Annotated in this window: 43 protein-coding genes (1 of these 43 cut by a window edge); 14 read left to right on the top strand and 29 right to left on the bottom strand. The window is 67.8% G+C overall.

What is annotated here, in order from left to right; translation table 11 throughout:
* The 3 genes from KIS93_RS41995 to KIS93_RS41985 form a co-directional block, all read right to left on the bottom strand.
* The coding region (locus KIS93_RS41995) for a hypothetical protein (protein WP_186404737.1) at window positions 1–496 on the bottom strand (496 nt) is incomplete at its 3' end.
* Window positions 493–1,065: a hypothetical protein gene (locus KIS93_RS41990; protein WP_186404736.1), complete on the bottom strand. Its 573-nt coding sequence runs from the start codon at window positions 1,063–1,065 to the stop codon at window positions 493–495. The genes KIS93_RS41995 and KIS93_RS41990, both read right to left, overlap by 4 nt.
* Entirely contained in the window at window positions 1,062–1,397 is a 336-nt protein-coding gene (locus KIS93_RS41985; RefSeq protein WP_186404735.1) for a hypothetical protein, read from the bottom strand. Before KIS93_RS41985 ends, KIS93_RS41990 begins: the two co-directional genes overlap by 4 nt.
* Window positions 1,398–1,831: 434 nt before the next feature.
* Between KIS93_RS41985 and KIS93_RS41980 the strand changes: the two genes are divergently transcribed.
* Window positions 1,832–2,839, top strand: a complete 1,008-nt coding sequence (locus KIS93_RS41980; protein ID WP_222107833.1) for a hypothetical protein — start codon at window positions 1,832–1,834, stop codon at window positions 2,837–2,839.
* Between the two features lie 27 nt (window positions 2,840–2,866).
* Here KIS93_RS41980 and KIS93_RS41975 read toward each other — a convergent pair whose 3' ends face one another.
* The gene (locus KIS93_RS41975; RefSeq protein ID WP_080039136.1) at window positions 2,867–3,292 is read right to left on the bottom strand and encodes a hypothetical protein; all 426 of its coding nucleotides are present in this window, start codon (window positions 3,290–3,292) and stop codon (window positions 2,867–2,869) included.
* 354 nt (window positions 3,293–3,646) lie between these two features.
* Here KIS93_RS41975 and KIS93_RS41970 point away from each other — a divergent pair, with 354 nt between their 5' ends.
* Window positions 3,647–4,954, top strand: coding sequence for an AlbA family DNA-binding domain-containing protein (locus tag KIS93_RS41970; RefSeq protein ID WP_080039135.1), 1,308 nt, complete (start codon window positions 3,647–3,649; stop codon window positions 4,952–4,954).
* Here the strand turns inward: KIS93_RS41970 and KIS93_RS41965 are convergent.
* From KIS93_RS41965 to KIS93_RS41945, 5 genes are all read right to left on the bottom strand, one after another.
* Window positions 4,951–5,199, bottom strand: coding sequence for a hypothetical protein (locus tag KIS93_RS41965; protein ID WP_155127435.1), 249 nt, complete (start codon window positions 5,197–5,199; stop codon window positions 4,951–4,953). The genes KIS93_RS41970 and KIS93_RS41965 overlap by 4 nt on opposite strands.
* A 284-nt stretch (window positions 5,200–5,483) precedes the next feature.
* Window positions 5,484–5,918 (bottom strand): hypothetical protein, encoded by a 435-nt coding sequence (locus KIS93_RS41960; RefSeq protein ID WP_080039134.1) that lies wholly within the window; start codon window positions 5,916–5,918, stop codon window positions 5,484–5,486.
* A 1,588-nt stretch (window positions 5,919–7,506) separates the two neighbouring features.
* Window positions 7,507–7,668, bottom strand: a complete 162-nt coding sequence (locus KIS93_RS41955; protein ID WP_222107832.1) for a hypothetical protein — start codon at window positions 7,666–7,668, stop codon at window positions 7,507–7,509.
* Between the two features lie 48 nt (window positions 7,669–7,716).
* Window positions 7,717–9,924 (bottom strand): WD40 repeat domain-containing protein, encoded by a 2,208-nt coding sequence (locus tag KIS93_RS41950; RefSeq protein WP_080039133.1) that lies wholly within the window; start codon window positions 9,922–9,924, stop codon window positions 7,717–7,719.
* A 286-nt stretch (window positions 9,925–10,210) separates the two neighbouring features.
* Entirely contained in the window at window positions 10,211–13,576 is a 3,366-nt protein-coding gene (locus tag KIS93_RS41945) for an RHS repeat domain-containing protein (protein ID WP_080039132.1), read from the bottom strand.
* 306 nt (window positions 13,577–13,882) lie between these two features.
* On the opposite strand from KIS93_RS41945, the gene KIS93_RS41940 reads away from it, so the two are divergent.
* On the top strand, window positions 13,883–14,665 hold the full coding sequence (locus KIS93_RS41940; protein ID WP_080039131.1) for a transposase family protein: 783 nt from the start codon (window positions 13,883–13,885) through the stop codon (window positions 14,663–14,665).
* Here KIS93_RS41940 and KIS93_RS41935 read toward each other — a convergent pair.
* Entirely contained in the window at window positions 14,657–17,398 is a 2,742-nt protein-coding gene (locus tag KIS93_RS41935) for an FG-GAP-like repeat-containing protein (protein WP_186404734.1), read from the bottom strand. The genes KIS93_RS41940 and KIS93_RS41935 overlap by 9 nt on opposite strands.
* A gap of 618 nt (window positions 17,399–18,016) precedes the next feature.
* On the opposite strand from KIS93_RS41935, the gene KIS93_RS41930 reads away from it, so the two are divergent.
* From KIS93_RS41930 to KIS93_RS41920, 3 genes are all read left to right on the top strand, one after another.
* Complete coding sequence (locus KIS93_RS41930; protein WP_080039129.1) at window positions 18,017–19,879, top strand: PD40 domain-containing protein; 1,863 nt, start codon at window positions 18,017–18,019, stop codon at window positions 19,877–19,879.
* A 156-nt stretch (window positions 19,880–20,035) separates the two neighbouring features.
* The gene (locus tag KIS93_RS41925; protein WP_080039128.1) at window positions 20,036–20,944 is read left to right on the top strand and encodes a hypothetical protein; all 909 of its coding nucleotides are present in this window, start codon (window positions 20,036–20,038) and stop codon (window positions 20,942–20,944) included.
* A 58-nt stretch (window positions 20,945–21,002) separates the two neighbouring features.
* Complete coding sequence (locus KIS93_RS41920; RefSeq protein ID WP_155127429.1) at window positions 21,003–24,401, top strand: hypothetical protein; 3,399 nt, start codon at window positions 21,003–21,005, stop codon at window positions 24,399–24,401.
* 3 nt (window positions 24,402–24,404) lie between these two features.
* On the opposite strand, the gene KIS93_RS41915 is transcribed toward KIS93_RS41920, so the two are convergent.
* The 7 genes from KIS93_RS41915 to KIS93_RS41885 all read right to left on the bottom strand — a co-directional run bounded on the left by KIS93_RS41915 (window position 24,405) and on the right by KIS93_RS41885 (window position 30,698).
* The gene (locus KIS93_RS41915; protein ID WP_155127426.1) at window positions 24,405–25,634 is read right to left on the bottom strand and encodes a site-specific integrase; all 1,230 of its coding nucleotides are present in this window, start codon (window positions 25,632–25,634) and stop codon (window positions 24,405–24,407) included.
* Window positions 25,635–26,518: 884 nt separating this feature from the next.
* Entirely contained in the window at window positions 26,519–26,872 is a 354-nt protein-coding gene (locus KIS93_RS41910) for a helix-turn-helix domain-containing protein (protein ID WP_080039122.1), read from the bottom strand.
* Complete coding sequence (locus KIS93_RS41905; RefSeq protein WP_230466202.1) at window positions 26,869–27,927, bottom strand: tyrosine-type recombinase/integrase; 1,059 nt, start codon at window positions 27,925–27,927, stop codon at window positions 26,869–26,871. The genes KIS93_RS41910 and KIS93_RS41905 overlap by 4 nt, the downstream gene beginning before the upstream one ends.
* Window positions 27,928–28,114: 187 nt before the next feature.
* Window positions 28,115–28,381, bottom strand: a complete 267-nt coding sequence (locus KIS93_RS67810; protein WP_186404733.1) for a site-specific integrase — start codon at window positions 28,379–28,381, stop codon at window positions 28,115–28,117.
* A gap of 289 nt (window positions 28,382–28,670) precedes the next feature.
* Window positions 28,671–29,051 (bottom strand): site-specific integrase, encoded by a 381-nt coding sequence (locus KIS93_RS66155; protein ID WP_155127423.1) that lies wholly within the window; start codon window positions 29,049–29,051, stop codon window positions 28,671–28,673.
* The gene (locus KIS93_RS41890; RefSeq protein WP_155127420.1) at window positions 29,048–29,203 is read right to left on the bottom strand and encodes a hypothetical protein; all 156 of its coding nucleotides are present in this window, start codon (window positions 29,201–29,203) and stop codon (window positions 29,048–29,050) included. The genes KIS93_RS66155 and KIS93_RS41890 overlap by 4 nt, the downstream gene beginning before the upstream one ends.
* A 121-nt stretch (window positions 29,204–29,324) precedes the next feature.
* The gene (locus KIS93_RS41885) at window positions 29,325–30,698 is read right to left on the bottom strand and encodes a DUF6042 family protein (protein WP_155127417.1); all 1,374 of its coding nucleotides are present in this window, start codon (window positions 30,696–30,698) and stop codon (window positions 29,325–29,327) included.
* A gap of 43 nt (window positions 30,699–30,741) precedes the next feature.
* Here KIS93_RS41885 and KIS93_RS41880 point away from each other — a divergent pair, with 43 nt between their 5' ends.
* Together KIS93_RS41880 and KIS93_RS41875 are read left to right on the top strand one after the other, a co-directional pair.
* Complete coding sequence (locus tag KIS93_RS41880; RefSeq protein WP_230466201.1) at window positions 30,742–30,996, top strand: helix-turn-helix domain-containing protein; 255 nt, start codon at window positions 30,742–30,744, stop codon at window positions 30,994–30,996.
* A 228-nt stretch (window positions 30,997–31,224) separates the two neighbouring features.
* Window positions 31,225–32,553, top strand: coding sequence for an IS256 family transposase (locus KIS93_RS41875; protein ID WP_418115087.1), 1,329 nt, complete (start codon window positions 31,225–31,227; stop codon window positions 32,551–32,553).
* Window positions 32,554–32,632: 79 nt separating this feature from the next.
* Here KIS93_RS41875 and fxsT read toward each other — a convergent pair whose 3' ends face one another.
* The 3 genes from fxsT to KIS93_RS41860 form a co-directional block, all read right to left on the bottom strand.
* Window positions 32,633–34,930 (bottom strand): FxSxx-COOH system tetratricopeptide repeat protein, encoded by a 2,298-nt coding sequence (gene fxsT / locus KIS93_RS41870; protein ID WP_080039118.1) that lies wholly within the window; start codon window positions 34,928–34,930, stop codon window positions 32,633–32,635.
* Window positions 34,927–35,403, bottom strand: coding sequence for a hypothetical protein (locus tag KIS93_RS41865; protein WP_080039117.1), 477 nt, complete (start codon window positions 35,401–35,403; stop codon window positions 34,927–34,929). The genes fxsT and KIS93_RS41865 overlap by 4 nt, the downstream gene beginning before the upstream one ends.
* 300 nt (window positions 35,404–35,703) lie before the next feature.
* Entirely contained in the window at window positions 35,704–37,971 is a 2,268-nt protein-coding gene (locus KIS93_RS41860) for a WD40 repeat domain-containing protein (RefSeq protein WP_080039116.1), read from the bottom strand.
* Between the two features lie 300 nt (window positions 37,972–38,271).
* Between KIS93_RS41860 and KIS93_RS41855 the strand changes: the two genes are divergently transcribed.
* On the top strand, window positions 38,272–38,421 hold the full coding sequence (locus KIS93_RS41855) for a hypothetical protein (protein ID WP_155127411.1): 150 nt from the start codon (window positions 38,272–38,274) through the stop codon (window positions 38,419–38,421).
* A gap of 202 nt (window positions 38,422–38,623) precedes the next feature.
* The gene (locus KIS93_RS41850) at window positions 38,624–39,097 is read left to right on the top strand and encodes a lamin tail domain-containing protein (protein ID WP_080039115.1); all 474 of its coding nucleotides are present in this window, start codon (window positions 38,624–38,626) and stop codon (window positions 39,095–39,097) included.
* Between the two features lie 216 nt (window positions 39,098–39,313).
* On the opposite strand, the gene KIS93_RS41845 is transcribed toward KIS93_RS41850, so the two are convergent.
* Window positions 39,314–39,778, bottom strand: coding sequence for an STAS domain-containing protein (locus tag KIS93_RS41845; RefSeq protein ID WP_281261995.1), 465 nt, complete (start codon window positions 39,776–39,778; stop codon window positions 39,314–39,316).
* A gap of 12 nt (window positions 39,779–39,790) precedes the next feature.
* A complete protein-coding gene (locus KIS93_RS41840) occupies window positions 39,791–40,351 on the bottom strand; it encodes a hypothetical protein (protein WP_186404732.1) in 561 nt (186 codons plus the stop codon).
* Between the two features lie 595 nt (window positions 40,352–40,946).
* On the opposite strand from KIS93_RS41840, the gene KIS93_RS41835 reads away from it, so the two are divergent.
* The 3 genes from KIS93_RS41835 to KIS93_RS41825 all read left to right on the top strand — a co-directional run bounded on the left by KIS93_RS41835 (window position 40,947) and on the right by KIS93_RS41825 (window position 42,083).
* Window positions 40,947–41,138 (top strand): hypothetical protein, encoded by a 192-nt coding sequence (locus KIS93_RS41835; protein ID WP_080039112.1) that lies wholly within the window; start codon window positions 40,947–40,949, stop codon window positions 41,136–41,138.
* A gap of 91 nt (window positions 41,139–41,229) precedes the next feature.
* A complete protein-coding gene (locus tag KIS93_RS41830; protein WP_080039111.1) occupies window positions 41,230–41,715 on the top strand; it encodes a single-stranded DNA-binding protein in 486 nt (161 codons plus the stop codon).
* A gap of 77 nt (window positions 41,716–41,792) precedes the next feature.
* On the top strand, window positions 41,793–42,083 hold the full coding sequence (locus tag KIS93_RS41825; protein WP_080039110.1) for a hypothetical protein: 291 nt from the start codon (window positions 41,793–41,795) through the stop codon (window positions 42,081–42,083).
* Window positions 42,084–42,404: 321 nt separating this feature from the next.
* Here KIS93_RS41825 and KIS93_RS41820 read toward each other — a convergent pair whose 3' ends face one another.
* A complete protein-coding gene (locus tag KIS93_RS41820; RefSeq protein WP_080039109.1) occupies window positions 42,405–42,950 on the bottom strand; it encodes a GrpB family protein in 546 nt (181 codons plus the stop codon).
* A gap of 179 nt (window positions 42,951–43,129) precedes the next feature.
* Complete coding sequence (locus KIS93_RS41815) at window positions 43,130–43,975, bottom strand: hypothetical protein (RefSeq protein ID WP_186404731.1); 846 nt, start codon at window positions 43,973–43,975, stop codon at window positions 43,130–43,132.
* 640 nt (window positions 43,976–44,615) lie between these two features.
* On the opposite strand from KIS93_RS41815, the gene mobF reads away from it, so the two are divergent.
* Window positions 44,616–49,823: a MobF family relaxase gene (mobF, locus tag KIS93_RS67805; RefSeq protein WP_080039108.1), complete on the top strand. Its 5,208-nt coding sequence runs from the start codon at window positions 44,616–44,618 to the stop codon at window positions 49,821–49,823.
* A 162-nt stretch (window positions 49,824–49,985) separates the two neighbouring features.
* Here the strand turns inward: mobF and KIS93_RS41805 are convergent, their stop codons facing one another.
* The 5 genes from KIS93_RS41805 to KIS93_RS41785 form a co-directional block, all read right to left on the bottom strand.
* Window positions 49,986–50,141: a hypothetical protein gene (locus KIS93_RS41805; RefSeq protein ID WP_155127408.1), complete on the bottom strand. Its 156-nt coding sequence runs from the start codon at window positions 50,139–50,141 to the stop codon at window positions 49,986–49,988.
* Window positions 50,142–50,820: 679 nt separating this feature from the next.
* Window positions 50,821–51,006, bottom strand: a complete 186-nt coding sequence (locus tag KIS93_RS41800; protein WP_155127405.1) for a hypothetical protein — start codon at window positions 51,004–51,006, stop codon at window positions 50,821–50,823.
* A gap of 17 nt (window positions 51,007–51,023) precedes the next feature.
* A complete protein-coding gene (locus KIS93_RS41795; RefSeq protein ID WP_080039107.1) occupies window positions 51,024–51,833 on the bottom strand; it encodes a hypothetical protein in 810 nt (269 codons plus the stop codon).
* Between the two features lie 163 nt (window positions 51,834–51,996).
* Window positions 51,997–52,209: a tyrosine-type recombinase/integrase gene (locus tag KIS93_RS41790; protein ID WP_222107830.1), complete on the bottom strand. Its 213-nt coding sequence runs from the start codon at window positions 52,207–52,209 to the stop codon at window positions 51,997–51,999.
* Window positions 52,210–52,450: 241 nt separating this feature from the next.
* Window positions 52,451–52,617: the 3' portion of a hypothetical protein gene (locus KIS93_RS41785; RefSeq protein WP_155127402.1), read on the bottom strand. Its footprint extends 286 nt past the window's final position; only the last 167 of its 453 coding nucleotides appear in the window; its start codon lies beyond the right edge, outside the window; its stop codon occupies window positions 52,451–52,453.

The raw sequence follows: 52,617 nt of genomic DNA, 5'->3' as shown, positions 1-52,617 counted from the left end.
CCGGGTGGAACTGCTGGTCAGCGTCGTGCGCGTGGTGCCCGGTTTCGGCCTCCAGGCGCTGCAGCGCGTCCAGCAGCTCCATCAGATAGCGCGTCAGGTCCTGATCGCTGCGGCCGTGGTAGGCCTCGTCCCGGCGGATCTCAGGGTCGGCCGGGTGCGCGACGGGCCCGACGACGCTGGGGGTGGCCAGGCGCCGCTCGCTCAGCGCCAGCGCCGGCGTGGTGAGCAGATGGTGCCGGCCCTGCTCGTCCGGCGCGCTGACCTGATCGCCCGGCCCGGCCATCTGGCCGGTCTGGTTGGCGAGGATGAGCTGGCGCTGGGCGACGATGGCCCAGGCGGTGTGGTCGGCCGGGTTGGAGCCGGGCTCGATCTGCGCATCGTCGATGATCACCGGGGTGTCGGGGTCGACGGCGGCAGCCGCGGCGGCCAGCTCGGCAGCGGTGGCGATGATGCGTGGCCGGCCGGCCGGATGGTCGGCGGCGTGGTCATCGGTCATGAGCGGCTCGTTTCGGTTCCGATCCACACGTTGCAGTGGGCGCACCAGTCGCGAGCGGTGGCCAGGTCGGGGAAGACCCGGTACGGCCCCCAGATCTCCTTCGGCCAGCGCCGCTCGTGCTCGATGGCGTGCTGGTCCGGGGTCTGGGTCTCGGCAATCGACTTGGTGTGGGCGTCCTGGGCGCGATGGGTGGCGGCACGCTCGCGAGCCTCAGCCGCGCGCTTCTTAGCGTCGCGGGCCGACCGGCCGCTGCCGCCGGCGGCGACTCGGTCCAGCAGCACAGCCTCGCGCTCGTAGATCTCGGCAAGCAGGTGCGGCGGCGGCGCGGCGAACTCGTCCAGCACGGCGGCGGTGCGGTTGTGCAGGGTCAGCAGCTCGGTCAGCGCGTCCATCCGGACCAGGCCGCCGGACACGGGCCGCTCCTCGATGTCACGGCCGTCCGCCTGGGCGTGCGCGATGGCCCACTTGTCCAGGTAGGCGGCCGTCTCGTCCGGCGTCGCGGTGCCCGCCGGCATCCGGTTGTAGGTGCGCGTCTGCAAGCCGCCGATCCCGTAGATCTCATCGGTCACGATCGGGCGCTTGACCGCCGCCTCCCACTCCTCGGCGACCTGGCGGAACTTGGCGTGGCGGACTGCCGGGTGATCTCCAGGGTGTCCCCAATGTCCTCCCACGAGGCGCCGCTCACCTTCTCCACGATCACCGCCCGGTCCAGGAACTCCTGGGCCCGCCGGACAAACCGGGCCGCGTCCTCGACAGGACGCCTGTGCCAGCCCCGCCAGACCACCACGAACTCCATCAGGAAATCGGCCAGCTCTTGTGCGGTGGCAGCCAGGGCCAACTGGGCGAGCGCTAGTTCGGTGTACGGGGCGTCCTCGTACGTCGGCTCGGTCTTGTCCTCCATGGACACCTCCCTTCTCGTTTGTCAGCGTACGACTGACAAACGAGAATGTCAGGAAAAGGCTGACAGCAAGTAGGACCGCCATTGACGGCCTTCCTGTCAATCGATGCCCTCCTCTTGTTTCACAGCACGTCGTCTCGATGCCGTGGAGAAGGCTCTTCCGAGAAGGCCAGCGCACTTGCGATGCGACCCCTGGCTCCACGGGTGCTTGCAGACACAGCTGATCACTTTCAGTTGAATTTTTGTCACTCTCGGCGTCTACTCTCCGCAGTATGAGCCTGACGCGAGGATTGGCTTCCCCCCGGACACCGCTACGCCGGTTCCTGGATCGAGAGTTGTCGGCGGGCGTTCGCCGGCTTCGTGCGAGTTATCTGGCGCAGCTGCCGACTACGCCTTTGATCTGGCCCGGGCCCGGCGTCGGTTATGAGGCAGGCACCGTGGGGACCGCGATCGACCAGCGTCTGCGCTTCGCGTTCACTCAAGTCGCGGGCGTCGATGCCGCCACCGTCATGGGTGTGGACCATCTACGTGCCACCGCACTGGCCCTCGGCGAGCATGCGGCATGGGAGGTGATGGAGACCGTTGGCCGTCAACTGCTGGAGCGGTTGCGTGCGACGATCTCCGAGCTGCAGCTCGACGACCGCGGGCGTCCGCTGGCGCGGACGGAAGAGGAAGAAGAACACCTGGCTCGTCTGCTGCTCGGCGCTGCCTGGTACGCCCTCAACTTCCGTAACCCCGTGGCCTTTCCGCTGACCCCCTTGTGCAAGGCGGCCTTCGCCGACACCGGCGCCTTCACCTTGACCACGCTTCTGGCTCTCCCTCACCACGACCTCGTGCGCGACACCGTCGCGCAGGTCCGGACCGCCGGCAGCGGGCCGCTGGGCCAGCTTCGCCGCGCGACCGTACCGGAGATGTGCCTGCCCGGGCCCACCTTCGACGGCAGCGCCTACGTCGCCGCCGACGCCGACCTCATCGTGGATGGCCTACTGATCGACTTCAAGAGCACCCGTCGCACCGAGCGCTTCCCCCTCCCGATGATCCTGCAGCTCCTCGGCTACACCTTGATGGACTTCGCCGACCGGTATTGCATTGACCGGGTCGGTGTATGCCTGACGCGGGCGGGAGCCCTCATCACCTGGCCAATCGAGGACTACCTCGCCCTGCTCGGCGCCCGCCGGCGTAACCTCACCGAGCTGCGGGCCGCTTTTCAACAGCTGCTGGCCTACACCGGTTGCCGGGCCGATGACGATCCGCTGCCTGAGGAGCTGCCCGGCGTTGAGCAGTTGCTGGCCGATCTCGCTCCCCTCATCGGCCTTGGGTGTTGCCGGGTGTGTGCCCAGCCGATGGCCCAGCCCATGCTCGGGCCGGGTCGAGCCCGCCTGTACTGCTCGTCCTTCTGCCGGGGACGTGCCCCCAGCTTGCGTTACCGCGGCTGGCTCCCGTGACCAGAACCATGTGAAATTGGCGCCCCGTCACGTGCCGAGCGGCTCGGGGCCATCGTCGGCCCAGTGGAAGTCAGCGAGAGGCCAGCCCTTGATCTCGAAAGACGACCAGTCGGGCAGGCTGCCGTGCAGGAGCGCAAGTTCGTGCAGGTAACTGTGGGCGATGTTGATCTCGGTTTCCCACAGCACCCGCACTTCTGTGCCGTCGGCGTAGGCAAGCGTGACGCAGACGTGCGCGCCAGGGTCGCGGGTGGGTAGTCCGAACGTGGCCGTGACGAACGGCGTGTCGTGTCCGGCCAGGGCTCCCCAGTCGGCAGGGCGGCCAAAGCGCGCCTGCAGGTGGTCGATGTAGCGCCGGGCCTGCTCCAGCTCGATGTCCCAACCCGTGTTGGTGCCGGTCGTATCCCCAGCAAAGATCTTGACGCTGATGCCGCCGCCGGTTCCGAAGTCTTCCATGAGGCATCTCCTTCGTTCTTCGGGTGAGGCGGACAGGTAGCACAGACCACCGTTAAGGTCTCTTCGCCCTGGTCAGCGCCACACTGTCCTACCTGCGGCGGACGATGACAGATCGGCTCAACTAGCGTCTGCCTCCGTTTCCCCGTGATCGCTTGCCGCGCCTTGCCACGGCGTCGGCTGGAGCTCCTCGGAACATTTGAGGCCGGTCAGTCCGACGGTCACAGTGATGACGGCAGAGGCGGGACGATGGCGTGGTGATTCCGGTGGAATGACGACTGGGCCTCGGCACGTCAGGGCAGGGCTCGCCCGATCTTCGGCGGAGCTGCGCCCGACACGGGGTTAGGGTCAGCGCTTATGACAGTGAGCAGCCGAGCCGCCGTAATCGAGGCATTAGCATCCGGTCGACCAGAGGAACTGCTCGGCACGGCCGAGAACGTGTGGCTGGACTTCAAAAGCGCCCCGTATGCCCTCCAGATCGACAAGGCCAAGTTTGAGCTCTGCAAGGACGTGGCTGCCTTCGCCAACGCCCAAGGCGGACTGCTGGTGCTGGGAGTGGCGGCAGCCAAACGCAGCGACAAGGCGATGGAGGTCGCCACCGACCTGCAGCCCTTTCCCCAGGACCGAGCCGACGTCGACCGGTACATCGACACGCTGAACGACTACCTGCGACCCCGCGTTGCGATCAATCATCGCTGGTACGAAGATCGCGGCCGAAGCACCGGACAGGCCGGGAGCTACTACCTGGTGATCGAGGTCGAGCCGGTGCCAGAACCGGACCGCTATGTCATCGTCCGGCGAACGCTCAACGACAAGGGCATGTTCGCTGACGGGCTCGCCGTCCCGGTACGACACGGGGACCGGACCGTCTACTTACCGTCGGAGGATGTCTACCGGCTCATCAACGAAGGCCTGCGTAGCCGTGACGCCCTGAGCACGGTATCGGCCTCACCAGTGCAAGAGCTGCAAGGAGCAGCCGATCTCAGTCTCGATACCCTGCAACGCCTTCAAGATTGGGATGACGAGCCGGTGCTGATGTGGCAGAGCATCCCGCCCCATCCGGTCCAGATACTGCCGGGGCTGCACAGCGACAACGGAGTTCGAGGGGCGTTGCGCAACCAGGATGTGCTCCGCCCTGTGGGCTTCAACTTCTTCGACAACACCAACCGGCTGCGCACCTATGAAGGGGGCGTCGTCGTCGGCCAGGACCACCGATGGGCTGTGTGGGTCCGCCCGGACGGTCTGATGACGGCGGCCGCGATCGCCACCCCAGCCATGCTGTGCTGGGCCATGGAGGCACGCCAACGTCCACAGCGGCTCAACAGCCTGGTCTTGGCGGAGATGACGCTCGAGTATTTCCGTCTCGCCGATGCGGCAGTACTGCCGCTCATACCCGGAACGTGGCGGCACCGCATCGTCGCTCGACGGTTCGTCGGAGAGCATCCGCGGGTCCTTGGACCAGGAGGGAGCGGGGAGTCGATCTTCCTCAGTGATGGATCAGCCGCCAGCATGGACACCTGGGATCGTACGTGGCCTGCGATTGGCGATCCGGAGCGAGATGCGTACGAGGCGCTGCAGCGGATCTACGCTCTGTTCGGCGTTGACGTCGACAGCAATCCCGACGTCGAAGGCAACCGGGTGCCGGTCCACCGTTTCCGCAGCTAGAACTCGATGATGTCGACCGCCTGGCTGAGCAGGGCGTCGGCTTCCTCCAGCAGGTGACGGATGTCAGCGGCTTCGGGCTTCTTGGCCGCCTCACGCAGGAGATCGGATGCGTCGAAGATCTGATGCATCAGTGTCCAGCGGTCGCTGCCGAGGCCGACAGCCTTGGACGTGCGAATTGCTGCTTCGCACTGATCCAGTTCGGCACGCTCAGCCGGGCTGAGAGGAACGTGATCGTGAGCGTTCATGTGCGGCATCGTAGGCGGTCGGCCGGAGGCGGACGGGGAGGCGGCGGGCGTGCTTGGTGGCGCGTCGCAGCCCTCCTCCGGCCGCGGCGGCCGGGCGTTGGTCAGTAGTCGAGGGCGCGATCGACCAACGCGGCGACTTCCTCGTCCGAGGCCAGGAAGTACTCCGGGTGGTCTCCGGGAGTCGTTGACAGTCTTGGGCCGAGACTGTGGAGGCTAGGTCTTGATCTGGGGGTTGCCTGCGGGGGGAGGAAACGGCGCCAAGCGCTGTCGACGTCACCTGGCCGTCAAGGGCCTGGGCGAAGCAGGTTGGGGTTGTCCCGCCCTCCGGGGACGCGCACGATGATGACGCGGCAGGGAGTGGTCTCACCGGGACGTTGGACGGTTTCGATCCAGATGCTGTCGAAGAGGTTGATGGCGCCTTCGGCGGCGACGGTCTTGTCCAGGGCGAGGAGGATGGCGAACGCGGCGCTGGTGTTCTGGTATTCGGCTGCTTGCGCCACGTAGGTGCGAAGCCCGGGTTCGCTCGCGTCGTCTTCCTCGATCTTGCATTCGACGTTGAACTGCGCGGTGTTGAAGGTGAACAAGATGTCTGCGCGGCCACCGCCTTTGTCGATGACTTCGGAGTGCACCTGCCTGAACAGCGCGGAGAAGGTGAGTACCTCCCGGTAGTGCTGGTGGAAGAGCGCTTCGTCGACCTTCTGCTTCTTGCCAGGGGGCAACCAAGACGATCTCGGCCTGGGACCCCGATGGGACCCTGACTGCTTGCTGACCTTGCCAACAGGTGCAGGCAAGACGGGCCTATTCGGTCTTGGCTTGAAGATCGTGCTCGCAGCTCAACGGGAAGCCGATCGTATCCGCCACTCGGCACGTACGAAGGCGTTGGCAGAGGCCGCCTGCATTAAGGCCACGGCCGAACGACGGGCTGCAGAACGTATGGACGTCGCGCTCACGCAGGCTGCCCACATCGTCGCAGAGAAGCGTCGCGCCGCAGAGACTCAGGCCGCTCACATCCGAGCACAAGCCGAACACGACGCCAACATGCGTATCAAGGCTGCGCGCACACAGGCCGCTGAGATCGTGGAGGAGGCTCGGCGCACGAAGTCTGAGGCGCTGACAGACGCTGCTCGCCTCCGGACCCAGGCTGCGTGGGAAGCGCAGTGCGAGTATGTCCCATTCCGAGCCACCAACTGCATCGATGATGCGGTCGCCCCCCTGGCCAGCATGAATCTCCGGGACCTTTGGGATGCGGCCAAGCACAACTGGGCAGGCGGCGCCCTCGTATGCCTAGACGACCTACCAGGCGCGGCCCTGGGCCAGACCAAAAACGACATCACACTCCGGCCGGCCAATCCTTCTTCAACGGTCATGGCTCCCAGCTTGGAACTCCACGATGGTTCCCATCGATTCGGCGTTGCACTCCGGCTGTTCAGGCTATGCAGGCGTGAAACGAGGGATTCGAGCTCTTGCTCGCTTCCTCTCACGATGGAACTCCTCAACGTCATCTGGTCGGAGTGCGGGGAGTCATCAGTGCGAGTCACCGATGGACGCCAACCGACGGGCGGGAATCGGACGGTCCACTGCTCTGTGCCTGGCACATTGGGCTCCTTGAAGAGGGCCGTGTCGGTCCGCACCCACACCACTGATGTCGATCTGATCCCAGCCGTTGCATGTCTTACTGCAGGACTCGATGCCCCGAAGCACGGATCAGAGGACACCACACCCACCGAGGCTGCTTACCTCTTCGTTGTGGCGAACCTGCTTCACCATGCCGCTGATCTTTCCAGCCCCATTCCGAGGGCCATTCGCTCCTCCGCCCGCCGTGTGACCGACTTCGCTAAGCGAAAGTCCCCCGAGTCGCCCTCAGCGAACCAAGCGAAGACGTTCCGGTATCTGTTCGGTCCTCGACACGAATCAGAAGTGGATCGACGCCCCGACACAGGTCAACGCCCCTGCCTGCACGGTCAGTAGTCGAGGGCACGATCGACCATCGCTGCGATCTCCTCCTGGGAGGCCATTACTGGTAACCCCGGGTAATGGAAGTTGCGCAATGGTTGGATCTGCGTCCGTGGTCCATTCGAGCCTCGAGATCCTGAAGGTACGGCGAGGAGTGAAGGTGAGGACGGTCTCACATCACGGTGAAGACGGCTCGAGGCGCTCGATCAATGGGTGTGGTCGGCACGGCGCCACCACGCGGCTGTGGCCCCCAGGTCGGCGGCAGGAGAAGAAATGGCCCTGGCGCGTTTATCGCAGTGAGCACACCGGAGACGCGGCGGTCGATCGAAAGTCCCGAATGTCTTCAGCAGCGGCTCAGCCGTCGACGACGATGCCAATCTGGAGCTTGCTTCGCGCGTCGCCGACCACACCGAAGACGGACTGGCCGTTGATCAGTTTCTGGAAGGTGGTCACGAGGATCGCCTGGCCGCTGTGGAAGGCCAGGTCATCGACCTGGTCGATGACCGCCAGTCCCATCTTGTCGGCTTCGCCGCGTGCTTGGGCGGCGCGATGGCGCGGGCGTCGTCAGGGGTGGCAGGCTTCCTGCACCGATGTCTCGCCCAGGTGTTGTTTCCATTCCGGCGTTCGGCGCATGCGTTCCGCGAGCGTGACGCAGGCTGGCATGCTGTGCCGGGTCGCCATCTGCCACAGGTGGAGGTTACCGTCGCTGTCGGTCGCCAGGAGCGTACTTGCGTTGTCGTCCAGGGCGATGCCCTGTTCCGATGTCAGGTATCCCGACAGCACGGGGCCGATCTGGCCTTGGGCGGCAACCGTCCACATTCGTATGTGTCCATCCGAGTCGGCGCTGACGATCGTCGTCTCGTCCGTGCTGACTGTCACATTGGCGATTGCACTTCGATGGCCTGCCAGGAGGTGGCCGAGCTGCTGGTCGGAGCCTTGGATGTCCCACGTCCACACCTCTCCGCCGGAGCCGCCACCCGCCAGCAGTTCGCCGTTGGCGCTCAAGGCCACCTGGTCGATCTCGCCCTTGAGGCCGGTGAAGGATCTAGCCGTTTCGCCGTCGAGCGGATCCCACACCAGCACGCCGGCCGAGTATGTGGCGGCCGCGAGCACTCTGCCGTTCGCGCCGAGGGTCACGTCCTTGATCTTCTCGTGCAGGCGGTGGAGGATTCTGGCAGCTTGATCGGGCCTGGAGGTGTCCCAGGCCCAGATGGTGCCCTGACCGTCGAAACCGACCAGCGTGCGCCCGTTGGCGCTCACCGCCAGCCCGATGATCTGTGCGTGGGTGCCGCGCAGGGCGCGGCCCGGGAACAGGGGTGAGGCGGCGTCCCAGATCCAGACGGTTCCCCGGGCGTCGGTGCCGGCGAGCAGGTGACCGTTCGCGCTCAAGGCGATCTCGGTGATGGCCAGTCGCTGGCCGATGAAGGGGCGGCTGGGCTCGGCAGGTCGTGTGAGGTCCCACCGCCACACCGTCCCGTCCTTGCCTCGGCCTGCTGCGATGCGCCCGTCCGAGGTCAGTGCCACTCCGTGGACGGGGCCGTGGTAGCCGTCGAGCAATCTGGCGCGCTCGTCCGTGGAGGTGCGCCATAGCCAGGTGGCGTAGTCGCCGCTGCCGACGACGACGGTCGCGTTGGCGCTCACCTCGATGCGCGAGAGCCTGCCCTGGTGGCCGGTCAGTTCCCGTGGCCTGTCCGGTGCTGCGGTGTCCCAGTGCCATAGCTGCTGGTCATACTTCGTCTGGCCGGACTCCTCGGCTGCGGTTAGCACGTCGATGCCGCGGCCTGCGCCGCTCAGCAAGATCTGCTCGATAGTGCCGCCCACGTAGCCGCTCAGGCGCTGCGGTCGGCTGGGAGCGGCGGTGTCCCACAGCCAGACTTGGGAACCGGATCCGCGGTCGTTGGTCGTTGCGGCCGCGGTGCTGCCGTCGTCGCTGAGGGCGATCTGATCGATGATGCCCTGCTGCCCGGTCAGCCTCAGAGGGGTATCCGCCTTTGTGATGCCCTGCAGCAAGAGGCCGGTGCCGTCAGGTGTCCTGGTGAGGATCTTGCTGTCCGTGCTTATCGAGATCGCCGATCGCAAGTCCACATCACCGGCCATGCGCCGAGGTTTGCCGGGCTCGTCGACGGTCCAAACGACGACCGCATCGCCGCGGCTGCCAGGTTGGTTATCGGCTCGTACGGCCACGGTAGCGCCGTTGGCGCTGATGAACAGGTCGTCACGGAGGCTGGAGATGCGGTGACCTCCGGAGAGCCGCAACTTCGTGCCAGGATCGCCGGTCCGCCATACCCATACCTCGTTGTTCTTTGAAGAATGCCGGATGATTCCGGTCACGGCCTTTCCATCGGCGCTCACCTTGATCTGATCAACGGTACCTGGTTGCTCGGTCAGCCGACGTGGGACCGCCGGAGCCGTGGCCGTCCAGGCCCAGAGGCTGAAGCGGTCCCGGTCCTCGCCCGGAGCCGGCCCCGGGATCTGGATGTTCACGGCCGCGATGACAGTTGTCCCATCGGCGCTCATGGCCACCTCCGATATTCCACCTTCATGGCCGGTCAGTGCCCGGGGTCGGCCAGATGCCGCGGTGGGCCACAACCATCCGACGCCGCCGCCGGAGGTGGCCAAGATGGTGCCGTCGCCGCTCAGAGCCAGCGAGTACACAGGATACTGAGCGGACAGTGAACGCCCGGTGCGGTCGGGGTCGGCCGTGTTCCACAGGGCGATGCGCCCGTCGTCCAGGGCCCCTGCCAGGGTTCTGCCGTCGGCGGCCATCGCCATCGTCCCCGCCTTATCCTGCCCGTCGGGCAGGCGGAAGGGGAGCAGGTCGAGTCTTGTGACATCCCATATCCACGCCTCGCCGAACGTGGTGAAGGCGAGGGTCTTGCCGTCGACGCTCAGGCCCAGCCTCTCGCTCCCAATCGGGGTGTAACTGGGGATGTCGCTCAGCAGCGGGCACCGACCAACACGGTGTGCCGGTAGCGGGCTGGCGGTCGGGCCGCGCTGGCGTCCCGGTGACCGGGCGGGTCACGATGTCGGCTCGACTCAGCCCGCGATTCAGCTGTCTTCAGCGCGGGACGATTACCGTACCTATCTTGGGGATGCCGTCACCCACCCAGCCTCGGATGATTATGTTCACCTCGTTGACGACTCTTGGTACTTCGAACTTTCCGGCAGCAGGAAGGCCGGAACCGTCGGCGAGACTGAATACAATATTGCGTATCGCTGCGGACTCTCCCCCAGCTCTCTTGACGAGATCGTCCAGCCCGCGACCTGCCTTGTCTAAGATGTGGATCATCTTCGCCTCTTTATTGGCGTACGCGAGGGCTTGCTCCATCTCAGCCTTACCGAAACCGGCTCCCGCCGACCTGCCCGCGATGGTCATTGCGGCGCCATCGATAGCTCTTCCCGGGTTGAACAACTTCCCCTTCGCCCAGGCAAATGTCTTTCCCGCGATCTTTATGCCGGCCTCTGCAATAACGACGTTTATTGCATGCTCGAAGAGCGTTTGGCGAGAGTACGTCCGATCACCAGGTTTGGGAGTGTTCGCGGTGCTTCCGCCCAAAGCTATCTCCACGCCACCCACGATGATGGGTTGGACGAAGTTATCAAGAAGCCATCTTCCGGCCCGCTCCCACAATGCCTTAGAATCATTTGATTCCATGGACGTGCTTCCCCGGAATACCGCTGCTTGCTCGACTATCGTGACCTGCGAGTTGTCGTCGTCGCCGCCGGGCGTTGCCGCGACGGCGATCTTTGTCGGGGTCCTGCTGAAGTACGCCGGCCCGCCGGCATCGTCGATGGCGTTCAGGAGAGCTGTACAATCCTGGAAGGGCGACGGGTTGAGTGCACAGCCAACTATCTCGAATCGTTCTCTTTGCTGTGTAAGAGAGTTGCCCAAGCCGTGAGGTTGAGGCAGATATCCTGTTGGGTCGGTGCGGGTGACTGGATTGTTTTCGACGTAGCTGTAGCGGTTGCGGCTTTGGCTGGACACTGATTCCTGGATGGGGTCGGGGGTGAGGAAGCGCCGGGCTGCGGGGTCGTAGATGCGGCCCTTCATGTCGATCAGGCCGTATTCGTCGTCGTGTTCGTGGCCGGTGTAACCCTGTCGCGGTCCGTCACGTCTGCCGTTGTCTAGTGGCTTGCCAGTCTGGTCGGTGCGCTGCCCGAAGGGGTCGTAGTACTGCGCCGTAGGCTGGTTGTTGCCCTGGGTGGTCAGGGTGGTGGAGCCCTGCTGGTCGGCGTGTAGGTACCACGTCCAGGTGTTCGTGACCGGTCCGCCGGAGGCCGCCTGGACGCGGTTGACCTGCGCGACGACGCGCCCGTCGGCGACGATGTTGTGCAGGTTGTGGATCTCGATGCCACTGGTGTCGGCTGGGGTGCGGCGTTCGAAGAGCCCCGCCACGGTGATGGTTGTTTGATCGGCGTCGCGTTTGAGTGCGCGCGCGCCGCTCGGATCGTAGGCGAATGCGGTCTGCCGGGGCTGGCCTTGGCGAATGCGCCAATCGATTACCGTGGGCAGTCCGGCGGTGTTGTACTGCACGGTACGGTGCGGGCCGCTGGTCTGCTGCCCGGCCCGGTTGTAGCCGTATTCGTCGTTGTCGCGTGAGGTCAGTGCGTGTGGGGGTGCGCCGTCCTCCGCGTAGCGGTAGGCCGTGTTCTCCTCGGGCTGGTTCGGCCGCTGGACGGTCTCGGTCTTGAGGTTGCCGACCGAGTCATAGGCGTAGGTGGCGTTCAGCACGGGTTGCCCGACGCCGGTGTGCTGGATGGACCAGCCGTCGAGCCGGTTGAGCGTGTCATGGTGATAGCTCTCGTCCCGCTGGTGAACCAGGTCGTTTCGCTGCCTCACGTTGCGGTTGTCGTCGTAGTCGTAGGCGATTTCACCGACCTTGCCCACCGTTCCAGGGCCGGTGGTCACGATGCGGTCGAGCAGTCCGGTGATGGGCCGGTAGGCGCGAGTGCTGACCGCGCCGTTGCCAAGGCGCTCACGTTCGAGCTGGCCGGTGCCGTTCCTGGCCTCGGCCGCCCAGTACACCGCGCCGCCCGCCTCGCAGCCGTCCTTCACCTGGGTGAGATAGCCGTGCGAGTTGTAGATGTGCCCAACGGTGAGCCGGCCGGATGCGCCGGGGATCGCCGGGTAGGTGATGCAGTTGTTCCGGCCGATATTGTCGTATCCGTATCTGAACTCGTAGGGGGTTCCCTCGATCGTCCAGGTCGTGGTCTCAGCCTGGCTCAGCTCGTTATAGGTGTGGCGGGTCGTGACGCCAGTGGCGCTGCGCGCCTGGGCCAGCTTGCCGCGTCCGTGGTCGGCCGTGTCCCAAATGTTGGTCGCCACCCCGTCGGGAGAGGTCACCGTTTCCACCCGGCCCAGCGAGTCGTAGGTGAAGGTGGTGGTGCGGTTCTCCGCATCGGTGGCGCTGGCCACCGCGCCGAAGGCGTTGTATGTGGTGATGGTGGTGCCGCTGCTGGGGTCGTCGAGGCGAGTCTGCCGGCCGCGCGGGTCGTGGTGCATGGTCTGCGCGGTCTTGTCCGGGGCGGTTATCTTGGTGGTTTCGCCGAACGGGCCATACTCGAACTGGGTCTGCAGCCAGGTGGCGGAGTTCGGGTCGTCCTCGTAGCGGGAGTCCGCCTGCCCGTCCACGGTGTCGATGGTGTAGCTGTGCACGCCCTTGGCGTCGTAGGTGTGGGTCTCCAGGTTGACGTACTCGTGCCGCACCTTCGCCCCGTCCGGCGCGGTGACGGATGTGACGCGGCCGCGATTGTCGTACAGCGTCACGGTGTACTGCGGCGTTTCGCCAGGCAACGCCGGACGGGACGTGCGCCAGATTCCTCGGCCGAGGGGATCGTGGTCGGTGTAGGTGGTGGCGGTGCGCCCGTCGAACGCCGTAACCCGCAGTTCCCGGGTTCGGCCGAGCTGGTCGACCAGTTCGGTGGTCTGCCCGCCGCCGGCGACCGTGGTGGTGGTGCGTTGTCGGGTGCCGAGGTTGGTGTGGGTGATCCGCTCGAAGCTGCCGTCGGAGCGGTTAGTTTCTCGTAACCGGCCGAACCGGTCGTAGCGGAATGTGGTCTCGAACCGGTTCGGGTCCGTGGTGCTGATGGGCACGCCAAGCCCGGAGTGCGTAACGATCACGGTGCGGTGATTGGCCGCGTTGACCGTGGTGGTCGGGTACAGCTGGTCGGCGTTGTACTCGCGGCTGTCTGTACGACTGCGTCCGGCGTTGTCGGTTTTGGTGATCGAGGTGATGACGCCGAATGGTCCGTACGCTGTGGTGGTGGTCAGCTTCAGCGCCGGGTGGTTCGGCTCCACCACCGTGACCGTCGGGTTCCCCTTGCCGTCGTAGTCGAATGTTGATTCCCGTGTCGTGCATTCGCCGGCGCTGGTGCAGCCGGTGCTGAGCGTGCGGGTGGGCAGCCCGATCAGCCAGGCGGTCATGTCGTTGCGGTAGTCGAGGTCCTGGGTGAGCGTGCGGCCGCCCGTGGTGGCCGACTTGACTACATCGGGGTTACCGAAATCGTCGTAGCTGGTCTCGGTGGTGGTGTGGCGCAGCGACTGCCATTCGCCGGCGCTAGCCGGACGTTCTTCCTCAGTCGCCGTGCTGGTGCGCTGTTCGACGGTGAGGCTTTTCCAACCTGGTCGCGCTGGTCAGCAGGGGGCAGCGGCGGGACCGGTTGGCATGAGAAGAGGCTCCCGGTAAGACAGCAGTCGACCAAGATCCGATGCCTCTACCGGAGAGCCTCGTTGCTGTCTTACCCTGCCGCGATTCCGCTGTCCAATCACACCCTGATCCGCCTGGCCGAGCTGATCCGCGCCCGGCGTGCCGAGCGGCGCTGCCGCTGGCGGCGCCTGGATGCGTCCCGGCAAGCCCTGCTGGTCCTGGCCCATCTGCGCAACGGCGACACCTACGCGCGACTGGCCGCGGGCTTCGCCATCGGCGCCAGCACCGCCTGGCGCTACGTCCGCGAAGCGACCGACCTGCTCGCCCTGCTCGCCGACGACGTCCACGCCGCCGTCTTACGCGCCGGCCGGCTGGCCTACGCCATCTTGGACGGCACCCTGATCCCGATCGACCGACTGGCCGACGAACGGCCGTACTACTCCGGCAAACACCGACGTCACGGTGTGAACGTGCAGGTCCTGGCCGACCCGGCCGGCCGACTCGTCTGGGCCTCACCCGCGCTGCCCGGTGCCACGCATGACCTGACCGCGGCGCGTACCACCGGCCTGATCGACGCCCTGCTGGCCGCAGGGGTCAAGACTCTCGCCGACAAGGGATATCAGGGCGCGGGAGGCAGCATCCGCACGCCGTTCAAAGGCCATCGGCTGCGGCCGCCGCTGTCGCACCATCAGCGCTCGGTCAACGGGGCTCACGCCCGCATCCGTGCTTGCGGGGAACGTGCCGTTGCCACCCTGAAGACCTGGAAGTTACTGACCCGGCTGCGATGCTGCCCGCACCGCGCCACCACGATCGTGCAGGCCATCCTGGTCCTGCAGCTCATCGAGGAGGGCCGTTACTCAGGATGAAAAGGGCTCGGTGTACGTGGTGTTGCCGCGCCGCCGGCTTGCGTAACCGTTGATGGTGGTGCTGCGGAACTCGCGGCCGGTCCCAGCGCTCATGTCCCGGACCGTGTAGGTCTCCTTCTTGGGCAGTTGGGCGAACGGGTAGGTCTTGATGTCCGGATCAAACGTCGTGTTGTCGAATTCGGTCACCGTGGCGGCGCCGCCAGCGCCGGTGGTTGTCCGGGTGACGGTGTGTTCGGCGAACCCGAGCCATCCCCTGCCGTGCAGGTCAGTCTGGGCTGCCTTGTAGGTGTGGCGGTAGCTGTCCCAGGTGGGTGCGGTACCGGTGCCGAAATTCGAGGTGACGCTGTGCGAGGCCACCACACTGCCGCCGCTGATGGGACAGGCCAGCGGGTAGCTGCAGGTGGCCGGGCTATCTACGGTGCGGCTGCCCGGGGTATGCACGGCGCGGTCGGCCAGGGTGGTGTAGCTGATCTCCGTGCGGCCGCGGGAGGACACCTTACCGATCGCGGTCAGCTGATCCGGCATACCACCCGACCGTTTGAAGACGCGCACCTGGCCGTCGGGGCCGGCGTTGACCAGGTCCAGCGCGCCGTCTCCGTTAAGGTCGAGTATTTGCGTGTTGTCCCAAAAGGCCCCGAGGGGTGAGCCGATGTCGAGGTCGAGTGGCGCCCGGACGAAGGCGTTATCCCTCCACAGGTAGACCTGCAGCCCTCTCCACGTATCCCCAGGCTTGGGCTTGCCCGCATGGAAGACCAGCACGTCATCGCATCCGTCACCATTGAAATCGACCACCCGCACGCCGACATCGACCAGTGACGCCGGATACTGCGGCTCTTGGTAGCCGGGCGGGCTTTGCGTGGTGAACCGGGAGCCGAACCCATTGCCGCTGTTGAGCTGCACCCGTAATTCATTGCGGCGGTTCGTGTCCGTTTGGTGAGGAAGCACCGAGTCGACCAGGCCGTCGCCGTTGACGTCGCCGAAGTGGGTCGACGTCGGCAGTCCCCGCAGGTTCAGCAGTCGGACTTGCACGTCACCAGAAGCGGTCAGGTCACCAGAGGCGCGCCTTCCCCAGCTCACCCAGCCCGGAGCACCGCTGAACTGTCGTGAGCTGATCAGTTCGGTGCGCCCGTCACCGTCGGTGTCTACTGCGTAGTTGCCTATGGCGGCGAGGTTACGCCCGATGGTGGGCTCCACCTCCGGCGTGAAGCGGGTAACCCCCAAGGCTCCGGTGTTGAGCCGGTAGGACCAGCGCGGACTGGGCCGATACGCGGTCTCGATAAAGTCTGGTAGGCCGTTGCCGTCCAGATCGGCCAAATATACGGGTTGACTGCTACTAGTGGAGGGGCGCCACTGGCCGAGATTGCCGGGGACCGCCTCAAAAGACCAGCCGGTCGCCGCCTTGTACGTCGATCGGAACAGCTGATACCGATACCCTAAACCGTCGCTCACCTCGGCGAGCACCTCGGTGCGACCATCCGCGTCGATATCGAGCATCTGCATCTGCCTTGCCAACGGCAGCCCGGACGGTTTGGGTGCGGCGAACCCGTCGCCAGTCGCAGACCGCCTGGAGATCCGCAACTCCTTGCGCCCGTTGTGGTCGAGAAGCAGGTCGTTGCGGCCGTCGCCGTTGACGTCCACCACCGACACTGAAGGCGCGTTGCCGACGGCGACATCGTCGTCGACGTCGATCGTTTCGAAGCTATAGCTGCCCAGCGAGTATTCAAACGGCAGAGGCACCTTGCATTTCTGGTCACGATCGCATTCGGTGACCGAGCTCAGCAAGCTTCGCCTGGTGATGCTATTCGACTGGTAACGCAATTTGTATTGGCGCAGCAGCTCCGCGGCGCCGTCTTGCGGGCCGCCCCACATCTCGATCCGGCTCATCCGCGCAGCGGTGCGGGTATGTGTACCGCCGACGAAACCGTCAATCTCGTCCGGCCGGTCGTGGTCGTAGAAGAACTCCACTGTCCGGTTCGGGGCGTAGTGGATACGCTTCGGCCGCAGTTCCATCCACCACAGTCCTGTCGCGTCCCCTTCGGTTCGGGTGTACTCGATGACGGCGGCGTTGCCGTTGCGGTCCTCGATCCGGTCCAGCGCCCAGGCCGTCGTCGCTCGCGGTGCACCGGGTGCGCGTGTCAGAGACGGTTCAGCCATATTGGCGCTGCCCACTAGCTGGTAAGGCTGCACTCGCGCGTTCGTCCCGCCGCCAAAGGTGAGGATCTTCCCGTCCTTGGTGAAGACCTTAAAGGAGTTCGGCACGTTGTCTTGCGTCTCATAAGCGATGATCCGGGCGAAGGATTCTCGCTCGGTGCGGTACTCGCGCTGCGGCGACCACTGCGGCGAGATCGGAACCAGGCGATCACCGCCGAAGCAGAGCGAATCTGCGCCATCGAAGTGCCCACCGTCGGTGTACCCGTCCTGCGCGATCGTTCTCCCACACCACGAGATCGCAGACAAGCCACCTATGGACCAGCCCACCCCGAGCAGTCCGTTGCCGGCGCGGCTGCTGTACGACAGCGACAGCCGCGGAGTGACCGCGCCACGACCGGCAGGCACCCACAACGGCATGCTATAGCGCGCCGCACCATCATGGCTGACCGAGAACTCCCCCCGCGTCCAACCGAAGTTCGGAGCGCTGTCCACCAGCCCACCCAGTGGCACTTCCGCCGCCACCGGCTCCTGCCGATCCGCAGACACCAACACCAGCGACGACAGCACCAGGACGGCAGTCAAGCTGAGCGCTGCAGGAAGCCGTGCATTACCTCGCAACGTCGCCCCGCCGGGTGCGCTGACTCGGGCAGCTCCGAATCGCGCATGACGCCGAAATCGTGACGGGGCCATGGCCTTCGCCCCCGCTCGGTGCCCAGAGATACTCACTAGTCGCGGCTCCGATGTGAGCCTACGTCGCACGCGAGGAAAACCAAGGGCGCTGTCCTCAGCCGGACGCCTTCACTATTGGCTCGACGTTGTACTGGTAGCCCCGGGTAATGGAAGTTGCGCAATGATGAGATCTGCGTCCGTGGTTCCCCCGAGTCTCGGGATCCTGAAGGTACGGCGTGGAGTGAAGGTAAGGACGGTCTCACATCACGGTGAAGACGACTATGAGGCGCTCGATCAGCGGGTGTGGTCGGCGCACTGCCACCATGAGGTAAGGCCGGCATGCCCCGGCCCGCGGCGTCCGCTCCTCCGACTGACCGATAGCGGACAGCCCGTTCGACTGTGTCGGGGGCCCGTGTTTCGATTGGCTGGGAGGAAGCCATGGCGATCGAGCTCTGGATTAAGGACGGGACCCCTGCGTGGGCTAGTCCGGACATCATCGTGCGTGGGTCACCGAACGAAAGCGACCCGTCCATGGAGCCGTTCTCGAACAAGGAGAACTTCGTCTTCGTCAGGGTCGAGAACCGGGGCAGCACGAATGCGGACAACGCCTGCCACCTGTATAAGGCGGGAGCCTTCGTCCCGCCGAAGCTTGTCGCACCGGCGACCGGGCTCGACGTGTCCGGTATGCCGCTCATGTCGAAGGTCAGCGGCAACTCTCCAACCGGCAGGACCAAAGTCGTGGTCACTCTCGCGCCCAGCGGGACGCAGGTGGTGGACGTGTCGCTGCAACGGGACACCGGCGCCACGATCGTCGGCTTTGGCGCCATCGCCTCCGGCCACCAAGCGGGCTGGGGCTTCAGCCCGGACGGCCGCTACTTCGTCTACGCCTCGACCGTCTCCGCGCAGGCCACGGTCTATGTGGCGGAGAAGCTGGCAGGGGAGACCAAGGCGCCGGGCACGCAGAAGTGCTCGGCGTTCTTCGGGACCGGGGGAAGCACCGCAGGCTGGGGGTTCAGTCCCGACGGCGGAACCTTTCTGGCGGCCACCAGCTTCTCGATCGTCGGCTACGACCTGCTCAGCGGGCTCAAGCTCTTCGACACCCCCACCTTCCAATGGAGCCAGTTCCGTTTCAGCCCGGCCGGCGACCTGTGCATGCTCGTCGGCAACACCGCGGGCGAGGCCGTGCGCTTCGAGCAGACTGCGGCGTTCTACACCTCACCCGGCACCCTGCAGCCGACGGCGGCGAACGTTCCGGTCCAGGTCACGGTGGGCGCCGGTAGCACGATCGGCGCGGTGGCGGTGGGATCGGGCACGAATGGCATCAAGCTCACCGGCATGCTGCCGCCGTTCATCGACAATCCGCTCTGCCGTACCGTGCCCACCTCCGCGACCGTCGAGGTGTTCACGACCACGCCCACGGGCAACGGCACCAGAGGCCAGTCCAAGAGCCTGGGCACGGCGCATGCGAACATTCCCGCCGGAACGAGCCGCCAGATCCTCCTGCCCACCTGGAAGGACGCGGTCAACGGCCACCAGTGCCTCATCGCCGAGGCGTTCACGCTCGCCCCGTCCGGCGATCCCCACCCGGGCCGCCAGCAGGACTTCCTGGTCCTGGCCCGGCGGCAGGTGGCTCAGCGCAACGTGGTCGTGACGCGGAGTTCCTCACCGTTCCTGGCACCGCTGCGAGTGCACAACCCCGGCCCCGGCAGCGTCACCTCCACCGTGAGCGTGGAGCGCGTCGAAGCTTGGGACCCCTCCTGGCAGGACCATCCGGCACTGGCCGCGGTCCCCAGGCAGCAGTTCACCTCCGAGCGCCACGGCCTGATCGAGTACCGGTGCGGTCAGCGCCTCCCGGAGCGGCCCGAGACAGTCACCGTGATGAAGCGGCGGCTCACGCCCGGCGAATCCTTGAGCCTGGCCCTGTGGTTCGACAACCCCTTCGAGGGCCAGGACGTAGAAGCCGCGCAGATCTTCACCGTGACGGAGGAACGGGACGGCGAACTGCTCGGCGGCGTCCTGGTGGTCGGGCTCGCCACCAGCAGGACTCTCGAGGTCCCCTTGCCGGTTCCCGACGGGCGCTCACCTCTGAAACTGACCGGCCTCAAGCTCGACGCGGACCGTCTCATCGCCGCCACCCTGGCGCACCACGAACGCCGCCCCCTGGAGGAGGTGTCGGTCTACTTGGAGTGCACCTCGGAACCCCTGGCCCGCGCCAGCCCGCTGACCCACCGATTCGGCACGCTCGAACCAGGTCTGCACGTCACGGCCGAATGGCCCATCGACCTGACGTCCGTGCCGACCGGGCAGATCGGCGTCTCGCTCGTCGTCGAGGACGCCCACCACGCTTACCAGCGCTTCTACCGACACATCACGTACGGTCGGGAGAATTCGTAGGAGCTGATCGCGAAGTCCCCGCGGCCGGACTGGTCCGAGCAGGCCGGCGACAAGACCGTCACACACGCACTCATGCGACCGTCGTCAAGGGATCTGGTCCCGCACCTGATTCATATTGAGAGTCCTCGGAACATGTATCGGCGGAGGAGCGATAAAATGCCGATTGCGCAGAAAAGAATCGCTGACTTAGCGTCGTTTCGCGAGGTGACGGCAGCACCGCATGACGCGGCCGCCCTCTACTTCTACAAGCAGGTCGACTCCTACGTCGAGCTGGCCTACTGGGTCTCCGACGACCTGTTCAGGCGACCGCACCTGTACACGAGATTCACCGAGGCGCAGCGTCCAGGCGAGGACCCCAAACCCGCCGTCAAAGCGGCGAAGGACAAGGCCGACACAGATTATTGGCAGGCCAGGGAATCAGACATCGTGGCGCTGCTCGCCGCACTGCGCTCTCGAACAGGAAGCGACGAGTTCGCCCTGTCACACGAGCAACGCCTGCAAGTCCTCTCACCGATCTTCGGTGAGCCCGGTGAGACAAACGACTTCGACCGGTTGCGCGACGATCTCATCGCCGCCTCGACCGCCTATGCGGAGCGAGTCTTCGACACCGGCGTGGAGATGCTCAGAGAACGGGTGCGCACAGCTCATCGGCCGCTGCAGAATTATCTGACGGGGCTGACCGGCGCGTCCTCCGCGTGGAGCGCCCACCGCGCGTTTCCCCGGCTCACCGAGAACATCACTTTCCGAATATTGCGGCACGCCAGCATCGCGTCCGTCTTCGGCGTGTTATCCGCGCCGAGCCAGGACTGGCCTTATGCCGCCGACGCCAACGGTGACAAACTGATCGAGCAGATCAGTCTGCATCGCGACAAGGAGACCGGCGCGTTGGGCCGGCAGGCGGCCAGCAATCTCCAGCGGCTGGCGGCCCGTGGTGCGGAGGCACTGGCGGCCGTCATCGACTACACGGAAAACAGCGAGGATCCGGCCGACGACGTCGCGTCCCTCGACGTTCTGATCACCAGCTGTTACACGTGGGGGGCCGCGCGCAACGCTCTGAGCGGATGAACGACGTACTCCTCCCCCGGTATCTCTTCCTACATAGAGAGCGTGCGTGAGCCCTTCCATGGACAAGGCTGAGGAATTCGTCCGTGCCGAGGCGCGGATTCTGGACCCGCGGGAGATCCTCACTTCCTCGGTGGACGTCCTGCTGGGAGTGTCCGCCGAGGCGAAGGCGGCACTGATGCCGCTGGGCATTCAGACCGTCTTCGACCTGGCCTCCTCGTCGTTGTTCCACGCGGCCCGCGACCTGGGCCGCTCGTTGGGCGGTGCGCCGTCGTCACTCGCCGAGCACGGGCAGGTGCCCGGCGACGTCGTCGACGACGCGGCTCGCGGCAACGAGCCGGAAACACTGGCGCTGTGCGGCATCGAGGTCCTGCGGGCTGTCGCACCGGACGCCCGCACAGCCCTCGAGAACGCGCTCCATGTCAAGAACGTGCGCGACCTCGGGCTGTGGCCTCCTTACCGGGCCGCGCGGTCGATCCTGGCGGCCGCCTACGGAGACGTCGACGATGTGGCCAGGATGGACCCTGAAATGCCGGCCGACCTCGTACCGGTCAACGGCCGCTACCCGACGGAGCGGGTTCAATACGAATGCCTGATTCTGGAGAGTTTGGCTGGTGGTGCGGGCGAATTTATTCCGCTCGAGAGCGCGGGTCAGGTGGACCTGGCGGCCCTGGCGGCCGAGGCCAACGGCTATCTCACGCCGGCGGTGGGCGTGCTGCTCACCTACCAGCAATCCTGGTACGCCCGAGGGCTGTCGCTCGGCAACCTCATCCACAGTGTGGCGCTCGCACCGGGCGAGAGCACGAAGATCGCGATGATCGACTGGTCCCGCCGGACGCGTACTGGAACCACCGAGGCGATCGAGGAGAACGAGGTTCTCCAGGAGGATCTGGGCCGCATCCGTGCTCTGACGGAGATCACCAGTGCGGTGGCCAAGGAGACGCAGCAGGGGCGATCAGCGGCCCAGACACTGGCGTCGGCCTGGGAGCGCGGCACGGCGGAGGGCAGCGCGAGCACGGGCATCATCTGGGACAGCGGACCGCATCCCGGAGTGCGCACGCACGGCGAGTCAACAGGCGAGTCGGGCAACACCGGGTTCGCCTCCTCGTGGTCCACGTCGTCCGGTCAGCGGGAGGTGTCGGGCAAGCTCCAGCAGGACATCGTCGACCGTACCCAGCAGGCGGCCCATTCGACCCGGACCCGGCGCGCGTCGATCGTCCGTGAGGCGTCGCAGCAGGAGTCGGAGACGCTCACCACCAGAACGATCACGAACTACAACCACATGCATGCCCTGACCGTGCAGTACTACGAGGTCGTGCAACAGTTCCGCACCGTCATCGAGCAGACGAATGCCGAGCGGGTGCTCTTCGTCCCCCTCCGGCCGCTGGATTTCCGCAACGAGCAGGTGGTCGACCGCTATCGCGTCGTCCTGCTGGCCGCGGCCCTCACTCCGACCGTGCGGGAACTGCTCCAGTATCCGAGGGGAACCACCCGGATCACCTCGCCTCTGATCACGGGATCAGGTCTGTACACACCCGACAGACGTCTGCCTCCTCCTCCCCCACCGGCATCGCAGGCAGCGGGACAACCGCCACCACCCGGACAGCCACCACCCGGACAACGGCCACCCGGAGAACCGCCACCGGGACAGCCATCGCCTGGACAACCGCCGCCGGGGGTTGCCACCAAACCGTCCAGCATGTTCGCGCAGGACCGTTGGACGGGCGCCAACATCGTCGAGGCCCGTGACGCGACCGCCGGCATCGCCAACGTCCTGGCGGACGGAAGGCTCGTCCTGCCCGCCGACGCGATCCTGTGGGATGTCGACTTCCTCGCCGACGACAAGAGCATCGCACCCGTTCAACTGCGGCTGAGCGGTGTCGACGGGAGTGAGGTCGTGGTGGAGTACGGGGAGCGCGGCTGGGACCTGTCCGGCAATCGGCGTCGGCTCGAGGAGCTGGCGTCCGTGCGGATCACGACCTCCGGCCTCGCCAATAAGGAAAACGCTGGCTTCGTCTCGTGCATCTTCGTCTTCCGGTCGCGCAGCTTCAGGATCGTCTTTCCGGTCCGGCTCGTCTCCGCGCAGTCGTTGGACGTCTTCGCGGCCGCCACGGTGACGGCCGAACTGGCCGCGCACCTGAACCGCAGCCGGCTGCACTACAGCCGGGCGATCTGGAATTCGGTAGACGACGCCACGCTCGGCATCCTCCTGTCCCGGTTCACCTTCCCCGCGAAAACTGCGGCGGGCACCCGGGGCAGGCCGCTGGTCGAACTCGTCGACCCCGCTCCTGTCGGACTCGTCGGCAACCTCCTGGCCTTCCGCGCGCCCGGGCTCGGCGACGAGGCGGCACTGGCCGAGGAGTACAAAACAGCGGTTCGGGAGGATCACATCCCCGTGCCGAGCGGCGGTGTCTTCGCCGAAGCCGTGCTGGGCCGGTTCAACGCGGCCGAACGGCTCGACCTCACCCGCTTCTGGGACTGGGCGGATTCCCCCATCCCCATTCAGGCACCCAACATCGCCGCGCTCGGCAGCGGCTCCCGCGGCACCGAGGACGACCTGCGACCGGGACAACTGTCGTCACCGGTCCTCAACATCGTAAATCCTCCCGGGCTGCCGGATCCGACCGGCATGACGCACGTTCTCGCGGCGATTCAGAACGGAATGATGTTCCGCGACATGAGCGGTCTGGCCGGCACGATCGGCCTGGCGCAGGCCGGAGTGGCGGCCGCGCAGCAGGGTGCCCAGCACGCCGCCGAACAGGCAGGCCTCAACGCGAAGGTGGCGGCAGAACTGGGCGCCAAAGTGGCGGAGATCGTCGGGAAACTCATCGCGGCATGGACGACCGGCGGTGCCGGTGTCGCGGCCGGCGGCCTCGCGGGCGCCGGCCTCGTGGGCGGAGGCGGAGCAGGGGCGGAAGGAGGACTGCTCAACGCCCCCAAAGGCCTGTCCAAATCGGGTTCTCTGCTCAACTACGCCCGGACCATGGACGAACGCGGCGTAGCGCAACCGGCCGGCACGAACGAATCGAAGACGTCCGCCACAGACGGCCGAACCTGGGAGGCGGCCGCGGCCACGTCGCTGGGAGTGGGAGGAGGCGGACCGGCCGGCCCGATGGGGGTCTTCGCCGATTGGGTCGCCGACGTGTCGACCGGAGTGGGCTGGCCCTTCAAGGGCAAGGTGGTCGACGGGCTCATGAAGGCCGCCGCCGAGTGGAAACTCCCGCTCACCCAGGCAGGCGCCGAGGCTATCGCGGAGGCGATGAGTCTGGGGCAGGCACAGAAGCTCGGCGAGGACCTGCCGACGGACAAGGCCAAAGCCGACAAGCTGAACAAGGAAAAGATGGCGATCCTCCGCGAGATCACCACCACGATCATCGCCAAGACCAAGGATCAGAAACTCAAGAAGGAACTGCAGGACCTTATCGCGGCGGTCGACAAGATGTCCAAGCCGGGCCCCTGAGGTTCACGGAGGCGGATCACCCATCCAAGCGGACTCACACGTAACCCCGGTGCGTCGAGCAACTGCGGCGGCATAGCCGGGGCGATTGTTACCGGCTTCTTGGGTCCATCGTGTGGCACGGTCGAGGCTGATGCCAAGGAGTTTGTTCAGTACGGGTGGTGGCATCTCCGCGGCCATCTGCATGAGTGCGGTATTGCGGCCCAGGGTGGGCTGGATGCCGATCGCGCGTAGTCGTTGGAGCAAGGTTCTCGAGGCGAGGGGTCGTCCGAGACGGGAAGCCGGGTAGAGCCAAGTGTTCTCCTCAGGTCGGAAAGCGGCGCTAACTCGACCGTCGTTGACGAAGGCCTCCAAGAGGTCGGCGAATGCAGCAGGGACGGTGATCGGTGTCTGGCCGAGCGTCAGTTCGACACCGTTGTCAGTGATGGTGATGTGATCGATGGTGAGTTGGGCGATGCGCGCGGCTCGTTGCGCGTAGAGCAGGACAAGGAGTCCCGCGACCCGGTCTTCGAGGGCTATGGAGTCGTCGTGGAGGAGCTGTCGGGCCAGAGCCCAGCGTTGATCGTGGTCGTTGAACACCTGCCGCACGGGTGCGTTGTTGAACGGTGGGATCTCAATGTCTTTCGCGTGGCCGCGGCTGACCGCCCAAGCGACGAAGCCGCGTGAACGGGAGAAGGCGTCGATGCCCAGCCATTCGTCGATGTCGTCTTGGGTGCAGGTGGCCAGGTGCTGGCTGCGTTCGTGGAGCCAGTTCAGCAGCGCCGCCGCGGCGGTGAGGGCGTTGCAGGCGTAAACGACCTGATCTTGCGTGACCCGGCGTCTGCTGGCAATCGCGCGAAGGCGCCGTAGGTGATGCCAGGTGGCATAGCTCTGGAGGATCTTGCGGTCGACGGGGTCGTGGACGCGAGAGATCCGACGCTTGACCGCCTGCTCCAGCCCGGCCAGCCCTTCATCGCGTGGAGCCAGGACGGCCTGTTCGACCAGGATCGTTCGCAAATGAGCAGTGGCCGCTGAAGGGGTCAACTGGTCCAGGACGGCGTGGCTGATCGGGCCACTGCCGGAGGCCAGCGCTGAAAGCATCTGCTGAGTCCGCGCCCGAGCTACCCAGTTCAGGCCAGTCCTGGCGTCGATCGTGTTCAGCGCGGCTCGGACCGGTTCGAGGTCTGCTCGCACCTCTCCGCCGGGGCCGGCGAGAAGTTTTCTGATCACATCGGGCCATGCGCAGATCGCACACAACCCGAAACGGTGTAGAGGCCCGAGCACGCCGCAGCGGTTGCACTGTCGGTGGGACAAAGGGTCGTTCTTATAGCAGGTCTGACACATATCCCCTGCTTCGGTGCGGGCTCGAATGGGCCGTTCGCGGCCACATCCGGCACAAAGTCCCAAACTGCCGCACGTCTTGCAGAGAGGCTTGCCGGAGGAGGTGCGGGTGTGGACTACGCGTTGCTGTCCGCAGCGTGAACAGGGCTGTGCTCGCCGATTGGCGGAGCAGTTCTTGCAGAGGGGCGCTGCGATGTCGACGAAGTGGCAGGGTTTGCGTTTTCCGCACTCCGAGCACGTGGCCACTGGCGGTGCGCAGCAGGCGTGGCAGATCACCAGTCCGTCCCGGCGGCGGGCGGGAAGGCGCATCCGGCCGCACGTGTCGCATGGCTCGAGTAGAGCGGGTTCGGTGCGGGCGCAGGCGTCACAGAGCGATTGGCCCTCGGGGGTGCGACGCGCCATCTGAGTGATCGTTCCGCAGCGGGTGCAGGGCTTGGCGTGTATCCGGTCCCAGCAGCTCTTGCAGCATCGCAGCCCTTCATGGCCGCGGGACAAGGGGACGTCACGATGGCAGAACGGGCACGGCGGAGCCACCACGCCGGTTACCCCGTGCGAGAGCAGCGCGGCGATGAGCCTGATGACCATGGGTGTGCCGCGTGCGCCAGCTCCGGTCAGCAGGCCGGGACGCTTCTGGAGTTTGGTGGCCAAAGCACGGCGCGACTTCGTCTGGGGGACGAGGCCAATGATCAGATCCACCAGTTGCGCGCGGTCGGTACCGGGATCGAGCCTCCGCACCACCGCCACCACAGCATGAGCCGGATCAACAGAATCGAGGGACGGCGCACCTCGTGCGGCGGACATCACTCGGTGATCCTGGCTCGCTTGGGACGAAACCCACCCACACCGCTCTCGCGGCCGGCACCCGGCTCCCCTCCGACGGCGCCGGTCTGGCCTGCGGCCCGATTACGGCTGCCCGTTGGCGAGACGACGGGCGTGATCAGGTCCTCCATGGGGCAGCCGAGGATGTCGATGAGCGCCACCAGCACCTTCACGCTCAGCCGCTCGGGCTTCTCCGTCACCAGCCGCCAGATCTGAGTGGCGGACAAGGTGATCCCCCGCTCGATCAGCAGCGGCCGCAGGTCGGTGGTGTTGAACATGCCGCGGGCCGCCATGATTTCCCGCAGCCTCCACTCGTAGTCCAGCTTGGCGGTCATCGTTCCTCCTCTTTGGAGACCAGTCCTGCATCCAGGTGCCGACGCAGTGCGGTATTCATGAAGTCGCTGCCGACACCGGTGTACATCGCCGTCGTGCTGGCGAAACGGTGACCCACTTGCTCCTGGACGAACTTGGGGTCGACGCCGTCCTCGATCTGGTGGGTGACGTGGCTGTGGCGCAGGCAGTGCGGTGTGAGATCTTCATCCATTCCCAGAGCGTCGCGGTAGGTCGCGAAGCGTTCCTCGATCTCACGCGAACGAAGCCGCCCGCCGCGCTCGGTGATCCACATCGCCGGATGATCCTTGAGTCCGAAGCGAGGTCGGATGTTGGTCAGATAGTCCTCGACCGCGACGACGGCCCATGGCATGACTGAGGCCACCATCCGCCGTTTGGGTGCCGACCCGCGTGAACGCTTGCCCCACCGGACGTTGAGCATCCCGAACCTGCCCAGCTCCGGGGCCTGGGGATTGCGGTACCAGTCGTGGCGATCCAGCTTGCTGGCCTCGGTACACCGCAATCCCCAGGCATAGATGACTTTCAGCACGGTGGCGTCCCGGTAGGCGGTCAACGCTCCCTTGCGCCCCAGCCGGATGGCCCGTTCGACCTGCTCATCGGCGTAGTCAAAGAGCGCCTGGCACTCCTGACGGGACAACGGCCGACGCCCTGGCCCGCCCTCGTACTCGACCAGGTGCGCCGTGGTGTTCCACTCCTGGCAGATCTGCACGGGGTGGGTGCCGAACCGCGCCTGGCATTCGTTGGCCCACCGATAGTGCGGCGAGGTGATGTAGTCGCAGAACATCCTGATCGCCCCCTGGTAGGAGCGGATCGTGGATTCCGCTAATCGGTCGATCATCACCAGCTGAGCACTCCACTCGTCCATGTCGCCGGCCGACCAGCGCCAGGGGTACTCGTTGGTGTAGGACACGAAACGGCGAACGATGCTCTTGCGCGACTCCACCGTGTCCGGCTGCAGGCGTCGCCCTCCCCGCTGCTGTTTTTCCCACCCGGACAGCATCGCCTCGAGTACTGCATCTTCTGGATGCAGCAGCGCCACACCGTGGCACAGTTCCAGACGAGCTGAGCCTGGCGGCTCACTCCCTTGCGCGCTCACCGGACTGCCTTCCGTTAGCTGCAACTATCTTTCATCAAACGGAAGATCACTGCTAGCCGTACAGCTCAATCCGTTAGACAGATGCCTCCATCGAGGTCGATGCTGGATCAGGCAGGCCAGGTCAGGGCGTTCACAGATCTTTCAAGAAACGCAATTCCCCGGGGAAGAAGTACCGGCGGGTGGTGTCGAGGGAGTCGTGGCCGAGCAGGGCGCGGATCTGTTCCAGATCGGCCCCGTCCTCGCGGAGCCGGGTGGCGTAGGTGTGGCGCAGTTCGTGCGGCCGCGTGCCCTTCAGCTCAGCGGATTCGGGCGCGGCGTTCGAGGTGGCCAGGACGACGTCGGTGATGCCGTCGACGGTGAGCGGGCCGCGCTTGCCCACCCACAGCGAATCGCCCACCTGCTCGGCCCGGCCGGACTTACCGGTGTCGGCCAGCAGTGCGGCGCGTTTCTCCGCCAGGCGGACAGGCGTTCGCGGGTCGGCGGCGCGATTGGGACGGTGCAGACCTGGTCGCCCTTGCCGAACAGCCGTACCTGGCCGGTGCGGGCGGTGATGGCGACGTCCTCGACGCGCAGCCGGGCGCATTCCTCGGCGCGGGCGCCGGTGCCGAGCAGGGTGTAGATGATGGCGGCATCGCGGGGGCCGCGGCGGTCGGCGGTGCGGCGCAGCGCGTTCTCCTGCGAGCGGGTCAGTGCCTTGGGGCGCCGGGGCGGGGGACGCGGGCGGTCTTGGTCTTGATGCGCATGCTCGCGCCGTGCTCGTACAGCAGGGCGACGGCGGCCAGGCCCTGGTTGACGGTGGCCGGTGAGGCGCCACCGGCGAGCAGGGCGCGGCGCCAGGCGGCGACGGCGGCCTCGGCGCCGATGTGGTCGAGGAAGGCGTCGGCCTGCTCGGCGGCGTGCTGGGGGTCGGCGAGCCAGGTGAGGTAGGCGCGGGCCTGGCGGCGGTAGGCCTTGACGGTGTTGGCGGATAGCGCGCAGCGGTTCAGGTGGGCTTCCAGCCGGGCCAGCGCCGCGGCGGGGTCGGGGCCGTTGACGCCGCCGCGCAGCGGCAGGATCGTGGCGGTCATGCGCGGCCGCCGGCGATCCGGGTGGCGGCCGCGGCGGCCGTCGCGGCGGCGTGGTGGTGATCGGGCCGCCCGGAGATCATGGGCGGGAGGTGCCGAGCGCCGCCCTGTGCGCGGCGGCGGTGGCCCTTGGCGGGGTCCTTGATCGGGCGCAACGGTACCCCTCCTTCTTATCCGGGGAACTTTCCCGGAGATCGCTCCGGGAGCCATGTGACTTCGAGTGCTTGATGGCGGTGCGGCTTCAGAGGTAGATGGCGCGACCGCCCTCGAACCGCCTCACTCGAGCCTTCGGGCTATGCGACCCACCTCGGGGGGCGGCGGGAGACGTGGCATCGCCATAACCACGCCCTCGTCTCCGGAGGTGCTGAAGAGGCCCCGTTCGGTGCCGTAACGGATCGCCCCGTGAATCTCCTCTTCCGTCGCCAGGAGCTGGCGGGAGAGCTCCTCCAGCGTTGCCGAGACGGTGCAACCCGGGCTCCACACCGCCACGGCGGCCAGGTCGGCGGCGAACGAGGTGTAACGGTGGAATGCGTCCTGGCGCCGGATCATGGTCACTTGCTCGTCCGGCAGGCGCAGCACCTCCTCAACAGGCGGTGGGCTCGCGGAGGGACGATAGCGGGTCACCTCGGCGGAGGTTTCGGTGATCACCAGGCCGGCCGCCACCAAGAGCCGCAGTAACTCCTGCCGCGTGGCCGGTGCGGGCACACCCAGTTGCACGGCGTAGTCCGACAGATCCTCGGCAAGAGGGCCGCTCCAGTCGCCTGAGCTGCTGGACCATGGCTGGTACGCGGCGGCGATCTGTTCCTCGGTGGCGTTACCGGCGGCGGCCGCGACCTGGACGGCGTGCAGCACCTCCTGACAGGGCAGCCCGAGGACCGCCTGCCAGCCAGTGCGCCCGGACGGTACGGCGGGTCGGCTCCGCGCCAACCAGCGGGGAGGCTGAGGAGTCCCGGGGGCCGCCCAGAACTGCATTCGCCAGAGGTCACCCTCCGATGCCTCGAATCCGGGGATCTCCGGCGTAGTCCTGCGGCAGGAGACGCGGACTCGATACATTCCCGGTGCTCCGAGCCGGAGCGGTCTGTCTGCGTAGTTTTCGCCGTAGAGCACGGTCGTCAGCATGACGGAACCGGTGTTGGCGTAGTACGGAGTCTCTACCACGTCATGCCAGACGTCGTCCAATGGGGGAGGACCGTGATGCGCCTCCAAGCGCACGTGATGGCGCGCGTCGCGAGCTGACGCTTGCAACCATCCATCGCCCGCCTTGGCGATGGTACCGCCAGGCTGCGCGTCCACCGCGTGCTCGTCGAGCAGGGGCAACTCTGGTCGCGATCTGGATGCCGGGTCGACGCCAGGAGTGTCCCTGACGACGATCGTTCCGTACTCGGGCCAATGATCCTCTACGGCGATGATCCTCACGTATTGACCGTAACGGTCGAATGGCCGGCCGGTGAAAGTGTTCGCGTTGATCTCGATCCGCGCAGTGATCTTGTCGAGAATCGAACGTTTCTCGACAAGATCACCAAGACGGCTTCGATCCCTGGGACTTGGATCGCTTAATGACGCGATTTCAGGATCGCTGTCTGTCGCAATCTCCTGGGGGTAAGCCGCGCCGTTCCATGCCTGCAGAGAAGGCAGGCAGTTCGCACGCATGGCTCAGCCGGTGAGGATGCCGTTAGGGCAGGGGCGGCTTGACATGATCGCTGCTCGCGACGGCCTGGCCGCCACCCGCGCCCGCGGCCGCACCGGCGGACGCCCCACCGTCATCACCCCCGAACTGCTGCGCGCCGCCCGCGACATGCTGCCCAACCCACAAAACTCGATCACCTCGATCGCCAGGCTGCTCGGCGTCTCACCGGGGACGCTGTGCAACCACATCCCCGACCTGCGCCAGCTCCGCGAAAGCGGCCGGGCTCGTGGGCTCGCCAGGGGCGAGATGCCGTCGGCGTAGACCGATCAGGGGGTATCACTCTAGGTGTGGAAATGATCACCAAACGTAGACGAAAGTCTGCAACGATCATTCACCATCTCGGGGGAGAACACGATCATGTCCACGACACGGGGAAGAACCGCGCTGGCCGCGGTGGGGCAAGACCAGCGCGATGATGCATCGGCGCTGCTGGGGGCGGCTGCGCATCATGGCGGGGAACAATCCCCCCAGCGTGACGGCGAGGTGCCGTTGCGGGACCTGCTCGGCGATCACGTGCTGGACCTGCTGCTGGAACGCTCACGCGACGGCGCGGGCGGGCTGCGGCTGACCGGTGAAGGCTCGATGCTCGGCGAACTGGTCAAGGCGGTGCTGGAACGCGCCCTGGAGGCCGAGCTGTCGTCGCATCTGGGCTATGGCAAGCACGAGGTGGCCGGCCACGGCTCGGGCAACTCCCGCAACGGCAGGATCGGCAAGACCGTGCAGACCGGGGTCGGGCCGGTCCGGCTGGCCGTGCCCCGGGACCGGGCCGGCACCTTCGAGCCGGTGCTGGTGCCCAAGCGGGCCGGCCGCATCTCCGGCGGCCTGGACGACATGATCATCAGCCTGTACGCGCACGGCATGAGCGTGCGCGACATCCAGCACCACCTGCGCCAGATCTACGAGGTCGAACTCAGTCACGAGGCCATCTCCAACATCACCGACGCCGTGCTGGAGGAGGTCCGCGCCTGGCAGGCCCGGCCGCTGGAAGCGGTCTACCCGGTGGTGTTCCTGGACGCCATCGTGGTCAAGGTCCGCGACAACCACAGCGTCCAGGCCAAACCCGCCTACCTCGCGGTCGGCATCGACGCCGACGGCGACAAGCACGTCCTCGGAATCTGGCTGGCCAAGACCCCGCTCGATACCGCCACCGCCGGCGAATCGGCCCGGTTCTGGACCACGGTGATGAACGACCTGAAAAACCGGGGCGTGCGCGACATCCTCATCGCCTGCACCGACGGCCTGACCGGCTTCGAGGACGCCATCCACGCGGCGTTCCCGCACACCACCGTGCAGGCCTGCGTCGTGCACCTGATCCGCAACGCGCTGCGGCCGGTCGCCCGCCGCGACCGCGCCGCGCTGGCCGCCGAACTCAAGAAGATCTACACCGCGCCCACCGAGCAGGCCGCGTTCGACGCCCTGGCAGACTTCACCGCCTCCACCTGGGGCGAGCGGTATCCGCAGGCGGCCCGGGTGTTCGAGACGGCCTGGGACCGCTTCATCCCGTTCTTCGCCTTCTCCCCGGCGGTCCGTAAGCTGCTCTACACCACCAACAGCATCGAGTCGCTGAACTACCAGCTGCGCAAGGTCACCAAGGCCCGCGGGCACTTCCCCGGCGACGACGCCGTGGTCAAGCTGCTGTGGCTGGCCATCATCAACATCGAGGACAAACGCGCCCGCGAACGCGCCGCGACCAAGGAGAAGACCGGAAAGATCAAGAACTCGCCCAGCACCGCCCGCCTGATCGAGGGACAGCGCACCATCGGCTGGCGCGAGGCACTCATCGAACTCGATATCGCCTATCCAGGCCGCATCAGGTAAAGACCGCCATCAAGCACTCAGCAAAGATCTTTACACACCTGAAGTGACAACCTCACCGATCACGCCGCCTTCCCAACGGTTACTCGATCGCCGACAGGTTGGCCCGTACGGTCTTCGTTAGCGGGTGGTCCGAGCTCAGTACTCGCTCGCAGTCGGCCAGCGTCTGCTTGTACAGCGGGATGGCCCGGTCCAGGTCCCCCATCGACTGGTAGGCGCTGGCGAGGTTGTTGCGGGAGTTCAGGGTGTCGGGGTGGTCGGTGCCGAGCACTCGCTTGCGGTCGGCCAGCGTCTGCTTGTGCAGCGGGATGGCCCGGTCCAGGTCTCCCGCCGACTGGTAGGCGCTGGCGAGGTTGTTGCGGGAGTTCAGGGTGTCGGGGTGGTCGGTGCCGAGCACTCGCTTGCGGTCGGCCAGCGTCTGCTTGTGCAGCGGGATGGCCCGGTCCAGGTCTCCCGCCGACTGGTAGGCGCTGGCGAGGTTGTTGCGGGAGTTCAGAGTGGAGGAGTGGTCGCTGCCGAGCACCCGCTCGCGGTCGGCCAGCGTCTGCTTGTACAGCGGGATGGCCCGGTCCAGGTCTCCCGCCGACTGGTAGGCGTAGGCGAGGTTGTTGCGGGAGTTCAGAGTGGAGGGGTGGTCGGTGCCGAGCACTCGCTCGTAGTCGGCCAGCGTGGCTTCGTACAGTGGGATGGCCCGGTCCAGGTGCCCCGCTGATCGGTAGGCGTAGGCGAGGTTGTTGCGGGAGTTCAGAGTGGAGGGGTGGTCGGTGCCGAGCACTCGCTCGTAGTCGGCCAGCGTGGCTTCGTACAGTGGGATGGCCCGGTCCAGGTGCCCCGCTGATCGGTAGGCGTAGGCGAGGTTGTTGCGGGAGGCCAGCGTGTCGGGGTGATCGCTGCCAAGCACTCGCTCATAGGCCGCAAGGGCGCGGGCATGGACATCGATCGTGCTGCTGATGACACCCTGGCCGCTCAAGAAGAGGCCGGTCCGGTTGAGCAGGCGGGCGGTGGTGGCGGTGTCAGCGGTGGGGGAGGCGTGATCGGTCAGGGTGGTGATGTGGGGCAGCAGCATCCGCCAGAGCGGCCACCCGGCCGGATCCCACGGCGGGGCGGGGACGGCATCGTTGAGCAGGTGGGTGGCCTGGTCGCGGGCGGTGTCGATGGCGGTGGGCCGGCGGTGCGGGTCGGCGGGGTCGGGGCTGCGAGCGACAGCTTGGACCAGCCGGTGCACGGTGATCGTCTCACCGTCAAGGGTGATCATGTTGTAGGCGGCCAGCTCGCCCAGGGCGTGCTGCACCTCTGACGGCTCGGCGTCCAGGCCGTCCAGCAGGGGACGGGGAATGGGTTCGGCGCCGTACCAGGCCAGCACGCGCAGCAGGTCGCCCGCCAGTGGGGTGCCGGCCAGCTGGTCGAGGGACAGCCGCCACAGGCGGGCGATGGTGCGTTCGGCGTCGGCGCCGCGAGCGGTCCGGTCGTACATCACGGCCGGCTGGTGCCTCAACAGCTCCAGGTAGGCGCGCGGGGTCAGCCGGGTCTGGTGCAGGTAGGCGCCCGCCTGCTCAATCGCCAGCGGCAAAAGGCCCAGCTCGCGTACCAGCTCGGCCGCCCCGTCCAGTTCCGCAGGCGGGTGCCCGTCGAGCACGGCCTGGGCGACGTCCGGGGCGAGGCCTGGAGCGGCGAGCCGGGTCAGCAGGTCCAGTGCCTCCCGCTCGCCGAGCACGTCCAGGTGCAGCAGCTGGGCGTCCAGTCGGTGCCAGCCCTCGCCCAGCCGGCTGGTCACCAGCACCTGACCGGCCAGCGTCCGCTCCAGCAGCGGCCGCACATCAGCGGGGTCAACCACGTTGTCGAGCACCAGCAGCCACCCCTGATGGGCGGCCAGCCACGCCCTAGCCCGCTCGGCCAGCGCCTCCAACGACAACACCGTGGCCAGTTCCGGCTGCAGCGCGACCGCCAGCCCCGCCAGGCCGGCCTCGAGCGCCGGGCCGGAGTCCGCCGTGATCCACCACACCGGATTCAGCCCCGGGCCGTCCCGCCTGGCCGCCTGGGCGAGCGCGTAGTGCGCGGCCAGCGTGGACTTGCCCACCCCGCCCAGACCATGCACCGCGGCCACCACCACCTCGCCCCCACCGTGCAGCGCCGCCGCCAGCCGGGCCAGCTCCGCGCCACGGCCGACGAACGTGCGCGTGTGCCGGGGCAGGTTCACCAGCCGCGGCGGCGCGGCCACGTCGGTGACCGGCCGCACCGCCGCCTCGGGCAGCACCGTCGTCTCGTTGATGATCTGGTCATGGCCGGCCTGCTGGACCCGGCCTTGTCCGGAGGTGGTGGCCTCCATCCGGATCTGTGGCTGCCGCCCGGGATCGCCCGCGGCCGGCGGGGGCGTGCTCATCGTTCGTGGATAGTCTGATCTCGGCCGGCCTGATAGATGCGGCCTGACCCCAACGCTTCCGCCCGCATCTGCACGTTCGTCGCGTTGTCGCCGGTGGAGGCGATCCCGCTGTTGTCACCGCCGATCGCGATCGACCGCTGCCCGGAGGCGGAGGCCGACGTGCCGAACGTCGCGACCAGTGCCCGCAGCTCCGCTTCGGCGGCGGGCTCGTCCTCCAGCAGGTCGCTCAGCCGCAGCCGCCATGCCGTCTCCTGCTCGGCGCGGGCCCGCTCCAGCTCAGCTCCGGTCCGGCCTGCGAGCTCCTGCCGGGAGCGCTCCAGCCGCTGCACTGCGACCCCCTGCCGCTCCGGCTGGCCCCGGCCCAGCAGCCGGGCGAACCCCTGCTTGGCCGACGTCCACGCATCAGTGGTCATCGCCGACACCAGCGCCGTACCACCCGCCGCGGCCAATGCGGCTAACGCCTCGTTCAGCATCCTGGTCCCCTCCTTCAGCCTGCCCCTGGGCCCTGTGTCCGGCTATCGCCACGAACACGGTCCTCATTACTCCGATAACCGGCCGATCATGACCCGAGGTTCCCTGCAGCTGGTGTCACTCCCAGCGGCACAATGCAGGGCCGCCCCCCATTGTCTCTTCCTGAGGGGCTACCACAGATAAGCGGAGCAAGTCATCAGCGTCACGGCGGCTGTTCAACCAGGACCGTCTCCGTGTTATCGCAGATAGTGGCTCACTATCTGCGATAGATGACCTCGTCTCGGCGGCGGTCGGGCCCGAAATCAGCGAGGGATCGCTCTTCCCGGCCAGTTGCCGAGGTCCTCCAGCCGCACTATGCCGTCGTCGTCGCTGCTGCTGTGAAAGAGGCTGTTGGCAGGCTGGCCGCCGCAGACGAGGGTTCTGCTGTCGGCACTGAACACCACTCCGGTGAAGTGTCCGGTGTTGTCGGGATTGAGCGGCTTGCCGACTTGCTGGTGGCTGGTCGGCTCCCACAGCTGCACTTCGTCGTTTCCGTTGTCGTGATCGACGATGATGGCCAGGAGCTTGCCGTCCGGGCTGAACGTCACTGTGTTGACGCCGTCCGCTTGGCCGATCGCAAGGTAGCCGATCGGCTGACGCGTGGCCGGATCCCACAACTGCACCTGGCCCTGGTTGTTACTGTTACCGCTGCCGACGGCCAGGAGCTTTCCGTCCGGGCTGAACGCCACCGCATTGACCTCGCCCATCTGGCCGACCAGAGGGTCACCGACCGGCTGCCGGGCGGCCGGATCCCACAGCTGCACCTGGCCCTGGTCGTTGTAAGTGCTGCTCCCGATGGCAGCGCTGCCGACGGCTAGGAACTTACCGTCGGGGCTGAACGCCACCGCATTGACCCCGCCCGTCTGACTGATCAGAGGGTTACCGATCGGCTGACGAGTGGCCGGGTCCCACAACCGCACAGAGTAGTCAGGGGCATCACCGGCGGCGAGGACGATGGAGTCTCCGCTGCAGCTGGCCAGAAGTTTGCCGTCCGGGCTGAACGCTAGCGCGTTGACCGGCTGAGTGTGGCCGGTCAACGGATCGCCGATCGGCTGACGCGTGGCCGGATCCCACAACCGCACGGAGCCGTCGCGGCTGCCGATGGCCAGGAGTTTGCCGTCGGGGCTGAACGCCACCGCGTTGACCCTGCCCGTGTGACTGATCAGGGGGTTACCGATCTGCTGGTGGGTGGCCGGATCCCAGAACTGCACCTGGCCTTGGTTGGCGTAGTCGTCGCCGCTGCCGACGGCCAGGAGTTTGCCGTCGGGGCTGAACGCCACCGCATTGACGGCGTCAGGAGTCCAGCCTAGGACCGCGGGGTCGTACAGCTGCCGGATGGTCACGGCGCCGGGTATCGCTGCGGCCACCAGGACAAGGGCCAGAAGCAGGAGGGTGAGTCGGCGGGTGTCGCTCAGGCGCTGCCTCGTGCCTGGGGCCGGCGGCGCAGCAACATCTGTCCGGCGGGTGTCCGCGCTGGTGGAGGAGGTGTCCGCGCCAGCGGAGTCGTCCGTGTCCGTGTCCGCCAGGACGGGGTCCACCCGGGCACCGTCGGTCCGCTCGAGTACCGGGGCGCCGGCCTCGCGCTTGCTCGTCCCGGCGGTGAGGTCGTGGCTCAGGCCGTCCAAGGTGGCCGCCTCGCCGGCCAGTACGTGGTCGAGGCGGGAGAGCACCTCGGCGGTGGCCTGCTGGTCATCTTCGCCCATCAGCCCCGCCGGGTCGTCCGCGGCTGCCACACGGAGATCGCCGGTCGGCGGCGCGGACAGAGCGGACGGGGCGTCCATGGCCTGCAGGACGGAGCGCAGCTGCGCGAAGGCCTGCTGCTTGAGTCGTTCGGCGTGGGCGCGCTGGCGTTCGGCTTGATCCAGGCGTCGGCTGGTCTGCTCATACAGCTCTTCGGCGATCTCCAGCCGCTCCTGGGTATCGAGCAGCTCCTGCCGGATGCGCGCCAGTTCCCCTTCCAAGCCTGCCTGCTGGTGCCGGGCGGCCAGCAGGGTGTCGCGTTCCGCCCGCAGATCGTCGCGTTCCTGGGTCAGGTCGGCCACCGCCTGGGCCAGCCGGCCCAGCATCTCCAGCAGGCCGGCGCTCAGCGCCTGATGCCGGGTCACCGCCAACTGCGCGCGGGCCAGCATCTGCTGTTTGCCCGCCACTTCGGCCAGCATCGTCACCCATTGCCGCACCGAGGCCGGCACCAGTTCGACGGCCTGCTCTTCGGCCACCTCCGCCGGCTCGTCCAGCACCGTGGCCACCGCCGGGTCGGCCGCCTCCCACAACGGCCGTACCTTGGCCCGCAGCAGCTGCAGCGCCTGCTCGTCACGACCGGCGCAGGCGGCCAGGAACGCCTCCACGAACGCCCACTCCGGCCGCCGGGCACCGTTGAGATGGGCAGAGATCACACTGCGCCCGTAGGGGATCTTCTCCGCCAGGCCGCGCACGCTCTGCCGCTGCTGATCGGCGATCGCCCGCAACGTCATGGCCAGCTCGCGCGTCTGCACGTACTGTCCGCGCAGCGGCCCCCACTTCGCCACAGCCACGCCCCTCAGCTCACCGTGAACCCGCTGCGGACGTCCGGCTCCGTCCGCGATCTGCCTGGGCCTCTTGCTGGGAAAACGCCGGTATGAACCGGGCGGACACATCTCATCACGCCTAAACCGTCAGTAGCAGCCCGACCACATCAGCGTGAGGAGATTGCAATGAACCGTCCCCTGCGGGTCCGCCCCAGACCCATGCCGCGCCGCCCTGCCCGGCGATCACCTCACCGGCCATCCCGGCGAGCCAGCAGCCCAGCGCCCTTTCGGCGCTCGCGGCCGGCGCCCCTTCCACTGTTGCCCGCCATGCCCGCCTTGGTCAGCGTCGCCTCCCTGCTGACCGCCGTGGCGGCCCTGCTGGCCATCCTCTGGCCTGCGGCCGGCCGCTGGCTGGGCATCGCGATCGCGCTGACCGACCTCATCGTGGCCCTGCTAGCCCTCTGGCAACGCCGATGAACCCATGGTTTCCAGCTGCAGCTGGTCATCCTCGGCACGAGGGGTGCCCCGGGCGGCGCGGCCCAGGACATGTGCGACGAGCACAGTCAAGGTAGGCAGTGCCGTACTTGTCGGCGAAATCCCATGGCCAAGAGGCGTGAACGCCAGCCCGTCGTGGAGCGTCATACACACGGCCCACACCCAACCCCCAGAAGGACCACACGTGCGCCTTGCCGCCCCCGTCGCCGCCATGGTTGCCACCGCCGCTGCTCTCACGTTGGCGGCTCCTGCCCAGGCCGCCGCCCCCACGGTGAAGATCTCCCGCATCTGGTACGACTCGCCCGGCTCGCCGGACTCCGGCGCGAACAGCAGCCTCAACGGCGAATACGTGCAGATCAAGAACACCGGCCGGAGCGCGGTCAACCTCGCAGGCTGGACCGTCCGGGACAAGACCACCCGAGCAGACCACGTCTACACCTTCGGCACGTTCACCCTCAGGGCCGGGAAGACAGTCACTTTACGCACCGGTACGGGCCGCGACACCTCCACCACCCTGCACTGGGGCAGAAGCGGCGGCGGCACCTTCGCCTACATCTGGAACCAGAGCAAGGACACCGGCTACCTCCACAACGCCCGCGGCCAGCTCGTCGACTCGTGCTCGTACAACAGCAGCCGCTACGACTACAAGAACTGCTGACGCACCGAGAGGGGGCGCCGTTCCAGCACCCGGACCGCCCTCAGGCCGGCACCCGGACGATCCCCGCACCAATGCCCCCACAGACCGCGGCCAGCACCCCGAGACAGGTATGACGCTCTCTCCACCGTGACCCGCATGGGTCCGCGGCTCAGGGCCGGGGACAGCCGGCTTCCCCCTTCCAGGCGTACTTGGTCCCGCGACCATACGAGGCGCTCCTTAAGCGGGTGCAGGGGCCAAGTCATTGAGAGGCCATCGGCAGCGGCCTCCCGGCGTGCGGGAATCTACGACCCACTTCGGGGGGGCTTGGCTGACGTGCGGGGCGGCGAGGATGGCCGCTTCCACGCTGTGGTGCACTGTCAGGACGGGCCTGGCGCCGGTGGTGGTCAGCAGGCGGGCGGGTGATTCCTGCAGGGCCGCCAGGTGCAGGTCGCCGCCGTGCCGGCGGGTCAGGGCGCGGACGTTGAGCAGCACGCGCAGCCCGGTCTGGGCCATGAACGGCACTTCGCTCAGGTCGAGCACCACGTGGTCGCCGGGCCGGCGGCGGGCGCGGCTGATGAAGGCGTCCAGGTGGTCGGCATTGGCGGCTTTCAGGTCGCCGGCCACCGAGATCACGGTGACGCCGGGCCTGTGCTGGCAGGCGAACGTCGCGAGCAGCCGACAAGTCCACGGCGTCGCAGGCAAAGCTGCGCCACGCTAGGCCTGGGCTTGATGTGGCAGCTTGTCGATGCGCAACCGCCGCAGCCGCGATCTGATCGCACCCTCACTGCGCTGAAGCGCCGCCGCCAGTCCCTTCACCGAAGCGTCCGGCCGGCACGCGAGCTGCCGCAACTTCTCGTCCTGCTCAATGGTCCAACCCCGGTAGGCGTCGGCATGCGTGAGCCTCTGCTGCTCCACCACAGAGACTTGCCCTTCGTCCGTCTGACCGCATCTCACCCTCAGGAGCTCGACCAGATCGGCCAGGAGCCCAACATCCGATCCGGGCAAGGCCCCGCTCAGGACCCCCACCGCGTCGCCGTCCGCGTCACGACCACTGACCTCGATCTCCAGAAGGCCGTCCGCAACCCGGCGCGCGGTCAGCTCATAGCGCCGCCCCTGCTGCGTCAGCTCCACCCGCAGACCATCGTCCACAGCGCCGCCCATCGCCCCTCCGATCCGAACCTCAGCCGCGTCAACCCCCACCTCTTCAGCAGCCCACCCGCCGAGATCGGCCGCCTGCCAGGCTGCGGCGCCCGCCGACGGGGAAGGCCAGGCCATTGACTCCATTTTCGCACACGGCATCGAATCGCGGCCTTGGATCGTCCGCCCCGACGAGCCGACATGACCCCGGCCGCGCAGTGCGATCGCCGGTCCGGCTCGCCGAGCCCACACCGTCCACACCGCACTGCCCGCCCCCAACACGGGCAGAGCCGACGACCCCCACCTCGACGTCCGACACCTCGTGGAGCCCCGCAACCAGCGCACCCCCACAAGCACCCCGCCCTGAACCCGCACAGGGCGCTCCCTGCACATGAGGGCACAGCCGTAGCGGGCCGCGGGGAAGTGGCCAACGACGCGCGCCTGCCGGGTTCCCTCCCGCTCCCGGGGGCTCGGGTGGGTGGCCACCCCGCGTTCCGGCACAGTCACCCTCGCAGGCGTCCGGTCGTCCCGCAACCCAGCGGCTCAACCCGCGCGAGCAAGATCTTTTCCGCGCGGGACCCCGCCCGCTCCACCTCCTCGCCGACCCCGCGCGGAAAACATCTTCCTCCCGCGGGCCGCTCGGTTGCCCTCCTCCCTCCCGCCTGCGTGGCCTCCCGCACCGGAACACGAAGCGGCCACCCACCCGGGGGCCGCGGACGGAAGGGAAACCTCGATGAAGCGCCTCAGCCTCGGCATCCGCCCGTACGCCACCGACGTCACCGCCTGCTCCCGCTGCGGCAACCCCGTCCTGCTGCGCAACAGCTGGCCACTGCTCGGCGGCGGCCGGATCTGCCCCGACTGCGTGGCCGAAGCCGTCGAAGCGCACCAGCTCGCCACGGCCACCGACCACGAGCTCCCGTCCTGACCCCTCCCAGCGGGGCGGGCAACCGCCCGCCCCACACCGGTTCATCGAGGCCCCGCCCCATCCGAACCACGTCCAGCAAAGGAGACCCATCATGGCCAACGACATCGTCATCACCATCACCGGCAACCTCACCGACGACCCCGAACTGCGCTTCACCCCGACCGGAGAGGCCGTCGCACGCTTCCGCGTCGCCTCCTCCCCGCGCTTCCTCGACCGCCACAGCGGCGAATGGAAGGACGGCCGCCCGCTCTACCTGACCTGCAGCGCCTGGCGCCAGCAGGCCGAGCACGTGGCCGAGTCGCTGCAGCGCGGCATGCGGGTGATCGTGGAAGGCCGGCTCAAGCAGCGCACCTACGAAACCACCGAAGGCGACAAGCGCACCGTCTACGAGCTCGAGGTCATCGAGGCAGGACCGTCCCTGCGCAACGCCACCGCCAAGGTCACCCCGGTCAGGAACGGACGCACCCCCGCACCCGCCCAGGACCCCTGGGCCGGCGCCTTCCCCGAGCGACCCGACACCGAACCCGCCCTGGCCGCCACCACCAGCGACGGCACCGACCCCGAGCCGCACCTCTGACCCACACCCGGTGGGCGGAACCCGGCGTTCCGCCCACCCCTGCACCCCTCCGATAACTCGACAGAGAGACGAACCCCATGCACCCGGACGCGCTGACCCACCGCGCGCGGCGGCACGGCTGGAGCGTCGAAACCGCCCCCGGCCCCGTCCTCACCCTGCGCCGCCACTGCTGGCTCCTCGAGATAGCCTTCACCGGCAACGCCCCCCAAAGCGCCCGCATCACCAGCCCGGACGACCACGCGAGCCGACCTGTCAACCTGCGCTCGATCAACACCCTGCTCCGCGCCGACCCTACGGAGATCGCCCGGCATGCCGCAGAGGCGGTCGTGGGGCAGCGCCCACACCGCACACACCACCACGCGCCGTAACGTCGCCCCACCATGAAACAAGGGCGACCTGCCGACCGCAGGCGCCAGATGAACAACCGGACCGGTCCCCGCCACACGGCCCCTCACCACCGCACCCGCTACCGGTCCTCCTTTATCCGCGCGCAGGGCGCTCGCTACGCTCGCGTCCCGCAGGGATCGGCCTGGCGGCCGCCCCTGCGCGCGGGGCGCTCGTCTCGCCGGCCAGAAGACTCCGCTGGCGCTCCGCTTCTGGCCGGCGATCCTCGCGCCACATCGGCCTCACCACCGTACGACGCCAGACCTCCCGTCCTGAAGCGATCACCCGAGGCGGCCACCACCGGATCAGGCATCGCTCGGGGCCGACCGCCAGCCGACGCTCTGCGCCCAGGAGTCGGCACGCCGCACAATGTCCCAGACGAGAGGCTCCTTGGCGGCCACATACGCCCGCCGATCATCGCGAAACCGCCGCGCACAGCCGCGCTTCGCCTCGGCGAACTCGGCCGCGACGACGGGATGGGCACGCAGGAAATCACGAAACAGCAGAGGCAACTGCTGGGAAAAGGAGCCGAGGTCGCGCACGTGAACATGAGTACGGCGGCTGCCGGGAGCCTCACGGAAGTAGCGTTTGGTCAGCTCCGGGTTGTCCGCCCGATGCACCAGGCCAAGCCGCTGCAACGGCACCTTATAGACATCCAGCGGCTCCAGCGAGCCTACCGAGATCTGGATGTCGATGACCGGCTTGGCGGCCAGCCCGGGCACCGACGTCGAACCGATGTGATCGATGCGCAGTGCAACCTCGCCCAATGCCTCCCGCAACGCCGTCCCGAGCGCAGCGAACTGCGCCGGCCACGCCGGGTCGTACTCCACGACCTCGATCAGATCCCCCATGCCCTGATTGTCCACCGAGCCGGAGGCGGCATCAGACACGCAGCGTCGCCTGTCAGGCCCGTTGCATGGTTTCGGAAGGAATCCGGCGTGATCTGCGGCTCAACCAGTAAGTCCGGACGGAGCGCTCACGGTCATCCGGACCAACTCGTCGGTTTGTGCCTCAGGCGGTCGCCGAGACATCACGGGTGGTTTCGCATGTTGAGGCCCAGCCTCGGACGTGAGGCGCCCTGGGTCAGGTTCCGGCTGGCGGGCTCCCATGGCGGTTCAGTGCTCCTCGTGTGAAGCGCAAGGCCGCCACCGTCCGCGGGCCGGAACCCCAGTCCATGGAGTTCGGGATCGTCGACCGCGGTGACCACGCGCAAGGCGCCGGCCTCAGCTACCTCGCAGACCACCAGACGCACCAGAGCATTACGCACCTCTGAGGGGACGCCGGGCTGGATGTGCACCAGGTCGAGACGGGCGATGGTGCGTTGCTCGTCCTCCCAGGACGCGGCTGCCTGACCGACAAAAGGTTCCCCGCGGGCGTTGTCGACGTAGGCCTGAAGCCAGCAGGCCAGCCTCGCCTCGACGATCAGCTGTCTGGGAGTCGTGACATCCATCCCTGCCCGGGCCAGCCCCGCGCCGACCTTGGACACAGGCGGAGAAACCGATGGCGGTAGCGACCCGAGAATGGCATAGGCCTTCTCGAGGTCATCCGGCGAGGCGGAGAGCTCAAGGTCGAGAAGTGGAACGGGATTGATGAAGAACCCGTCGGGCCAGAGGTCCCGGGTGTCGTGAACGTCCAACAGGACGTACCCATCTCGGATCGTTCGGCGGCTTCGACGAACCAGCCCGGTATCGAGTTCCAGTGCAAGGCGAGAGGCGAAGTCTGCGGCCCATTCATCCGGCGAGGTCACCGGCAGGCCGGTGTACCAACCGCCCGTCCACGGACTCTCGGACGCCATCGGAAACTCGACCTTGATGGCGTATGTGTTCGGATCTCGCCGCCAGCGGAAGATCACTAGCATGCCGTCGGGCTCTGCCACGGCATCGACGGTGGAGTACCCGTCCCTCACAGCGCCCCCACGTAGCAAGCGTGTCCTGACCGCTTCGAGGACCTCCTGCCGGGACCACTCGATTGTCATATGTCCAGACTCCCACGCCCTTCCCCCTAATCGGATCGAGTGCCACTGAAGATCGTGGAGCCTCCCTGTCGAAGTTCAGCGAGCAACCGAAAGCCTTCAACTACCCAACCGAAATGTCATGATCACGGCGTGTAGTACTGCGAGGATGCGACCGCGTCTGACGGTCATGGCCCACGTCGTAGCGGGTGGCGGGTCGGTGGTTGGGGATACCAGGTGTACGCTCGGCGCCGAGCCAGCCTCGGCAATGCTCGGGCCGCCGGGGCCATCAGCACTCACAAGACTGGTTTTGCAACCAGCCCCGACAGTTGCCCCAGAACTCCGACATCCCATTCGGCAGATTTATCCGGATACCGACAGGCTCAAATGGACCGGACAACCGCATCTCCCTCGGCTTGCCGATCTTGATGCATCTTGCCCCAGCGCTTCACACCTAGGCATCTTTTGCCCCTTTTGCTACATTCGTCACAGCAGCAACTTTCGCGCGTCGCCCTGACCCCGGCTCTGAGGCCCAGCCTCACGATCTCGGAGGTGATCGCTTGCGATGTTGAGCATCGGCCTGGGCTACGATCCCGGCTACTTGACGCGCCAGGTCGGCAAGGGCGCCGAGAACTACTACCTGTCATCGGTAGGCGAGGCGGAGCGTGGTGAGCCGCCCGGGTTCTGGAGCGGCCGGGCATGCGCCGAATTAGGCTTCACCCCTGGCGAGCCGGTCGACGCCGACGCCTTCGAGCGGCTGTATCGCAGCTTCGCCGACCCCCGCCATCCCGCCTTCGGCGACCCCGCCGTGCCCGAGGCGGACAAGCCGACGCTGGGCAGCAGACCCGCCCGCTTCACCGAGCAGACCGGCCGCAAGCCCGTCTACTTCCTGGACCTGACCTTCAGCCCACCCAAGTCCGTCACCCTCCTGCACGCCGGCCTGCTGGCCAAGGCCGCCGAGCAGCAGCACGACCACCCTGAGGAAGCGTTCGCGTGGCGGGCCCAGGCCGAGCTGGTGTGGGAGGCGGTGATGGCCGGCAATGCCGCGATGCTGGAGTACTACCAGGACGTGTGCGGGGTCAGCCGGGCCGGCAAGCACGGCCCGAAGGTCGCCGGCCGCTCCACGGGCCGGTGGGTGGACGCCCCGCGCTGGGTGGTCGCCTCTTTCCGGCAGCACACCTCCCGCAACGGTGATCCGCAACTGCATGTGCACAACCCGGTGCTCAACCGCGTTCCGTGCGACATCGACGGCAAATGGCGTGCGCTGGACAGCCGCGCCATCCACGCCGTCCGCCCGGCCGCCGCCGCGCTGGCCGAACGCGTGATGTGGGAGACGCTGACCCGCTCGCTCCCGGTTCGCACCCGCGCCCGGGACGATGGCCATGGGCTGGAGGTGGAGGGCATCGCCGATGAGCTGATCGGCCTGTTCTCCTCGCGCCGGGTGGAGGTGTCCGGCCTGCTGGAGCAGTTGTGCGCCCAGTACGTGGCCCGCCATGGCCGCCGGCCTTCCGCGCGTGCCCTGTTCTCCATGGCGCAGTACGCCACCCGCGCCACCAAGGCCCGCAAGAGCAAGGCACCCGCCCCCACGCACGCGTCCGAGCTGGATCAGTGGATGCGGCAGTCCCGCCAGGCCGAATCCGGCACCCTGGCCGAAGTTCCCGACCGGGTCCTGCGGCCCGACGCCGATCCGGAGACGATCGCCGACCTGGAGCGAGCCGCAGCCCTGGCCCGGCACGTCCTGAACGACCCCGCCGGTGGGGGCGAGGCCTCGGAAGCGGAATCGGCCCTCGACGCGCAGATCGACGACGTGCTGCAGGCCGCGGTCGCCGACGTCCAGCAGGCCAAGGCGGTCTTCTCCCGGTATGAGGTGATGCGGGCGATCAACCGGCACCTGCCCGGCCGGCTCGGTGGGCTCACCCCCGGCGCGGTGCGGCAGCTGCTGGAGAAGCTGACCGAACGAGCGATCGGGCCGGGCAACGCGTTGGGGGTGCGGCTGCTGAACCTGCCCGAACTCATCGACGTGCCCGAGGTGCTGCGCCGATCCGATGGCAGCAGCGCCTACGTCGCTCCTTGCGCCGACCGGTTCACCACCGACGACCAGCTTGCCGTGGAGAGCCGGCTGCTGGCCGCTGCCCAGGCGCACACCGCCCCCGCTCTCCCGCACCGGCGGGTGCAGGAATGGCTGGCCCCGCGCCGCGCCGAGGCGGGTGGGCCGGGACTGCGTGAGGATCAGGCGGCGGCGATCCTTGGCATCGCCACCTCCGGCCGGGCCGTGGACGTGTTCGAAGGGCCCGCCGGCTCCGGCAAGTCCTACACCCTGGGCCGGCTGACCGGGCTGTGGCGCGCCGTCCAAGGGGTCGGCTCGATCGGGCTGACGCTGTCCACCAACGCCTCCTACGTGCTGGCCGAGGAGGGCTTCGACCGGGCCTACAACATTCGGCGCTTCCTGGCCCTGCACCAGGCGGGCAGGCTCCGCCTCGAGCCCGGCACGCTGATCGTCGTCGACGAGGCCTCCATGGTGCCGACCGCGAACCTGGCCGCCATCCAGCAGGTCGCCGACCGCTCGTTCTGCAAGGTGGTGTGGGCCGGCGACACCGCGCAGCTGTCGGCGCCGGAGGCCGGCGGGCTGATGCGGGTGCTGGCCGGCGACGCGGGCTCGCACGCGCTCACCACGGTGGAACGGATGGAGGCCGCCTGGGAACGGGAAGCATCGTTGCGGCTGCGCGCCGGCCACGCCTCCGTGCTGGACGCCTACGACGAGCACGGCCGCATCCTGTCGGGCGACCGCGAGCAGATCACCGCCCGCCTGGTGGCCGACTACCTGGACGACCGCGCCGCCGGCCGGCGCACCGTGATGCTCACCATGGTCAACGCCGACGCCCGCGACCTGTCGGTGCGGGTGCGGGCCGAGCTGGTGCGCCGCGGCGAGGTCGACGCCGACGGCGTGCGGCTGCGTGACGGCACCACCGCCGGCGCCGGCGACCTGGTGATGGCCCGCGCCAACACCCGCCGCGTCAACGTCGCCGGCACCTGGCGCACCCTGTCCAACCGGGACGTCCTGCGCGTGCACCGGGTGCTTGAGGACGGCGCCCTGATCGCCCACCTCACCAGCCCGGCGCATCCCGGCGGCGACCCCGCCCGCCGCGTCTACCTGCCGGCCCGCTACGCCGCCCGGCACCTCGAACTCGGCTACGCCAGCACCGCCCACGCCGCCCAGGGCCGCACCGTGGATGTCGCCCGCGCCCTGATCGACGGCCGCGTCACCCACCAGATGCTGTACGTGATGCTGACCCGCGGCCGCTCGGCCAACCTCGCCTACGTCGACACCAGCGTGCTCACCGCCGCCGACCTGCGCGAAGGCGCCCAGCAGGCACCCCAGCTCGCCGGCCCCGACCCCGCCCCCGGCGCGCCCACCCTCAACGCCCGCACCGTGCTCGCCCACGTCCTCGAACGCGACGACGCCAGCCCCGCCGCCGTCGAAGCCCTACGCGAAGAGAGCGAACGCGTCACCCACATGGCCCACCTGGTGGCCATCTGGCGCGACCTCATCACCCTGGCCACCCGGCCCCGCCACCGCCAGGCCCTGGCCGCCGCCCTCACCCCCGCCGAGTTCGACCGGCTCCACCAGGACCCGGCCCGCCGCACCCTCTACCGCCTGCTCCAACGCATCGAGCTGGCCGGAGGCGACACCCACGACCTCATCACCCGGGCCGCGCGCCGGCGCCCCTTCGACGGCGCCCGCTCCATCGCCCAGGTCCTGCACCACCGCCTCACCCGCCTGCTCACCACCACCTCCACCACGACCGGCGGCGCGCCCTCCTGCCGATGGCGCGACCGCATCCCGCACATCGACGACCCCGACCTGGCCAGAACCGCCCTCGAGGTGGCCGAGCGGATGGACCAGCGCACCGAGCAACTCGGCCAGCGCGCCGCCCACAACCCGCCCGAATGGGCGCTGCGCCAGCTCGGCCAGGTCCCCGACGAGCCGCTGCTACGCCACGAATGGATCGTCCGCGCCGGCGTGATCGCCGCCTACGGCGAGGCATACGGCACCTTCCTGCTCACCGACCGCCGCCCGGGCCCCCTCGACCCGGACCGCGACGCCGCCTGGCACGCCGCCCACCACACCCTGCACCACCCCCACCTGCCGAACCGCGCGGCCGAACGCCCGAGCCTCCCACCCGGCCGCCCCGAACGCCCGCCACCCGACCGGCACGACAGTACGGAGCCGGCACCCGCCGGCGACGCGGTCACCGCGATGCGCCAAGCCGGCGCGCTGCTCGCCCTGTCCCACACCCCCTACCAGGTCGGGCTGCTCGACCACGCCGACCTGACCGCCCGCGCCGGCGCGCTCGCCGCCCAAGCCCGGCAGGCCGCCGCCGACCTGACCGCCGCCGAACAGCGCGCCCGCACCTATGCCAGCGCCGGCGGCGGCCCCGCCGAACGGGAACTGCTCGCCCGACGCGACCAGCTCACCACCCACCTGCAGCACATCGACGCCGCCACCACCGCACAAGAACGGCTCCAGCAGGCCCAACAGCAGCGGGAACACGCCCGGAGCGACACCCTCGAGGCGGCGCACCAGCAGGTTCGGGCAGCAGCCGAGCAGGCCCGCCAGGCTCTCGCCCAAGCCCCGCCGCGCACCGTGTGGCCCTTGATCCGCCACCAGCACCGTCAGCTGACCCGCCACTGGGACAGCATGCTGCACGACGTCCGGCACACCGACATCCAAGCCGCCCAGCACGAGGTCGCCACCGCCCACACCACCCAGCAGCAGATTCGCGGCGAACTGGACGCGATCCAGCGCGAGATCGCCCGCCGCGCCGCCCTGCCACCGGCCCGCCACCGCATCGAACAGGCAGCCCGCGACCACCACCACACCCGGCAACGACTCCAGCACCTCCTCACCACCCTGACCAACACACCCGATGGGGTGGGCCTGCTGGACGACCGGCAGCTCGCCACCCGCATCGCCGAACTCCGCCACCGGGCCGAGGAACTTCACGCCGCCGAACGCACCGCCGCGCAAGACCTGGCCCGCTGGAGCGAGCACGGCGGCGGCCCCTGCGAGCAGAACCTCCACCACCACCGCCAGGAGCTCCAGACCCAGCTCGACCGCATCAACGCCGCCCACCAGGCCGCCCAGCACCGCGACCGCGAGGCCGCCCACATCACCAACCTCACCGAGCAGAACGAGACCGTCCTGAACCGCATCCAGCAGATCCGCCACGAACTCCGCACCGGCAAACCCCTGCTCCCCAAGGCACGAGCCCGCCGCGCAGCACTGGAAAGCGAACTCGGCCGGCTCTTCGACACCAACGCCCAACTCCTGGGACAGCTCAGGCAGCGGCAACACAGTCACGCCGCCGCAGACCAGGCGGCCCGCACCGCCGCCGACCAAGCACCGCCCGCAGCCCTGTGGCCACAAATACGCCACCGAGCCGTCGAACTGGACCGCACCTGGCCCCAGACGCTCGAACAAGCTCGCGCCACCGACCAGGAAACCGGCCGCCGCCACCTCGACAAGCTACGCCGCGACATGCAACGGCTCGATCTCACGCTGCGCGCCGCCCTCGACGAGTCCGAGCGCCGCAGCACCCTGCCGCCGCCACAACGCCAGGCAGAGCAAACCGCCCGCCGCGAGCACCAGCAACGCCTCCACGAAACCCAGCAAACCCGCCAAGCCGGCCGAGCCGCGACCCCGTCCCGGACCTCGTACCGCCCCGACCGAGCACGAGATGTCAACCACCGTGATCACGAGCCCGGCCGCTGACAGCAAGCGGCGCCCGCCCCTACTCCACCGCCGAGTACGGCGGGAAGATCCGCTCAGCCGCAGCACCGAGAGAAGCCACCTGCTCCGGCGACAGACATCGCGGATGCCGCCGGATCCAGCTGCACAACCGGCCGGCCCGTACCATCGTCACACCCGACACCATCAACGCACCCCAGCGCGGCAGCTTCGCCCGTGCACCGCGACCACCGGCACGACCGGCACCTGCCAGCCCGCCGCCCGCAGCACCTCACCGACTCGGCCCGCCTCGAACACGGTCGCCTTCACCAGGCTGTCGGCCGGGCGACGGCCGATCCACAACCGGCCACCCTGACCTCGGATGCTGGTGTTGCGATGTCAGCGCTTGGAATCCACCAGCACCACTCCGCCCGGCCCGATCGTGCGGCACCGTGTACCCGGCCAGTTCCAGCGCCCGCGACCGTCGCGCCGCGCCCGCTCCGCCCGATACCGCGCCTGCGCCGACGCACCGGCACCCGTCGTGTGATGACGCGTCACTCCGGCCTCCCCGAGATCCTCAGCAACGCCGCTCACGCTACACAGGCCACCCATCAGCAGTCCCAGCCGATTCCAAAGTCGTCAGCAGGGTTGCGCACCAGCACCCGCCATGCCGCGGGAGATACGGACCGGAGACAACTCAGGCAGGACCGACACCATCACTCCTGCGATGACCCGACGGCCTTCCCCAGGTGGAAGGCCGGACAAAGTTGCCGCTCTACAACGCCCTCACAACGCTTCACCGCGAAGGGGCCGGCCCATGACACCACCCAGCACCTGTTCGACGTTTCACTGTTTGCCGCTACCTCACACCCGGCGGCGTACACGCGCTCACATCAGCCCACGCGTGCCCGGGCAGTGCACCGTTCGCAGGGAGAACGCCGGGATGCCGGAGGGATCATTCTGCGCACGCCCGTGGGCTGTTGCCCGGTGCGGATCTGGTGATCGGCGGAGAGTCGGTCTTGCTCGTCAGAGAGCCCTTGGATCAGGTCTCCTGCCCGTAGCGGAAGGTCGGTGACGCTGGCGCCGCCTTCCGCGCGCCCGCCAGCAGCAGCCGCGTCATGACGACCACCGCCCCGGCGACCGGCACGCCGCAGGTCACGCGCACCAGGGCGCCGCCCCACCCTCCGGGATCCGGATCCACGCTGAGCAGCACGACGGACGGAGCCACCGATCCACGTGCACCGCTCACAGCAGATTGTGTGCTGTCAACCAAGAGTTCCAGGCCGCGACGATGTCGTCGGCCAGTTCGATGACGTCGTACTCCTGACCCCCGGAGGTCATGACCCACTGGTGTTCTGCGATGACGGGGGAACCCAGGAAGACCGAGACGCTCTGGCTACTGACCCTGGTGCGGTGATCGCCGGTCTTGCTGGCTCGCGGCTTCAGCTTGCGGTGCTTGATGCCGTTGCAGAGGTCGGCGGCCAGGCGAAGCACCGGGATGCTCTGCTGCGGATCGGTGAAGAGCGCCTCCACTTCGCCGTTGGGCGGGATGCGCGGATCGTCGTCGTTCTTCAGCCAGTCCTTGAGGTGATAGGCATCCTGGAAGAAGTGGAACAGGCGGTCGCGAGCTTCGTCAGACCCTCCGCTCATGGCTCCCGAGGCGGCATCTGCGAGGCGGTCGTGGCTGCGCAGCATGCGCTGATGCTGATCGCGCCAGCCCTCGCCGAGCGGCCCGAGGCGAGGCTCGTAGCCTTCGACGATCTCCCCGGTGCCGCCGAGCAGGACATACGCGGACCTCACCTCGGACACGGCGGGATCCGCGCCAATCGGAACAACGCGCAGGTTGGCGCCGGCAAGAGTGCGCGCCGCAACATCTGCCGCTTCCCAGCTGGGCTCGGCGGGCGTCAGGTACAGGCGGACCCTGCCTTGCTGGATGAACAGGCACGCGCCACCGGGCTGGACATCCTGGCCAGGCTCATCATCGGTTTCTCGGACAGTGAAGCCGACGTGCGCGAGCGCCTCTTCGGCCTTGTCCCGGATCTGCTGCACGTCCACACTGACGCTCCTGCGAGTCGAAGGGTGAGATGCAGGAGACGCGTGATGCTGATGTCCGGTTCACCTGGCTCAGGCTCTATCGCAGATTGCGAGTCACTATCTGCGATAGCGTGCACGTCGCCCGGGGAACAGCCGCCGCGGTGCTTGTCGGCGAGAAGCGCGGCTACTGGTTGGTGGGGAGCGTGGCGACCGTGTTCTCCAGGTCGCCGCGGGTGTACCGCCGAGTGGTGTCCAGGCGGGCATGGCCCAGCGATTCCGCGACCACGACGATGTCCACGCCCCGGCACAGCAGGTTGGTGCCGAACGTATGCCGCGGGGTGTGCGAGGAGGCAGCGGGCGCGCCGGCCTTGTCGATACGAAGGGGGAGGGCGTGCACGTAGGCTGGCCCGCTCCGGCGGGCACGACGCGGCAGCCCTCGGGCCGAGAATCTCAGCGACCTGCGTATGCCGCCCGCTGCTCAACTCTGCTATGCCACCGCGGACGCCCAATGCTGGAGTTCACCCACCAAACACGCCTCGCCCGCCGGAGGCTCATCGGCGATGGCGTGCTTGACGCCCGAAACGCGCTTCTCAAGAGACACCGCGACGAGTCCTTTGCCGGCGACTTCGCCGGATATGTCACCCTCGGCGCCCTCCCATGGTGCCTCCTGGTTTCCGCAGGTTGGTTGGGCCGGGTCGTGTGTGCAGGTCGGTGATGAGTTTGCGGCCTTGGCGTGCTCTGTGGTGGACGGATTCGCGTCGGATGGAGAGGATCTTGGCGAGTTCGCCAAGGGAGTAGCCGCCGG

The sequence above is a fragment of the [Actinomadura] parvosata subsp. kistnae genome, assembly GCF_900323885.1.
Taxonomy (GTDB): Bacteria; Actinomycetota; Actinomycetes; order Streptosporangiales; family Streptosporangiaceae; genus Nonomuraea; species Nonomuraea composti.
Note: the sequence above shows the minus strand (reverse complement) of the source record. Positions and strands in the feature narration are given on the sequence as shown.

Bases quoted from the DNA above. Each gene is read 5' to 3' on its own strand.
- KIS93_RS41985 (WP_186404735.1), bottom strand. From the start codon at position 1,397: ATGGAGGACAAGACCGAGCCGACGTACGAGGACGCCCCGTACACCGAA.
- KIS93_RS41920 (WP_155127429.1), top strand. From the start codon at position 21,003: ATGGACAAGGCTGAGGAATTCGTCCGTGCCGAGGCGCGGATTCTGGAC.
- KIS93_RS41855 (WP_155127411.1), top strand. From the start codon at position 38,272: ATGCCCGCCTTGGTCAGCGTCGCCTCCCTGCTGACCGCCGTGGCGGCC.
- KIS93_RS41975 (WP_080039136.1), bottom strand. From the start codon at position 3,292: ATGGAAGACTTCGGAACCGGCGGCGGCATCAGCGTCAAGATCTTTGCT.
- KIS93_RS41880 (WP_230466201.1), top strand. From the start codon at position 30,742: ATGATCGCTGCTCGCGACGGCCTGGCCGCCACCCGCGCCCGCGGCCGC.
- KIS93_RS41970 (WP_080039135.1), top strand. From the start codon at position 3,647: ATGACAGTGAGCAGCCGAGCCGCCGTAATCGAGGCATTAGCATCCGGT.
- KIS93_RS41925 (WP_080039128.1), top strand. From the start codon at position 20,036: ATGCCGATTGCGCAGAAAAGAATCGCTGACTTAGCGTCGTTTCGCGAG.
- KIS93_RS66155 (WP_155127423.1), bottom strand. From the start codon at position 29,051: ATGACCGCCACGATCCTGCCGCTGCGCGGCGGCGTCAACGGCCCCGAC.
- KIS93_RS41945 (WP_080039132.1), bottom strand. From the start codon at position 13,576: ATGACCGCCTGGCTGATCGGGCTGCCCACCCGCACGCTCAGCACCGGC.
- KIS93_RS41965 (WP_155127435.1), bottom strand. From the start codon at position 5,199: ATGAACGCTCACGATCACGTTCCTCTCAGCCCGGCTGAGCGTGCCGAA.
- KIS93_RS41820 (WP_080039109.1), bottom strand. From the start codon at position 42,950: ATGGGGGATCTGATCGAGGTCGTGGAGTACGACCCGGCGTGGCCGGCG.
- KIS93_RS41955 (WP_222107832.1), bottom strand. From the start codon at position 7,668: ATGGGACTGGCGGTCATCGACCAGGTCGATGACCTGGCCTTCCACAGC.
- KIS93_RS41950 (WP_080039133.1), bottom strand. From the start codon at position 9,924: ATGGCGATGGCCGCCGACGGCAGAACCCTGGCAGGGGCCCTGGACGAC.
- KIS93_RS41825 (WP_080039110.1), top strand. From the start codon at position 41,793: ATGCACCCGGACGCGCTGACCCACCGCGCGCGGCGGCACGGCTGGAGC.
- KIS93_RS41910 (WP_080039122.1), bottom strand. From the start codon at position 26,872: ATGACCGCCAAGCTGGACTACGAGTGGAGGCTGCGGGAAATCATGGCG.
- fxsT (WP_080039118.1), bottom strand. From the start codon at position 34,930: ATGAGCACGCCCCCGCCGGCCGCGGGCGATCCCGGGCGGCAGCCACAG.
- mobF (WP_080039108.1), top strand. From the start codon at position 44,616: ATGTTGAGCATCGGCCTGGGCTACGATCCCGGCTACTTGACGCGCCAG.
- KIS93_RS41840 (WP_186404732.1), bottom strand. From the start codon at position 40,351: ATGGCCTGGCCTTCCCCGTCGGCGGGCGCCGCAGCCTGGCAGGCGGCC.
- KIS93_RS41885 (WP_155127417.1), bottom strand. From the start codon at position 30,698: ATGCGTGCGAACTGCCTGCCTTCTCTGCAGGCATGGAACGGCGCGGCT.
- KIS93_RS41865 (WP_080039117.1), bottom strand. From the start codon at position 35,403: ATGCTGAACGAGGCGTTAGCCGCATTGGCCGCGGCGGGTGGTACGGCG.
- KIS93_RS41930 (WP_080039129.1), top strand. From the start codon at position 18,017: ATGGAGCCGTTCTCGAACAAGGAGAACTTCGTCTTCGTCAGGGTCGAG.
- KIS93_RS41830 (WP_080039111.1), top strand. From the start codon at position 41,230: ATGGCCAACGACATCGTCATCACCATCACCGGCAACCTCACCGACGAC.
- KIS93_RS41835 (WP_080039112.1), top strand. From the start codon at position 40,947: ATGAAGCGCCTCAGCCTCGGCATCCGCCCGTACGCCACCGACGTCACC.